General features: G+C 60.8%; 52 protein-coding genes (2 of these 52 running past the window's edge). 31 read left to right on the top strand and 21 right to left on the bottom strand.

Features of this window, described 5'->3' with window-relative positions; all coding sequences use genetic code 11:
- Positions 1-331: the 5' portion of a transporter substrate-binding domain-containing protein gene (locus JBO08_RS12650; protein WP_065874404.1), read on the bottom strand. The gene continues 164 nt to the left of window position 1, outside the view; 331 of the gene's 495 nt are visible here — the first part of the coding sequence; the start codon lies at positions 329-331; its stop codon lies off the left edge, out of view.
- 134 nt (positions 332-465) lie between these two features.
- Between JBO08_RS12650 and JBO08_RS12645 the strand changes: the two genes are divergently transcribed.
- On the top strand, positions 466-906 hold the full coding sequence (locus tag JBO08_RS12645; protein ID WP_065874403.1) for a DUF4399 domain-containing protein: 441 nt from the start codon (positions 466-468) through the stop codon (positions 904-906).
- Between the two features lie 64 nt (positions 907-970).
- Here the strand turns inward: JBO08_RS12645 and serA are convergent, their stop codons facing one another.
- Positions 971-2,200, bottom strand: coding sequence for a phosphoglycerate dehydrogenase (serA, locus tag JBO08_RS12640; RefSeq protein WP_049711054.1), 1,230 nt, complete (start codon positions 2,198-2,200; stop codon positions 971-973).
- Positions 2,201-2,405: 205 nt separating this feature from the next.
- Between serA and JBO08_RS12635 the strand changes: the two genes are divergently transcribed.
- The 4 genes from JBO08_RS12635 to JBO08_RS12620 all read left to right on the top strand — a co-directional run bounded on the left by JBO08_RS12635 (position 2,406) and on the right by JBO08_RS12620 (position 6,697).
- Positions 2,406-3,800, top strand: a complete 1,395-nt coding sequence (locus JBO08_RS12635; RefSeq protein ID WP_065874402.1) for an FAD-binding oxidoreductase — start codon at positions 2,406-2,408, stop codon at positions 3,798-3,800.
- A 22-nt stretch (positions 3,801-3,822) separates the two neighbouring features.
- Positions 3,823-4,488, top strand: coding sequence for a fumarylacetoacetate hydrolase family protein (locus tag JBO08_RS12630; RefSeq protein ID WP_049711056.1), 666 nt, complete (start codon positions 3,823-3,825; stop codon positions 4,486-4,488).
- Between the two features lie 247 nt (positions 4,489-4,735).
- A complete protein-coding gene (locus JBO08_RS12625) occupies positions 4,736-5,662 on the top strand; it encodes an SdiA-regulated domain-containing protein (protein WP_065874401.1) in 927 nt (308 codons plus the stop codon).
- A 120-nt stretch (positions 5,663-5,782) separates the two neighbouring features.
- Positions 5,783-6,697 carry an SdiA-regulated domain-containing protein gene (locus JBO08_RS12620; RefSeq protein ID WP_065874400.1) on the top strand — a complete coding sequence of 305 codons (915 nt, stop codon included), beginning with the start codon at positions 5,783-5,785 and terminating at the stop codon, positions 6,695-6,697.
- A 64-nt stretch (positions 6,698-6,761) separates the two neighbouring features.
- Here JBO08_RS12620 and rpiA read toward each other — a convergent pair whose 3' ends face one another.
- Positions 6,762-7,433: a ribose-5-phosphate isomerase RpiA gene (gene rpiA / locus JBO08_RS12615; protein ID WP_065874399.1), complete on the bottom strand. Its 672-nt coding sequence runs from the start codon at positions 7,431-7,433 to the stop codon at positions 6,762-6,764.
- A 136-nt stretch (positions 7,434-7,569) separates the two neighbouring features.
- Between rpiA and ilvA the strand changes: the two genes are divergently transcribed.
- Genes ilvA through JBO08_RS12600 form a run of 3 tightly spaced genes read left to right on the top strand, consistent with a single transcriptional unit; the run spans position 7,570 to position 10,006 of the window.
- Positions 7,570-9,084 (top strand): threonine ammonia-lyase, biosynthetic, encoded by a 1,515-nt coding sequence (ilvA, locus tag JBO08_RS12610; protein ID WP_065880204.1) that lies wholly within the window; start codon positions 7,570-7,572, stop codon positions 9,082-9,084.
- A gap of 40 nt (positions 9,085-9,124) precedes the next feature.
- The gene (locus JBO08_RS12605) at positions 9,125-9,538 is read left to right on the top strand and encodes a DUF2269 family protein (protein ID WP_065874397.1); all 414 of its coding nucleotides are present in this window, start codon (positions 9,125-9,127) and stop codon (positions 9,536-9,538) included.
- On the top strand, positions 9,539-10,006 hold the full coding sequence (locus JBO08_RS12600; RefSeq protein ID WP_065874396.1) for a DUF2269 domain-containing protein: 468 nt from the start codon (positions 9,539-9,541) through the stop codon (positions 10,004-10,006).
- Positions 10,007-10,137: 131 nt separating this feature from the next.
- On the opposite strand, the gene JBO08_RS12595 is transcribed toward JBO08_RS12600, so the two are convergent.
- Positions 10,138-10,794 (bottom strand): HAD family phosphatase, encoded by a 657-nt coding sequence (locus JBO08_RS12595; protein WP_065880203.1) that lies wholly within the window; start codon positions 10,792-10,794, stop codon positions 10,138-10,140.
- Positions 10,795-10,937: 143 nt separating this feature from the next.
- On the opposite strand from JBO08_RS12595, the gene JBO08_RS12590 reads away from it, so the two are divergent.
- Positions 10,938-11,417, top strand: a complete 480-nt coding sequence (locus JBO08_RS12590; protein WP_049713461.1) for an RNA pyrophosphohydrolase — start codon at positions 10,938-10,940, stop codon at positions 11,415-11,417.
- A gap of 22 nt (positions 11,418-11,439) precedes the next feature.
- Positions 11,440-13,719 (top strand): phosphoenolpyruvate--protein phosphotransferase, encoded by a 2,280-nt coding sequence (gene ptsP / locus JBO08_RS12585; RefSeq protein ID WP_220074686.1) that lies wholly within the window; start codon positions 11,440-11,442, stop codon positions 13,717-13,719.
- A gap of 147 nt (positions 13,720-13,866) precedes the next feature.
- Here ptsP and JBO08_RS12580 read toward each other — a convergent pair whose 3' ends face one another.
- Positions 13,867-14,613 (bottom strand): NRDE family protein, encoded by a 747-nt coding sequence (locus tag JBO08_RS12580; protein WP_065874393.1) that lies wholly within the window; start codon positions 14,611-14,613, stop codon positions 13,867-13,869.
- A gap of 121 nt (positions 14,614-14,734) precedes the next feature.
- On the opposite strand from JBO08_RS12580, the gene JBO08_RS12575 reads away from it, so the two are divergent.
- From JBO08_RS12575 to JBO08_RS12565, 3 genes are all read left to right on the top strand, one after another.
- Positions 14,735-15,517 carry a sulfite exporter TauE/SafE family protein gene (locus JBO08_RS12575; protein ID WP_065874392.1) on the top strand — a complete coding sequence of 261 codons (783 nt, stop codon included), beginning with the start codon at positions 14,735-14,737 and terminating at the stop codon, positions 15,515-15,517.
- Between the two features lie 65 nt (positions 15,518-15,582).
- A complete protein-coding gene (lgt, locus tag JBO08_RS12570; RefSeq protein WP_065874391.1) occupies positions 15,583-16,395 on the top strand; it encodes a prolipoprotein diacylglyceryl transferase in 813 nt (270 codons plus the stop codon).
- A 52-nt stretch (positions 16,396-16,447) separates the two neighbouring features.
- A complete protein-coding gene (locus JBO08_RS12565; protein WP_220074687.1) occupies positions 16,448-17,281 on the top strand; it encodes a thymidylate synthase in 834 nt (277 codons plus the stop codon).
- A gap of 127 nt (positions 17,282-17,408) precedes the next feature.
- On the opposite strand, the gene cadR is transcribed toward JBO08_RS12565, so the two are convergent.
- Positions 17,409-17,849: a Cd(II)/Pb(II)-responsive transcriptional regulator gene (gene cadR / locus JBO08_RS12560; protein WP_049711068.1), complete on the bottom strand. Its 441-nt coding sequence runs from the start codon at positions 17,847-17,849 to the stop codon at positions 17,409-17,411.
- A gap of 85 nt (positions 17,850-17,934) precedes the next feature.
- Here cadR and JBO08_RS12555 point away from each other — a divergent pair, with 85 nt between their 5' ends.
- The 8 genes from JBO08_RS12555 (at position 17,935) to JBO08_RS12520 (ending at position 27,641) form a co-directional block, all read left to right on the top strand.
- The gene (locus tag JBO08_RS12555; RefSeq protein ID WP_065891346.1) at positions 17,935-20,187 is read left to right on the top strand and encodes a heavy metal translocating P-type ATPase; all 2,253 of its coding nucleotides are present in this window, start codon (positions 17,935-17,937) and stop codon (positions 20,185-20,187) included.
- A 16-nt stretch (positions 20,188-20,203) separates the two neighbouring features.
- Positions 20,204-21,067 carry a LysR family transcriptional regulator gene (locus JBO08_RS12550; RefSeq protein WP_065874388.1) on the top strand — a complete coding sequence of 288 codons (864 nt, stop codon included), beginning with the start codon at positions 20,204-20,206 and terminating at the stop codon, positions 21,065-21,067.
- A gap of 239 nt (positions 21,068-21,306) precedes the next feature.
- Positions 21,307-22,371 (top strand): putative 2-aminoethylphosphonate ABC transporter ATP-binding protein, encoded by a 1,065-nt coding sequence (locus tag JBO08_RS12545; RefSeq protein WP_065874387.1) that lies wholly within the window; start codon positions 21,307-21,309, stop codon positions 22,369-22,371.
- A gap of 1 nt (position 22,372) precedes the next feature.
- Positions 22,373-24,085, top strand: coding sequence for a putative 2-aminoethylphosphonate ABC transporter permease subunit (locus JBO08_RS12540; protein ID WP_065874386.1), 1,713 nt, complete (start codon positions 22,373-22,375; stop codon positions 24,083-24,085).
- Positions 24,086-24,107: 22 nt separating this feature from the next.
- Complete coding sequence (locus JBO08_RS12535) at positions 24,108-25,130, top strand: putative 2-aminoethylphosphonate ABC transporter substrate-binding protein (protein WP_049711073.1); 1,023 nt, start codon at positions 24,108-24,110, stop codon at positions 25,128-25,130.
- Between the two features lie 125 nt (positions 25,131-25,255).
- Positions 25,256-26,389, top strand: coding sequence for a TIGR03364 family FAD-dependent oxidoreductase (locus JBO08_RS12530; RefSeq protein WP_220074688.1), 1,134 nt, complete (start codon positions 25,256-25,258; stop codon positions 26,387-26,389).
- The gene (locus tag JBO08_RS12525) at positions 26,389-26,955 is read left to right on the top strand and encodes a phosphonate degradation HD-domain oxygenase (RefSeq protein WP_065880199.1); all 567 of its coding nucleotides are present in this window, start codon (positions 26,389-26,391) and stop codon (positions 26,953-26,955) included. Before JBO08_RS12530 ends, JBO08_RS12525 begins: the two co-directional genes overlap by 1 nt.
- 95 nt (positions 26,956-27,050) lie before the next feature.
- Positions 27,051-27,641, top strand: a complete 591-nt coding sequence (locus JBO08_RS12520) for a hypothetical protein (RefSeq protein WP_309304238.1) — start codon at positions 27,051-27,053, stop codon at positions 27,639-27,641.
- Here the strand turns inward: JBO08_RS12520 and JBO08_RS12515 are convergent.
- Together JBO08_RS12515 and JBO08_RS12510 are read right to left on the bottom strand one after the other, a co-directional pair.
- Positions 27,621-28,979 carry a DUF3482 domain-containing protein gene (locus tag JBO08_RS12515; RefSeq protein WP_220074689.1) on the bottom strand — a complete coding sequence of 453 codons (1,359 nt, stop codon included), beginning with the start codon at positions 28,977-28,979 and terminating at the stop codon, positions 27,621-27,623. The two genes, JBO08_RS12520 and JBO08_RS12515, sit on opposite strands and share 21 nt — an antisense overlap.
- The gene (locus JBO08_RS12510; protein ID WP_220074690.1) at positions 28,972-30,351 is read right to left on the bottom strand and encodes a DUF2868 domain-containing protein; all 1,380 of its coding nucleotides are present in this window, start codon (positions 30,349-30,351) and stop codon (positions 28,972-28,974) included. The genes JBO08_RS12515 and JBO08_RS12510 overlap by 8 nt, the downstream gene beginning before the upstream one ends.
- Positions 30,352-30,420: 69 nt before the next feature.
- On the opposite strand from JBO08_RS12510, the gene JBO08_RS12505 reads away from it, so the two are divergent.
- Entirely contained in the window at positions 30,421-30,933 is a 513-nt protein-coding gene (locus tag JBO08_RS12505; protein ID WP_220074691.1) for a dihydrofolate reductase, read from the top strand.
- Between the two features lie 84 nt (positions 30,934-31,017).
- Here JBO08_RS12505 and JBO08_RS12500 read toward each other — a convergent pair whose 3' ends face one another.
- Entirely contained in the window at positions 31,018-32,409 is a 1,392-nt protein-coding gene (locus tag JBO08_RS12500) for an L-cystine transporter (protein WP_065871975.1), read from the bottom strand.
- A gap of 242 nt (positions 32,410-32,651) precedes the next feature.
- Here JBO08_RS12500 and JBO08_RS12495 point away from each other — a divergent pair, with 242 nt between their 5' ends.
- Positions 32,652-33,710: a haloacid dehalogenase-like hydrolase gene (locus tag JBO08_RS12495; protein ID WP_220074692.1), complete on the top strand. Its 1,059-nt coding sequence runs from the start codon at positions 32,652-32,654 to the stop codon at positions 33,708-33,710.
- Positions 33,711-33,900: 190 nt separating this feature from the next.
- Here JBO08_RS12495 and ilvD read toward each other — a convergent pair whose 3' ends face one another.
- From ilvD to JBO08_RS12480, 3 genes are all read right to left on the bottom strand, one after another.
- Entirely contained in the window at positions 33,901-35,742 is a 1,842-nt protein-coding gene (gene ilvD / locus JBO08_RS12490) for a dihydroxy-acid dehydratase (RefSeq protein WP_220074693.1), read from the bottom strand.
- A gap of 210 nt (positions 35,743-35,952) precedes the next feature.
- On the bottom strand, positions 35,953-37,113 hold the full coding sequence (locus tag JBO08_RS12485; RefSeq protein ID WP_065891350.1) for an MFS transporter: 1,161 nt from the start codon (positions 37,111-37,113) through the stop codon (positions 35,953-35,955).
- A gap of 247 nt (positions 37,114-37,360) precedes the next feature.
- Positions 37,361-38,557, bottom strand: coding sequence for a class I SAM-dependent rRNA methyltransferase (locus tag JBO08_RS12480; RefSeq protein WP_049711083.1), 1,197 nt, complete (start codon positions 38,555-38,557; stop codon positions 37,361-37,363).
- Between the two features lie 330 nt (positions 38,558-38,887).
- Here JBO08_RS12480 and JBO08_RS12475 point away from each other — a divergent pair, with 330 nt between their 5' ends.
- Together JBO08_RS12475 and mutM are read left to right on the top strand one after the other, a co-directional pair.
- Entirely contained in the window at positions 38,888-39,700 is an 813-nt protein-coding gene (locus tag JBO08_RS12475; RefSeq protein WP_175403042.1) for an HDOD domain-containing protein, read from the top strand.
- Positions 39,701-39,721: 21 nt separating this feature from the next.
- A complete protein-coding gene (gene mutM, locus JBO08_RS12470) occupies positions 39,722-40,534 on the top strand; it encodes a bifunctional DNA-formamidopyrimidine glycosylase/DNA-(apurinic or apyrimidinic site) lyase (protein ID WP_049711085.1) in 813 nt (270 codons plus the stop codon).
- A gap of 121 nt (positions 40,535-40,655) precedes the next feature.
- Here the strand turns inward: mutM and JBO08_RS12465 are convergent, their stop codons facing one another.
- The 5 genes from JBO08_RS12465 to JBO08_RS12445 all read right to left on the bottom strand — a co-directional run bounded on the left by JBO08_RS12465 (position 40,656) and on the right by JBO08_RS12445 (position 45,336).
- A complete protein-coding gene (locus tag JBO08_RS12465) occupies positions 40,656-40,907 on the bottom strand; it encodes a YfhL family 4Fe-4S dicluster ferredoxin (RefSeq protein WP_003195146.1) in 252 nt (83 codons plus the stop codon).
- A 102-nt stretch (positions 40,908-41,009) separates the two neighbouring features.
- Positions 41,010-41,489: a pantetheine-phosphate adenylyltransferase gene (gene coaD, locus JBO08_RS12460; protein WP_049711086.1), complete on the bottom strand. Its 480-nt coding sequence runs from the start codon at positions 41,487-41,489 to the stop codon at positions 41,010-41,012.
- Positions 41,490-41,592: 103 nt separating this feature from the next.
- Positions 41,593-43,188 (bottom strand): GMC family oxidoreductase, encoded by a 1,596-nt coding sequence (locus tag JBO08_RS12455; RefSeq protein WP_065910013.1) that lies wholly within the window; start codon positions 43,186-43,188, stop codon positions 41,593-41,595.
- A gap of 146 nt (positions 43,189-43,334) precedes the next feature.
- Complete coding sequence (locus tag JBO08_RS12450; protein WP_220074694.1) at positions 43,335-43,880, bottom strand: twin-arginine translocation pathway signal protein; 546 nt, start codon at positions 43,878-43,880, stop codon at positions 43,335-43,337.
- A 28-nt stretch (positions 43,881-43,908) separates the two neighbouring features.
- Positions 43,909-45,336, bottom strand: a complete 1,428-nt coding sequence (locus JBO08_RS12445; protein ID WP_220074695.1) for a coniferyl aldehyde dehydrogenase — start codon at positions 45,334-45,336, stop codon at positions 43,909-43,911.
- Positions 45,337-45,482: 146 nt separating this feature from the next.
- Here JBO08_RS12445 and JBO08_RS12440 point away from each other — a divergent pair, with 146 nt between their 5' ends.
- The gene (locus JBO08_RS12440; protein WP_065871966.1) at positions 45,483-46,154 is read left to right on the top strand and encodes a TetR/AcrR family transcriptional regulator; all 672 of its coding nucleotides are present in this window, start codon (positions 45,483-45,485) and stop codon (positions 46,152-46,154) included.
- A gap of 33 nt (positions 46,155-46,187) precedes the next feature.
- On the top strand, positions 46,188-47,042 hold the full coding sequence (locus JBO08_RS12435; protein ID WP_065871965.1) for a sulfurtransferase: 855 nt from the start codon (positions 46,188-46,190) through the stop codon (positions 47,040-47,042).
- 120 nt (positions 47,043-47,162) lie between these two features.
- On the opposite strand, the gene JBO08_RS12430 is transcribed toward JBO08_RS12435, so the two are convergent.
- The 4 genes from JBO08_RS12430 to JBO08_RS12415 all read right to left on the bottom strand — a co-directional run bounded on the left by JBO08_RS12430 (position 47,163) and on the right by JBO08_RS12415 (position 51,812).
- Positions 47,163-48,158: a hydrolase gene (locus JBO08_RS12430; RefSeq protein WP_065910010.1), complete on the bottom strand. Its 996-nt coding sequence runs from the start codon at positions 48,156-48,158 to the stop codon at positions 47,163-47,165.
- Between the two features lie 198 nt (positions 48,159-48,356).
- Positions 48,357-48,974, bottom strand: a complete 618-nt coding sequence (rsmD, locus tag JBO08_RS12425) for a 16S rRNA (guanine(966)-N(2))-methyltransferase RsmD (RefSeq protein ID WP_065880192.1) — start codon at positions 48,972-48,974, stop codon at positions 48,357-48,359.
- Positions 48,974-50,464, bottom strand: a complete 1,491-nt coding sequence (locus tag JBO08_RS12420) for a pitrilysin family protein (protein ID WP_065880191.1) — start codon at positions 50,462-50,464, stop codon at positions 48,974-48,976. The genes rsmD and JBO08_RS12420 overlap by 1 nt, the downstream gene beginning before the upstream one ends.
- Positions 50,457-51,812, bottom strand: a complete 1,356-nt coding sequence (locus tag JBO08_RS12415) for a pitrilysin family protein (RefSeq protein WP_065871961.1) — start codon at positions 51,810-51,812, stop codon at positions 50,457-50,459. Before JBO08_RS12415 ends, JBO08_RS12420 begins: the two co-directional genes overlap by 8 nt.
- A gap of 232 nt (positions 51,813-52,044) precedes the next feature.
- Here JBO08_RS12415 and ftsY point away from each other — a divergent pair, with 232 nt between their 5' ends.
- From ftsY to rpoH, 4 genes are all read left to right on the top strand, one after another.
- A complete protein-coding gene (gene ftsY, locus JBO08_RS12410; RefSeq protein WP_220074696.1) occupies positions 52,045-53,451 on the top strand; it encodes a signal recognition particle-docking protein FtsY in 1,407 nt (468 codons plus the stop codon).
- Positions 53,448-54,119, top strand: coding sequence for a cell division ATP-binding protein FtsE (ftsE, locus tag JBO08_RS12405; protein ID WP_003213784.1), 672 nt, complete (start codon positions 53,448-53,450; stop codon positions 54,117-54,119). Before ftsY ends, ftsE begins: the two co-directional genes overlap by 4 nt.
- Positions 54,116-55,141: a permease-like cell division protein FtsX gene (ftsX, locus tag JBO08_RS12400; protein ID WP_065871959.1), complete on the top strand. Its 1,026-nt coding sequence runs from the start codon at positions 54,116-54,118 to the stop codon at positions 55,139-55,141. The genes ftsE and ftsX overlap by 4 nt, the downstream gene beginning before the upstream one ends.
- 128 nt (positions 55,142-55,269) lie before the next feature.
- Positions 55,270-55,693 carry the start of an RNA polymerase sigma factor RpoH gene (gene rpoH / locus JBO08_RS12395; RefSeq protein ID WP_003176698.1) on the top strand. The gene runs 431 nt beyond the window's last position, so 424 of the gene's 855 nt are visible here — the first part of the coding sequence; its start codon is at positions 55,270-55,272; its stop codon lies beyond the right edge, outside the window.

Raw genomic sequence — 55,693 nt, 5'->3', positions numbered from 1 at the left:
GCTCACTGAAATCGAACCGATCCTGCAGCTCGGCAGTCATAGCGATATGGTTGATCGCTACGTCGTACTTGCCGCTTTCCACACCTGGCAACAGGTCGGCATCATCGGTGGTGATAAATGACGGGCGCACGTCCATCTCTTTAGCCAGTTGTTCACCCAGTTCCACTTCGAAGCCGGTGAGTTTGTCGCCTTCCTTGAAGTTGAAGGGCGGGGTATTGGCTTCAAGGGCGATGCGCAGTTCGCCACGGTCATTGACGTCGTCGATCAGTTCGGCATGAGCCAAAGGGCTCAGAAGGGGAAGCAAAAGTAACAGGCCAGGCGAAAAGCGCATGGTCACTCCTAGAGAATTCGAATGTGCGAGGCGCCGTTCAGCATCGCTTTGCTATGGTGTTGAGTGCCTTGGACAGCAATTTGTCGCGAAGTTGTCATCAACCTACAGATTTCATGGAAAAACTGGAGAAGCGAATGAAAGCCTTTTTGTCCCGTGCCACCCTGGCCTCCTTGATGCTGGGTGCGTCTATGTTGGCTACCGCCGCAGACGGCATTCCGCGCAGTGCGCCGCCTGAAGGCGCCAAAGTATTCATCGTGTCGCCAAAAGACGGCGCCACTGTCGATAAAACCTTCACCGTCAAATTCGGCATGGAAGGTTTGAAACTCGCGCCTGCCACTGACCAGGCGCCAGGCACTGGCCACCACCACCTGCTGATCGACCAAAAAGAACTGCCTGACGCCAGCGTGCCCATCCCGGCCACCGACACCGTGATCCACTACGGCAAGGCCCAGACCGAAACCGAACTGACCCTCACCCCAGGCAAGCACACCTTGCAACTGGTGGCCGGCGACAAACTGCACATGCAGTTCAACCCGACTGTAGCGTCGAAAGTCATCACGGTTAACGTTAAGTAAGATTTGTTCAGATGAAAAAAAGGGAGCCCCGAGGGGCTCCCTTTCTCGTGGTGCGATCGAAACCTTAGAACAACACGCGGCTACGAATCGTGCCGTTGATGTGCTGCAGCTTCTCTTGCGCCAGGTCCGAGTACTCGGCGTCGACGTCGATGACCACGTAGCCGACCTTCTCGTTGGTCTGCAGGAACTGACCGGAGATGTTGATGCCGTTTTCCGCGAAGACCTTGTTGATCTCCATCATCACGCCAGGAATGTTCTGGTGGATGTGCAGCAGACGGTGCTTGCCAGGGTGAGCCGGCAGCGCCACTTCCGGGAAGTTGACCGAGGACACGGACGTACCGTTGTCGCTGTACTTGACCAGTTTTTCCGACACTTCCAGGCCAATGTTGGCTTGGGCTTCAGCGGTTGAACCGCCGATGTGCGGGGTCAGGATCACGTTGTCCAAGCCACGTAGCGGGCTTTCGAAGATGTCGTCGTTGGAGCGCGGCTCCACCGGGAACACGTCGATAGCGGCGCCGATCAGGTGCTTGTCCTTGATCGCGTCGGCCAGGGCGTCCAGCTCGACCACAGTGCCGCGCGCTGCGTTGATCAGGATGCCGCCTTTCTTGATTGCGCGGATTTCCTTCTCGCCGATCATCCACTGGGTTTCAGTGGTTTCCGGAACGTGCAGGGTCACGATGTCGGACATACCCAGCAGCTCGGTCAGGCTCGACACTTGCGTGGCGTTGCCCAATGGCAGTTTGGTCAGGGTGTCGTAGAAGAACACCTGCATGCCCAGGCCTTCAGCCAGTACCGACAACTGCGTGCCGATCGAGCCGTAACCGACGATACCCAGCTTCTTGCCGCGGATTTCGAAGGAGTTGGCTGCGCTCTTGATCCAGCCGCCACGGTGGCAGGAAGCGTTCTTCTCAGGAATGCCACGCAGCAGCAGGATGGCCTCGGCCAGCACCAGCTCCGCAACGGAACGGGTGTTGGAGTACGGTGCGTTGAACACCGCGATGCCGCGCTCGCGCGCTGCGTTGAGGTCGACCTGGTTGGTACCGATGCAGAAACAACCGACAGCCACGAGCTTTTTGGCGTGGTCGAAGATCTCTTCGGTCAGCTGAGTGCGGGAGCGAATGCCGATAAAGTGCGCGTCGGCGATCTTTTCCTTTAACTGGGCTTCCGGCAGAGAACTGGTGATGTACTCAATGCTGGTGTACCCGGCAGCTTTCAGAACGTCGACAGCCGATGGGTGGACGCCTTCCAGAAGAAGGAACTTGATCTTGCTCTTATCGAGAGAAGTCTTGCTCATCTGCGTAAACCTGTATCCCGGAGAAAAATGGCAGGGAATCGGATCGAGTAAGCTGACCCGGACGGCAGGAAAGCCGTCACCGCAGAAACGCCCTTGGGCTCTGTCCTGCGGGGGCGGTATGCTAGCATACGCGCCCCGCTAAACACCTATTCCTGCGACGTGAAGCGTTCTCAGGATGACCATGAATTGTTCGAGAGTTCTGTCGATGACCCATCCTGCCCTGATTGATGAGCTGAAGACCCTGGTTGAGCCCGGCAAAGTGCTGACCGATGCAGACTCCCTGGAGGCTTACGGCAAGGATTGGACCAAGCATTTCGCACCCGCGCCGACCGCCATCGTCTTTCCCAAGACCATTGAGCAGGTCCAGGCCATCGTGCGTTGGGCCAATGCGCACAAGGTGGCGCTGGTGCCGTCCGGTGGGCGTACTGGCTTGTCGGCAGCCGCTGTGGCGGCCAACGGCGAAGTGGTTGTGTCATTCGACTATATGAACCAGATCCTCGACGTGAACCTCACTGACCGCACCGCCGTGTGCCAGCCGGGCGTGGTTACCAAGCAATTGCAGAACGTCGCCGAAGAAAAAGGCCTGTACTACCCGGTGGACTTCGCTTCGTCCGGTTCCAGCCAGATTGGCGGCAATATCGGCACCAATGCCGGTGGGATCAAGGTGATTCGCTACGGCATGACCCGTAACTGGGTGGCCGGCATGAAGGTCGTCACTGGCAAGGGTGATGTGCTTGAACTAAACCGCGACCTGATCAAGAACGCCACCGGCTACGACATGCGCCAGCTGTTTATCGGCGCCGAGGGCACCTTGGGCTTTGTGGTCGAAGCCACTATGCGCCTGGACCGTGCGCCGAAAAACCTGACGGCCATGGTGCTGGGGACCACCGATTTCGACTCGATCATGCCGGTATTGCACGCGTTCCAGAGCAAGCTGGACCTGACCGCCTTCGAGTTCTTTTCCGACAAAGCCCTGGCCAAAGTCCTCGGCCGTGGCGACGTGCCGGCGCCGTTCGAAACCGAATGCCCGTTCTATGCGCTGCTGGAATTCGAAGCCACCACCGAAGAAGTCGCCAACCATGCACTGGAAACGTTCGAACACTGCGTCGAGCAGGGTTGGGTGCTGGACGGCGTGATGAGCCAGAGCGAAACCCAGCTGCACAACCTGTGGAAACTGCGCGAGTACATCTCCGAGACCATTTCCCACTGGACGCCGTACAAGAACGACATCTCGGTCACCGTCTCCAAAGTACCGGCTTTCTTGAAGGAAATCGACGCGATCGTCGGCGAACACTACCCGGACTTCGAAATTGTCTGGTTCGGCCACATCGGCGACGGCAACCTGCACTTGAACATCCTCAAGCCGGAAAACCTCAGCAAGGATGAGTTCTTCGCCAAGTGCGCCACCGTGAACAAGTGGGTGTTTGAAACCGTCGAGAAGTACAACGGCTCAATCTCCGCTGAACACGGCGTGGGCATGACCAAGCGCGATTACCTGACCTACAGCCGCTCGCCGGTTGAAATCGAATACATGAAAGCAGTGAAAGCGGTGTTCGACCCGAACGGGATCATGAACCCCGGCAAGATTTTCGCTGTTTAACCGCCCCTGAAGGAGTCGTTTCATGAGCTACCAGCACAAGTATGTCGACGGCACCAACATCCACTTTCCGGTCGGTAAAGTGGTGTGTATCGGGCGTAACTACGCCGAACATGCCAAGGAACTGGACAACCCGGTGCCTACCGAGCCGTTGCTGTTCATCAAGCCGGGCAGTTGCGTGGTGCCGTTGGAAGGCGGTTTCAGCATTCCAACCGAGCGCGGCTCGGTGCATTACGAAGCGGAAATCGCGGTATTGATCGGCAAGCCTTTGTCGAACAAGCCCAGCCGTGAAGAAGTGCTCGACGCCATCTCCGGCTTCGCCCCGGCCCTGGACCTGACCCTGCGCGACAAGCAGGCCGAGCTGAAAGCCAAGGGCTTGCCGTGGGAAATCGCCAAGTCTTTCGACGGCGCGGCAGTCATCGCACCGTTCGTGGTGGGCAGTACGTTCCCGGACGTGACCGATATCGGCATCCGCCTGACCATCAATGGCGAAGTGCGCCAGGATGGCAACAGCGCGCAAATGCTCAACCCGATCATTCCGATGATCCAGCACATGGCCGGCTGCTTCTCGCTGCAAGCGGGTGATGTGATCCTCACCGGCACCCCGGCCGGCGTGGGCCCGCTGAATGTGGGTGATGAGCTGGTGCTGGAGCTGTCGGGTGTGAATCGCTTCGAAAGCAGCGTTCGCTAAACCCTGGCGAAACGCGGTTAAAAATGTGGGAGCGGGCTTGCCCGCGATGCAGGCACCTCGGTCATCTGACGTACCGAGTCGCCTGCATCGCGGGCAAGCCCGGCTCCCACAGGGTTTTGTGTGCGCCTGGAGTTTCCAGTTTTTTGCATTTTTTTCACACATCATCCGGATAATCCTCAGCCACTTGCACACGGGCACCTCGATCCTGTGCTATCACCTAACGCTGACTTTCCGGAAAAAGCACCCAATGGCCGTGCCCCTGCCTACCGTCACCCCCAAGCTGCGTTCCCGCCTTGCCCTGCGCTGGTATTCCTGGCTATTGCTGGCGGGCGTGATTGTGTACGGCGTTGCCTGGGCCATGCACTGGGATGATCGCGGCGTACTGTGGATGCTGGAACGCTTCGAAACCCCCGCCGAGCGCCAAGAGAGCGTGTGGCTGCCGGACTATCATGCCGTCATCGATGGCAAGCTTTTGCCGGGGATGGAGAAGGACGAGGCTTCGGACGTCTCCTACAACCCTCAGACCAAAACCCTGTTTTCCGTGATGGGCAAAAACCCATTCCTCGTCGAGTTGAGCCTGCAAGGCGATGTGTTGCGCAAGATGCCGCTCAATGGCTGGGATAACCCGGAAGGTATCACCGTGATGGAAAACGGTTTGATGGCGGTGGTCGATGAGCGCCAGCACACGGTGACCCTCGTCAAGGTCGTCGCCACCACCCAGCAATTGAACAAGGCTGACTTCCCGAGTTACGACCTGGGCCCCTCCAAGGATCAAAACAAAGCGTTTGAGGCCGTGGCTTGGGACAAGCCTAACCAGCAACTGGTGTTCGGTGAGGAACGCCCGCCGGCACTGTTTACCTGGAAAAGCGACGGCAGCCAGGCCCTGGTCGGCAGCAAGCAAAAGCTCGCCAGCACCGAGCTGGATATGCGTAACCTCTCGGCCCTGGCCGTCGACCCGCGGACCGGCCATTTACTGGTGCTGTCGGCTGATTCCCACCTGTTGCTGGAGCTGGACGAGAAGGGCGGGCAAGTCAGCTTCATGACCTTGCTCGGCGGTTTCAACGGCCTTAAAAACACCATTCCCCGTGCAGAGGGCGTGACCATGGACGACGACGGCACGCTGTACATGGTCAGCGAGCCAAACCTGTTCTATCGCTTCGAAAAACAGAAATAACGGACAGATTGCGTCGGATATTTCTCTATCAGCGGCATTCGCCAGACACTGGGGTACGTTTAAGTTTAAATTCAGACAGGCGTGATATTCATTCGCCACTTTTGAACTTGAGCCCCTCCGATGCGACGACTAGCCCGCCCCAAACCTATGTTCTTTATTCTTGCACTGATCGCCCTGGTCAGCGCCGGGGTCGTTGCGCAGCATTTTCGCCTGTTCGAGCGCGCTTGGTTCAACTGGCAAGTGTGGCGCAAGCCGGTGAATGAGCGCTCCATCGGCCTGGCGGACTACCGGGTAGCCCTGGAGGCCCAGGTGATCGAGGGGCTCAACGACGACGTCTCGGCTCTTACCTACGACCCAGTGCGCAAAAGCCTGTTTACCGTCACCAATAAAAACGCCGAACTGATCGAGTTGTCGCTGGAGGGCAAGATCCTGCGGCGTATTCCCTTGGTGGGATTTGGCGATGCCGAGGCGGTGGAATTTATCAGCGACAACACTTATGTCATTAGCGATGAGCGCCAGCAGCGCTTGATCAAGGTCCATGTGGATGACGACACCCAATTCCTCGACGCCGCCGATGCGGAGCAAATGACGCTGGGCCTGCACGTTGGCGGCAATAAGGGGTTTGAAGGCCTGGCGTACGACTCGGTGGGCAAGCGCCTGTTCGTCGCCAAGGAGCGCGACCCGATGCTGATCTATGAGGTCCATGGCTTTCCCCATTTCAAACCGGAAAAAACCTACTCGGTGCACGTGATCAACAACCCCAAGCGTGACGCCGGGCTGTTTGTGCGTGACCTCTCGAGCCTGCAATACGACGAGCGCAGCGGCCATCTCTTGGCGCTGTCGGATGAGTCGTTTCTGGTGCTGGAACTGGATATCGACGGTCGCCCGTTGAGCAGTCTGTCGCTGCTGAACGGGCGCCATGGCCTGAAGAAGCGCGTGCCCCAGGCGGAAGGGATCGCGATGGATGATGACGGTAACTTGTACCTGACCAGCGAGCCGAACCTGTTCTACGTGTTCAAGAAGCCAAATCCCTGAAGCACCACAGAACCAAATGTGGGAGCTGGCTTGCCTGCTCCCACATAAAGCACAGCCGGTGGGGTTAGGCCTTGAGGGTTTTCACACCGTCGGAAGTGCCCAGCAACAACACATCCGCCGGACGCGCCGCGAACAAACCATTGGTGACTACACCAACGATCGCGTTGATCTGCGTCTCAAGCGCCACCGGATTGGTGATCTGCATGTTGAACACGTCGAGGATGATGTTGCCGTTGTCAGTCAACACGCCTTCGCGGTACACCGGGTCGCCGCCCAGTTTCACCAACTCGCGGGCCACGTGGCTACGGGCCATCGGGATGACCTCAACCGGCAACGGGAACGCGCCGAGTACCGGCACCAGCTTGCTGGCGTCCGCGATGCAGATAAAGGTCTTGGCCACGGCCGCGACGATCTTCTCGCGGGTCAGGGCTGCGCCGCCGCCTTTGATCAAGTTCAGGTGTTCGTCGCTTTCATCGGCACCGTCAACGTAGAACTCCAGGTCGCTCACGGTGTTGAGCTCATACACCGGAATCCCATGGCCCTTGAGGCGCGCGGCGGTGGCTTCGGAGCTGGCCACGGCGCCGTCGAATGCGCCCTTGTGCTGAGCCAGTGCATCGATAAAGCAGTTGGCGGTGGAGCCGGTGCCGACACCGACGATGCTCTTGTCGTCGAGTTTAGGAAGGATTAAATCGACGGCGGCCTGGGCCACTGCCTGTTTGAGTTGATCCTGGGTCATGCGGGCTCCGGAACGGGCGGGGAGTAAAGAGGGGCGCGAGTATAACCCAACAAAACCTCTGGATTCGTGTGGTCGCCCGGCCGAACGCTGGGTTAGACTCCTTGGCCCTGCCCATCCCGCCCAGTGATTTCCGCCGATGCTTGAACAGTACGTCAAAAAGATCCTCACCTCGCGCGTTTACGACGTTGCCGTAGAAACCCCGTTGCAGACCGCCCGCCAGCTTTCCGAACGGCTGGGCAACAAGGTCTGGCTCAAGCGTGAAGACTTGCAGCCGGTGTTCTCGTTCAAGATTCGCGGCGCCTACAACAAGCTGACCCAACTGAGCGCCGAAGAGCGTGCGCGCGGTGTGGTCACGGCGTCGGCGGGCAACCATGCCCAGGGCCTAGCCCTGGCGGCCAAGGTACTGGGGGTGAAAGCCACTATTGTCATGCCCAAGACCACTCCGGAGATCAAGGTCGAAGGCGTGCGCTCGCGTGGCGGCAAAGTGGTGCTGCATGGCGATTCCTTCCCGGAAGCTCTGGCCTACTCGCTGAAACTGGTCGACGAAAAAGGCTACGTCTACATTCACCCCTACGATGATCCACACACCATTGCCGGGCAGGGCACCGTGGCGATGGAAATTCTGCGCCAGCACCCGGGGCCGCTGGACGCGATTTTTGTACCGGTGGGCGGCGGCGGGCTGATCGCGGGTATTGCGGCCTATGTGAAATACCTGCGCCCAGAGATCAAAATCATTGGCGTCGAACCGGACGATTCCAATTGCCTGCAAGCCGCGATGGCGGCGGGTGAGCGCGTGGTGCTGCCGACCGTGGGCCTCTTTGCCGATGGCGTGGCGGTGGCACAGATCGGCCAGCACACCTTCGACATCTGCAAGGACTACGTCGATGAAGTGATCACCGTGAGCACCGATGAAATCTGTGCGGCGATCAAGGATATCTACGACGACACCCGCTCCATCACCGAACCAGCGGGCGCCTTGGGCGTGGCAGGTATCAAGAAATACGTCGAGACCCGTGGCGTTACCGGGCAGACCCTGGTGGCGATCGACTCCGGCGCCAACGTCAACTTCGACCGCCTGCGCCATGTGGCCGAGCGCGCCGAGTTGGGTGAAGGCCGCGAAGCCATCATCGCCGTGACCATCCCCGAAAAGCCCGGCAGCTTCAAGGCGTTCTGCGAGGCTGTGGGCAAGCGCCAGATCACCGAATTCAACTATCGCTTCCACTCCGGCAGTGAGGCACACATTTTTGTCGGCGTGCAGACCCACCCGGAAACCGACCCGCGCAGCGCGCTGATCACCAGCCTCACCAGCCAGGGTTTCCCGGTGCTGGACCTGACCGAGAACGAGCTGGCCAAGTTGCACATCCGCCACATGGTCGGCGGCCATGCGGCCCACGTCAGCAATGAAGTGGTGTTTCGCTTCGAATTCCCGGAGCGTCCGGGCGCCTTGTTCAACTTTCTTAACAAATTGGGCGGGCGTTGGAACATCTCGATGTTCCACTATCGCAACCACGGCGCAGCAGACGGCCGTGTGGTCGCCGGCCTGCAAGTGCCGGCGGACGAGCGCCACCTGGTACCGGCAGCCCTGGAAGCCATCGGCTACCCGTACTGGGATGAAAGCGATAACCCGGCCTACACACTGTTCCTCGGATGAGCGACTACGCTGATTGGGGCGGCCTTAAGGAAGACGACACATGGAAACCCTGACCACCCTGAAAGTTATCCACATCGCGGCCACCGTATTGCTGCTGCTCAGCGGCCTGGGCTTGGCGTTGCTGGCCTGGCGCAAGCGCAGCGCCGGCCCGGCGGTGACCGTGCAACGCCCGTGGGCGTTCGTCTGGTTGTTGATGGGCATTTGCGTCGTCAGCATGCCGTTTACCGGTTGGTGGCTGGTGCACCTGACCGGCTGGCCGCTGGGCCAGACCTGGATCCTCGGTTCCAGCATCCTCTACACCGTGGCGGCGCTGGCGTGGTTCTGGCTGGTGGCGCGGCTTAATCGCCTGCGTAAGGGCGAGGGCGGCAGCTTGAACTTCACGTTGGTGCTGGCGGTAATCAGCCTGGTGGGGTTTGTGGCGATTGCCGGTTTGATGGGTGCCAAGCCTGTCTGAATGAGTGCCTACCTGCTGCTGAAAACCCTGCATATTCTCTCGTCGACCGTACTGTTCGGGCTGGGCGCGGGCTCGGCTTACTACGCGTTACGCGCCTGGCGCACCGGCAACGTGGAAGTGATCGCCGTGACCTTCAAGCACTTGGTGTTCGCCGATTGGGCGTTTACCGCGACCACGGCGGTGTTCCAGCCGTTGAGCGGGATTGGCTTGATGCATCTGGCGGGCTGGTCGCTGCAGCAGAGTTGGTTGCAGTGGACGTTCGGTTTGTATGTGCTGGCGGGGATCTGCTGGCTGCCGGTGGTGTGGTTGCAGATTCGCGTACACAAGATGGCGGAGCGGGCGTTGCGGGAGGGGACGGCGATGCCGATCAAGGCCACGACCTATATGCGCTGGTGGTTTGGCCTGGGGTGGCCGGCGTTCCTGGCGTTTATGGCGATTTTCTACTTGATGGTGGCCAAGCCTATGTAGTGAGCGGGCTTGCCCCGCGCTGGGTGGCGGAGCCGCCCCAAACCAGGCGAATTGGATTCATCTGGAATTCGGCATTGTCTGTATTAGGGCTGCTTCGCAGCCCAGCGCGGGGCAAGCCCGCTCACTACAGGTCAGCTGCGCAACGTGATGACCGGCCAGCCACGCTTCTCGGCCTCGGCCCGCAAATTCGGGTCCGGATCCACTGCCACCGGATGAGTCACTTGCTCCAGCAGCGGTAAATCATTCATCGAGTCGCTGTAGAAGTAACTGTCTTCCAGGCTGAACCCGGTCTCTGCCAGCCAGCGATTCAAACGTGTCACCTTGCCCTCGCGAAAGCACGGCACGTCGGTGCTGCGCCCGGTATAACGGCCGTTTTCCATCTCGCACTCGGTGGCGATCAGGGTTTCCACGCCCAGGCGTGCGGCAATCGGCGCGGTGACGAAACGGTTGGTGGCGGTGATGATCACCAGCGTGTCACCGGCGGCGCGGTGCTTGGCCAGCAGTTCGGCGGCCAGCGGCAGCATCAGCGGCTCGATGCAGTCGCGCATGAAGTCATTGTGCCACTCATCCAGTTGGGCCATCTCGGTACGGCCGAGGATTTCCAGGCTGAAGTTCAGGTAGGCGGCATTGTCCAGCTTGCCGGCCAGGTAATCCTGGTAGAACTCGTCGTTGCGCGCCTTGTAGGCGACGGGGTCGAGAATCCCGCGTTCACAGAGGTAATCGCCCCAGGCGTGATCGCTGTCACCGCCAAGAAGGGTGTTGTCCAAGTCGAATAAAGCCAGGCGCATTGCAGTTACTCGCTGAAAAGTCTGTAAAAAGGCGTCCAGAATACGGTCTTTTCACAAGAGTGCACATAAGGTAAGAAGCCTCGTTGCCGCTGGAACAACCTTTGTGGAACAATGCGGCGACATGCGTTTGCGAGGTTGTTGCCGTGATCGACCCCGATGGTTTCCGTCCTAATGTCGGGATTATTCTTACGAATGATGCCGGACAGGTGCTATGGGCTCGCCGAATCAACCAAGATGCCTGGCAGTTTCCTCAAGGCGGAATCAACCCCGACGAAACCCCTGAAGACGCCTTGTACCGTGAGTTGAATGAAGAAGTCGGCCTTGAGCGTGAAGATGTGCAGATTCTGGCCTGTACCCGTGGCTGGTTGCGCTATCGTTTGCCGCAACGCCTGGTGCGTACCCACAGCCAACCGCTGTGCATCGGCCAGAAGCAGAAATGGTTTCTCCTGCGCCTGATCTCCGACGAGCAGCGGGTGCGGATGGATTTGACCGGTAAACCGGAGTTCGATGGCTGGCGCTGGGTCAGCTATTGGTACCCGTTGGGCCAGGTGGTGACATTCAAGCGCGAAGTGTATCGTCGCGCTCTCAAAGAGCTTGCCCCGCGCCTTTTAGCGCGCGACTGACGACGGAGTTCGACCCCGAGCCATGCTCAATACGCTGCGCAAGATCGTCCAGGAAGTTAACTCCGCCAAGGATCTCAAGGCGGCGTTGGGGATTATTGTGTTGCGCGTCAAGGAAGCCATGGGCAGCCAGGTCTGCTCGGTTTACCTGCTGGACCCCGAGACCAACCGTTTTGTGCTGATGGCCACCGAGGGCCTGAACAAGCGCTCCATCGGCAAGGTCAGCATGGCGCCCAATGAAGGTCTGGTGGGCCTGGTGGGGACGCGTGAAGAACCCCTGAATCTCGAACATGCAGCCGATCACCCGCGTTACCGCTACTTTGCCGAAACCGGCGAAGAGCGTTACGCCTCGTTCCTCGGCGCACCGATCATTCACCACCGCCGCGTTGTGGGCGTGTTGGTCATCCAGCAAAAAGAGCGCCGTCAGTTCGACGAAGGTGAAGAAGCCTTCCTGGTGACGATGAGTGCGCAATTGGCCGGGGTTATCGCCCACGCCGAGGCGACGGGCTCGATTCGCGGCCTGGGGCGTGAAGGCAAGGGCATCCAGGAAGCCAAGTTCGTCGGCGTGCCGGGCTCGCCGGGCGCTGCGGTTGGTACGGCGGTGGTCATGTTGCCGCCGGCGGACCTGGATGTGGTGCCGGACAAGACCGTCAAAGACATCGACGCCGAAATCAAACTGTTCAAGACCGCCCTGGAAGGCGTGCGCGCCGACATGCGCAACCTCTCGACCAAGTTGGCGACCCAGCTGCGGCCCGAAGAGCGCGCGCTGTTCGACGTGTACCAGATGATGCTCGATGACGCGTCCCTGGGTAACGAAGTCAAGACTGTGATCAAGACCGGCCAGTGGGCTCAGGGCGCGTTGCGCCAGGTGGTCACCGATCACGTCAACCGTTTCGAATTGATGGACGACGCCTACCTGCGCGAGCGTGCTTCGGATGTGCGTGACCTCGGTCGCCGTCTGCTGGCCTACCTGCAGGAAGACCGCACCACCAACCTGGTCTACCCCGACAACACCATCCTGATCAGTGAAGAACTGACCGCCACCATGCTCGGCGAAGTGCCAGAGGGCAAACTGGTGGGCCTGGTGTCGGTACTCGGTTCGGGTAACTCCCACGTCGCGATCCTGGCCCGGGCCATGGGCATCCCGACGGTAATGGGCCTGGTGGACCTGCCATATTCCAAAGTGGATGGCATCGACATGATCGTCGATGGCCATCGCGGCGAAGTGTTTACCAACCCCAGCGACGTGCTGCGCAAGCAATACGCCGAAGTGGTTGAAGAAGAGAAACAGCTGGCGCTGGGCCTCGACTCATTGCGCGAACTGCCGTGCGTGACCACCGATGGGCATCGTGTGCCGCTGCTGGTCAACACTGGCTTGCTGGCGGATGTAGCCCGTGCGCAACAGCGCGGCGCCGAAGGGGTGGGCCTGTACCGCACCGAAGTGCCGTTCATGATCAATCAGCGTTTTCCGAGCGAGAAGGAGCAGCTGGCGATTTATCGCGAGCAACTGCAGGCCTTCCACCCGCTACCGGTGACCATGCGCAGCCTGGACATCGGCGGCGACAAGTCACTGTCGTATTTCCCGATCAAGGAAGACAACCCCTTCCTTGGCTGGCGCGGCATTCGCGTCACGCTCGACCATCCTGAAATTTTCCTCGTACAAACCCGCGCCATGCTCAAGGCCAGCGAAGGCCTGAATAACCTGCGCATCCTGCTGCCGATGATTTCCGGCACCCATGAGCTGGAAGAGGCGCTGCACCTGATCCACCGCGCGTGGGGCGAAGTGCGCGATGAAGGCGCCGACGTACCGATGCCGCCGATTGGCGTGATGATCGAAATCCCGGCGGCGGTGTACCAGGCTAAAGAGCTGGCGCGGCAGGTGGATTTCCTTTCGGTGGGTTCCAACGACCTGACCCAATACCTGCTGGCCGTGGACCGTAACAACCCACGGGTGGCCGACCTCTACGACTACCTGCACCCGGCGGTGCTGCAAGCCTTGCAACACGTGGTGCGCGACGCCCATGCCGAAGGCAAGCCGGTGAGCATCTGCGGTGAAATGGCCGGCGACCCCGCGGCGGCGGTGCTGTTGATGGCGATGGGCTTTGACAGCCTGTCGATGAACGCTACCAACTTGCCGAAGGTGAAGTGGATGCTGCGTCAGGTCGAACTGAGCATGGCCAAGGATCTGCTGGCAGAGCTGATGACCATCGACAACCCGCAAGTTATCCACAGCTCGCTGCAACTGGCGCTGAAGAACCTGGGGCTGACGCGGATGATCAACCCGGGCTCCGCGAAGAGCCTCTGACTTCAGATGGTGGGCTTTTGTAGTGAGCGGGCTTGCCCCGCGCTGGGCTGCGAAGCAGCCCTAATACAATCACCGCATGCTTTCAGATAGAGCCGGTTAGCTGGTTTTGGGGCGGCTTCGCCACCCAGCGCGGGGCAAGCCCGCTCACTACAAGCTGAGTTCTACCTCGCCAAGTCGCCCACCATGCGGCCCAAAACTGCGCTCCACCATCCGCCGCGACCCATCTGCATTCACAATCAACGCCGTACTCGCCCGCGTGCCGTAACTCGGGCTGGCAATAAACACGCTCGACAACAAACTCTCAGTCGCCAAGCCCACCCCGGTATCCGGCAAATCCGCAAACGGCGCCGTCTGCGGATCACTCAAAATATCCAACAACGCCTCAGGCTGCGGGTCCTCCAGCATCTCGCTCAACGCCGCTTTGGCCTTGATCAGCTTGGGCCACGGCGTGTCCAGCCCGGCATTGGACAACCCATACACCCCGGCCTCCAAACGCGTCGGCTCAGTGTGATTAGCGTTGTAGTGCCACAACTCATTGCGCGTACCCACCAGCAGGTTAAACCCGGCATATTCAATCGATCGACCGTTAACATCGGCCAGATACGCTTCAATCGGCAACGAACCACTGAGAAACCGCGCCACTAACTCCCCGCGCGACTTACGTGCCGGCGGCTGGTGCGGGTCGCGGATATTGGTCAAGGCGGCAAAGCGCCCGTCGGCATTCACCCCCAGCCAGGTACCGCCTGCTTCCTGATCGCGGCCGGCGAAGACTTCGGGCACGTCCGGCCATTGGGCCAGCGGCAGGCTGGGGCGAGCGTAGAACTCATCACGGTTGGCCGCGACGATCAGCGGTTGGGCGTGGCCCGGCCGCCAGGCGAAAACAATCAGGCACATCAGGCGATTCCCTTTTGTGTTTTTTGCCACTCTACCGGCAGCAACGCAGGCGTTCCATCGTATCCAGTTGGGTTGCATGCCTTCCATCCGTTAACATGCCGGACTTGGTCTGGGGGCTCCCATGGAATTTCTGCTGTATTTGCTGCTCGGCGCCTGTGCGGGCGTGCTCGCCGGGCTGTTTGGCGTGGGCGGCGGGATTATCATCGTGCCGGTGCTGGTGTTCAGCTTCACCTTGCAGGGCTTTGATCCGCAAGTGCTGACCCACCTGGCCGTGGGCACTTCCCTGGCGACGATCATCTTTACCTCGGTGAATGCCGTGCGTGAGCACCATCGGCGTGGCGCGGTGCGTTGGCCGATCTTTGTGTGGATGACCGTGGGTATCCTGATCGGCGCAGGCTTTGGTGCACTGACCGCCGAGGCGATTTCCGGCCCCCACCTGCAAAAGATCATCGGCGTGTTTGCCTTGTTGGTGGCCGTGCAACTGGCCCTGGAGGTCAAGCCCAAGGCCAACCGAACGGTGCCGGGCAAGGTTGGCCTGACCATCGCCGGCACATTTATCGGCTGGGCTTCGGCGATTTTCGGGATTGGCGGCGGCTCGCTGACCGTACCGTTCCTGACCTGGCGCAGCGTGCCGATGCAGCAGGCTGTGGCCACTTCATCGGCTTGTGGCCTGCCGATTGCGCTGGCCAGTGCATTAAGTTTCATGATTCTGGGCTGGCATGACCCGCTGTTGCCCGCTCATAGTCTAGGGTTCGTGTATTTGCCGGCACTGTTGGGCATTGCGCTGACCAGTATGGTGTTCGCCCGTTTCGGCGCACGCCTGGCGCATCGGTTGTCGCCTCGATTGCTCAAGCGGTTGTTCGCCGGGCTGCTGTTCTGTGTCGGTTTAAACTTTTTGTTGTAATGCAGGCTTAATCGCGCCCGGGCATGGTCCGGGCGCTATAACGAATGATTTAACGAGGAGTCGCAATGCTGCCTTACCCGCAGATCGACCCGGTGGCCTTGGCTATCGGTCCGCTGAAAATCCACTGGTACGGGTTGATGTACCTGATCGGCATCGGCGGTGCCTGGTTTCTGGCTTCCCGACGCCTGAACCGTTTCGATCCGACCTGGACCAAGGAGAAGCTCTCCGACCTGATCTTCTGGTTGTCGATGGGCGTTATCGTCGGCGGGCGCCTGGGGTATGTGCTGTTCTACGACCTCTCCGCGTACATCGCCAACCCGACGCTGATTTTCGAAGTGTGGAAGGGCGGCATGGCGTTCCACGGTGGGTTTATCGGCGTGATGATCGCCGCCTGGTGGTTTGGCCGGCGTAACGGCAAGTCGTTCTTCCAACTGATGGACTTCATCGCACCGATGGTGCCGATCGGCCTGGGCGCTGGGCGTATCGGTAACTTCATCAATGCCGAACTCTGGGGCAAGCCGACCGACCTGCCGTGGGCGATGGTGTTCCCGCCGTTCAGCGACCCGGCGCAATTGCCGCGCCACCCGTCGCAGCTCTACCAGTTCGCGTTGGAAGGCGTGGCACTGTTCCTTATCCTGTACCTCTTCTCGCGCAAGCCGCGCCCGACCATGGCCGTGTCCGGCATGTTCGCGTTGTTCTACGGGATCTTCCGATTCATCGTCGAGTTCGTGCGCGTGCCGGATGCGCAATTGGGCTACCTGGCGTTCGGTTGGGTGACCATGGGGCAGATCCTTAGCCTGCCAATGATCCTGGGCGGCCTGGGCTTGCTGTGGTGGGCCTACAACCGCCCGCAGCCTTTGAAGAACACCGCGCTTTAAATTCGAATGCCGAGGCCTGCAAGGTCTCGGCTTCAACGATACGGGTAAACAAATGAAGCAATATCTCGAACTACTGAACGACGTCATGACCAATGGATTGACCAAGGGCGATCGCACCGGCACCGGCACCAAGGCCGTGTTTGCCCGTCAGTATCGGCATAACTTGGCCGACGGCTTCCCGCTGCTGACCACCAAGAAGCTTCACTTCAAAAGCATCGCCAACGAGCTGATCTGGATGTTGAGTGGCAACACCAACATCAAGTGGCTCAACGAAAACGGCGTAAAGATCTGGGACGAATGGGCGACCGAAGAAGGTGACCTGGGCCCGGTGTACGGCGAGCAGTGGACCGCCTGGCCGACCAAGGATGGCGGCACGATCAACCAGATCGACTACATGGTCCACACGCTCAAGACCAACCCGAACAGCCGCCGCATCCTGTTCCACGGCTGGAACGTCGAGTACCTGCCGGACGAGACCAAGAGCCCGCAGGAAAACGCGCGCAACGGCAAACAAGCCCTGCCGCCGTGCCACTTGCTGTACCAGGCATTCGTGCACGACGGTCACCTGTCGATGCAGTTGTATATCCGCAGCTCCGACGTATTCCTCGGCCTGCCGTACAACACCGCTGCGCTGGCGTTGCTGACCCATATGCTGGCCCAGCAGTGCGACCTGATCCCCCACGAGATCATCGTCACCACCGGCGACACTCACGCGTACAGCAACCATATGGAGCAGATCAAGACCCAGCTGGCGCGCACGCCGAAGAAGCTGCCGGAACTGGTGATCAAGCGTAAGCCTGCGTCGATCTATGACTACAAGTTCGAAGACTTCGAGATCGTGGGCTACGACGCCGACCCAAGCATCAAGGCCGACGTCGCGATCTAAAGATTATCTCGATCAAATGTGGGAGCGGGCTTGCTCGCGAAAGCTGTACATCAGATACACATTCAGTTACTGACACACCGCCTTCGCGAGCAAGCCCGCTCCCACATTTGGTCCGTGCTCACTTGAGTTAATGGCCGTGGCTTCTGCCCACATGTGAGGGCTCAGCCTCGCTCGCCGCCACACTCCCACTGACTTCCAGCCGCTGCAGAATCCCGCATTCCGGCCCGCCGCCACAGCGTTGGCGCAGGTCCAGCAACTGCTCCTGCAATGCCAACAACCCATCAATCCGCGCTTTCACGTGGTGGATATGCTCATCGATCAACGCGTTCACGTTTTCGCACTGGTCTTGGGGGCTGTCGCGTAGCCCAAGCAGGCTGCGGATTTCTTCCAAGGTCATGTCGAGGCTGCGGCAATTGCGGATAAAGATCAGCCGCTCGGTGTGTGCCTGGGTGTACACACGGTAGTTGGCCTCGGTGCGTGCCGGGGGCGGCAACAGGCCTTCCTTCTCGTAATAACGGATGGTTTCAACCGGGCAGTCGGTCAGTTTGGCCAGTTCGCCGATCTTCATTGCGGCAATCTCCAAATGGGTGCTTGACCCTATAGTGGCTACAGGGTCTTTACTTGGCAACAGGCACCTTTATGGACGCGACAGAATGAGCGATTCCCTCCACACCCCGCATAAACACGACCATGACCACGATCATGGCCCGAAAAAACTCACGCCTGTGCATGATCATGGCCACGGAGGCTCTTGCTGTTCCGGCACCCCAGCCCCTGCGCGGGTGCAACTGAGCGAAGCGCCCACCGCCGGCTCGCGCCTGAGCACTTTTCGCATCGAAGCCATGGACTGCCCCACCGAGCAGACGCTGATCCAGAACAAACTGGGCAAGCTGGCTGGTGTGCAGCAGCTGGAATTCAACCTCATCAATCGCATCCTTGGCGTCACCCACGACCTGCCAAGCACTGCGCCGATCATCGACGCGATCAAATCCATCGGCATGCAGGCTGACCCCATCGAGGAAGGCACTCCGGCCGCCGCGCCGCCCGCCAAGAAACCCTGGTGGCCGCTGGCGTTGTCCGGTGTGGGCGCGTTGGGCGCCGAAGTGCTGCACTTCACCAATGCCGCGCCCACGTGGGTGATCGCGGTGGTGGCGCTGATCTCGATTCTCAGCGGCGGCCTCACCACCTATAAAAAGGGCTGGATTGCCCTGAAAAACCTCAACCTGAACATCAATGCCCTGATGAGCATCGCGGTGACCGGCGCGATCCTGATCGGCCAATGGCCGGAAGCGGCGATGGTGATGTTCCTGTTCACCGTGGCCGAGTTGATCGAAGCCAAGTCCCTGGACAGAGCGCGCAACGCCATCAGTGGCTTGATGCAGATGACACCAGAGCAGGCCACGGTGCAGCAGGTTGATGGATCATGGGCTGAAAAAGAGGTCAAAAGCATTGATCTGGGTGCAATCGTGCGGGTAAAGCCCGGCGAGCGCATCGGCCTGGACGGTGAAGTCACTGCCGGCCAATCGACGATTGACCAGGCGTCGATCACTGGCGAAAGCCTGCCGATTGAAAAGGCCGTGGGCGATAAAGTCTTCGCCGGCACCATCAACCAGGCCGGCTCCCTGGAATACAAAGTCACCGCAGCGGCTAACAACTCCACTTTGGCGCGTATCATTCACGCGGTGGAACAGGCCCAAGGCGCACGGGCACCGACCCAGCGTTTCGTCGACCGCTTCTCGAAGATCTACACCCCGGCCGTGTTCCTGTTCGCGCTGGGCGTAGCGGTGATTCCGCCGCTGTTCATGGCCGGCGTGTGGTTCGACTGGATCTACCGCGCCCTGGTCCTGCTGGTGGTTGCGTGCCCCTGTGCCTTGGTGATTTCCACGCCTGTGACCATCGTCAGTGGCCTGGCGGCGGCGGCGCGCAAAGGCATCCTGATCAAGGGCGGCGTGTACCTGGAGGGTGGTTACAAGCTCGACTACCTGGCCCTCGACAAGACCGGCACCATCACCCACGGCAAACCGGTGCAAACCGATTACTTGGCGCTCTTCCCCAACATCGAAGACAGCGCACCGGCGCTGGCCGCCAGTTTGGCCGGGCGTTCCGATCACCCGGTGTCGCTGGCGATTGCCAACGCGGCTGTGGATAAAAACCTGCCGATGCACGTTGTGGATAACTTCGAAGCCTTGGCCGGGCGTGGCGTGCGTGGCGATATCAACGGCGAAACCTACCACCTGGGCAACCACCGCCTGGTAGAAGACCTGGGCCTGTGCTCACCGGAGCTGGAAGAGAAACTCTTCGCCCTGGAAAAACAGGGCAAGTCCGTGGTGCTGCTGCTCGACAAGTCCGGCCCGCTGGCGCTGTTCGCCGTCGCCGACACGGTCAAGGACAGCAGCCGTGAAGCGATCCAGCAGTTGCATGACCTGGGCATCAAAACCCTGATGCTCACCGGCGACAACACCCACACCGCCCAGGCGATTGCTGCCCAGGTCGGCATCGACCAGGCCCAGGGCGACCTGTTGCCTACGGATAAGCTGCAAGCCATTGAAGCCCTGTATGGCCAAGGGTTCCGCGTGGGCATGGTCGGCGACGGTATCAACGATGCGCCAGCCCTGGCCCGCGCCGAGATCGGTTTTGCCATGGCTGCAGCCGGCACCGACACGGCCATTGAGACCGCCGATGTGGCGCTGATGGACGATGATTTGCGCAAGATTCCGGCATTCATTCGTCTGTCGCGGCAAACGTCGAGTATCCTCAAGCAGAACATCGCCCTGGCGCTGGTGATCAAGGCGATCTTCCTCGCGGTCACTTTCCTGGGCATGGCCACCATGTGGATGGCGGTGTTCGCCGACATGGGCGTGAGCCTGCTGGTGGTGTTCAACGGCCTGCGCCTGTTGCGCAAATAATTGAGGTGAGGGTGGTGTGCTGAGTGCCGAGTTGAAGGCTTTTTTCATGGTCGCCCGCCTGGGCAGTATTACCCAGGCGGCGAAAAAACTCGGCCTGAGCCAACCCACCGTCACCACCCAGATCCGCAACCTGGAAAGCCAATACGGCGTTGAGCTGTTCTACCGAGGTGGCCGTCGCCTCACCGTCAGCGACGAAGGTGCGCGCCTGCTGCCGATGGTCAAGGCGCTGTTGCAGCAGGAAGCGGACATCGAGTTTTTCCTGCGCAACAGTGGCCAGGTCCAGGGTGCGCTGAGGATCGCCGCGACGGCGCCGTATTACATCCTCGACCTGGTCAAAGCCTTTCGCGAACGCCTGCCGCAGGTGGAGGTGTCGGTGGAAATCGGCAACTCCCAGCAGGTGCTTGAAGCGCTGGACGATTACCGCGTTGATGTCGCTGCGTCGTCGCAGCTGCTGGAAGACCCGCGCCTTATTCGCCGCGTGCTGGGCACCGACCCTTTGGTGCTGGCGGTGCATCGCAATCATCCACTGGCCAAGCTCGATCATGTACCGCTCACTGCGTTGGCCGGGCATACCTTGTTGATGCGTGAAGCCGGCTCCACCACGCGGCGCCTGACCGAAGAAATGCTACAGGGCGCAAGCGTAAGTTACGGCCCGCTGTTGGAAATCGGCAGCCGGGAATCGATTCGCGAGGCGGTGCTGCGCAATATTGGCATCAGCATCATTGCCCGCCAGGAAGTGCCGCATGATCCGCAGTTGCGGGTGTTGACCATCGAGAATGCGCCGCAGATCCCGGAGTATTTGTACTGCCTCAAGGAGCGCAAAGGCGCGCGGTTGCCGGCGGCGTTTCTGGGGTTGGCACAAGAGATGTCACCGATTTAAGGTTGTTTGGTGGCCTTTGAATCGCCATCGCAGGCAAGCCAGCTCCCACAGTTGAATGTGTTCACAGATCAACACTGTGGGAGCCGGGCTTGCCCGCGATGAGGCCTGCCCAGGCAGTCCATCTCCATTCGTCCTACCCAAATCCACGAATACCACTATTACTGCCTTTTGCCTTCCTGCCACACCAGCGACGCATTGCCTGCCTAGCATGGCCTTCATCAGTTTGATGAGGTGCCTCCATGAACACAGCCCTGACCCAACCCGGCGCGCCAATGAAGGTGCGCGGTATCCAGAAACGCTTCGGCGCTTTTACCGCGCTGGATAACGTCTCCCTGGACGTCGCCGCTGGCGAGCTGGTGTGCCTGCTGGGCCCGTCCGGCTGCGGCAAGACCACCTTGTTACGTTGCATCGCTGGCCTGGAGCGCCAGGACAGCGGCGAACTTTACCTGGGCAGCCGCGATGTTTCCCTGCTGCCACCCCAGGCGCGGGACTACGGCATTCTGTTCCAGTCCTACGCGCTGTTTCCCAACCTGACTGTCGAAGCGAATATCGGCTACGGCCTCGCCGGCAGCGGCCGCGATGAAGTGCGCAAGCGCGTCGGGCAGATGCTCGAACTGGTCGGCCTGGTCGGCAGTGAAAAGAAATACCCGGGCCAACTCTCCGGCGGCCAGCAGCAACGCGTTGCGCTCGCCCGGGCATTGGCGCCGGCGCCCTCATTGCTGTTGCTGGACGAACCGATGTCGGCCCTCGACGCCCGCGTGCGCGAACATCTGTGCACCGAGCTGCGCCAACTGCAACGCCGCCTGGGCATCACCACGCTGATGGTCACCCACAACCAGGACGAAGCCATGCTGATGGCCGACCGCATCGCGGTGATGAACAACGGCAAGGTCGAGCAATACGCCACGCCCCAGGAGATCTATGACCGCCCGGCCACCCCGTTCGTGGCGGAGTTTGTCGGCCAGGGCAACTGGCTGCCGTTCAGTCGCAACAGTGCCAGCCACGCGCAGGTCGGCGGGATGAACATGCGCTTGGCCGACGATGCTGGCATCGCCAAGTCCGGCCGTCTGTTTTGCCGCCCGGAAGCGATCAGCGTCAACCCGCCAGTGCACGAAGAAAACCTGTTCCCGGCCAAGGTCCGCGAGATCACCTTTCTCGGCAACCGCTGCCGCATGAGCTTCGAGCTGGAGCAATTGCCCGGCCATCCGCTGCTGGCCGAAGTGGCTCCGGAAGCCATGCCACGCCTGGGCGCTCAGCATATCTGGGTCGCCTTGCCGCCGCGCAGCCTGCAGGTGTTTGCCTGAGATGGCTGCTGTCATGACATTGCCTGAGCCGCGTCAGGTCTCCCGCGCCGAGCTGGGTGATCGTGTTTTTGTGGTCGGCGGCAAATTGCTTTGGCTGTGCCTGTTGGGTGTTGCCGTACTGCTGCCATTGCTGGCGATCTTCTGGCGCGGTTTCAGCAGCGAAGCCGGGCAGGGCGGCGGCCTGGTGGCGGCGCGGGAACTGCTCACCAGTGACAACTTCCACTGGCTGCTGGGCAATAGCTTGAAAGTTTCCCTCAGCGTCGGGGCCATCGTCGTACCGCTGGCCTACCTGTTTGCCTACGCATTGCAGCGTACGTTGATTCCCGGCAAGGCGATCTGGCGCGGCATGTCGCTGCTGCCACTGATGGCGCCGTCGATGTTGCCGGGCATTGCGCTGGTGTATCTGTTCGGCAACCAGGGCATGTTGCGCGGGCTGCTCTCGGACAATATCTACGGCTTCTGGGGCATTGTGCTGGGCGAGGTGATCTACACCTTCCCACATGCCTTGATGATTCTGCTGTCGGCGCTGTCCTTGGCGGATGCGCGGCTGTTTGATGCGGCCTCGAGCATGGGGGCCAGCCCGGCCCGGGCGTTCCGCAGCATTACCTGGCCGGCCACACGCCAGGCGGTGTTCGCTGCGTTCTGTCTGGTGTTCACCTTGACCATCACCGACTTCGGCGTGCCCGTCGTGGTCGGCGGCGATTATCAGGTGCTGGCCCTGGAAGCCTACAAGGCTGTGGTTGGCCAACAACAGTTCGGCCGCGGTGCGCTGATCGGCATGGTGTTGCTGCTGCCAGCACTGTTCAGCTTTGGTGTGGATGCCTGGCTACGCCGTCGCCACGGCGATTCCATGAGCGGTCGTGCCCAAGTCTTCCAACCGTTGCCATCGCGCCCAAGAGATGGCTGCTACCTGGCCATCGTGCTGCTGATCTGCGCCGTGTTGCTGCTGGTATTCGGCATGGCAGTGTATTCCTCGCTGGTGAAGTTCTGGCCGTACAACCTGTCGCTGTCGCTCAATCACTACCAGTTCGAAGATACCGCCGGCGGCGGCTGGCTGGCCTATCGCAACAGCCTGACCATGGCGCTGTGCACCGCGTTGATCGGCAGCGTGCTGATCTTCACGGGCGCGTATTTGATGGAAAAGACCAAGGGCCAGAAGGGCCTGAACCTGGCGCTGCGCATGCTCAGCTTTGTGCCGATGGCGGTGCCTGGGCTGGTGCTGGGCCTTGGCTACGTGTTCTTTTTCAACCTTAACGGCAACCCGCTGCATGTGTTCTACGGGACCATGACCCTGCTGGTGGTGTGCACCATTGCTCACTATTTGACCACCGCGCAAATGACCGCGACCACGGCGTTGCGCCAGCTCGACGCCGAATTCGAAGCCGCTGCGTTGTCGCTCAAGGCGCCGTTGTACCGCCATTACTTGAACGTCACGGTGCCGATCTGCCTGCCGGCGCTGCTGGACATCGTGCGCTACCTGTTTGTGTCGGCGATGACCACCGTGTCCGCCGCGATCTTCCTCTACAGCCCCGACACCATCCTTGCCGCCGTTGCCGTGTTGAACATGGACGACGCCGGCAACGTGGGCGGTGCGGCGGCCATGTCGACCCTGATCCTGTTCACGTCGGCCGGCGTCTCGCTGCTGCTGGCGTGGGCCTCACGTGGCGCGTTGCGCCGGTCCCAAGCCTGGCGCCAGACCGCGCCCGGCCAATAAACATCCCTGAAGGAGGTGCTCCATGTTCAAGCCCCTGGCGCTGGTCGCTGCCGTACTGACCGCATTCAGTCTGAATGCCTTCGCCAAAACCGAGCTGACGGTGTACACGGCCCTCGAAGCCGAGCAGTTGAAGACCTACAAAAAAGCCTTCGAACAGGCCAACCCGGACATTGAAATCAAGTGGGTGCGTGATTCCACCGGGATCATCACCGCCAAGCTGTTGGCCGAGAAAGACCGCCCGCAAGCCGATGTGGTCTGGGGCCTGGCCGCGTCGAGCCTGGCGATCCTCGATCAGCAGGGCATGCTGGATAACTACGCGCCCAAGGACCTGGACAAGATTGGCAAAAACTACCGCGACGCTGCCAACCCACCAGCCTGGGTCGGTATGGATGTGTGGGCCGCGACCATCTGCTTCAACACCGTCGAAGCCGAGAAACAGGGCCTGACCAAGCCGGTGAGCTGGCAGGACCTGACCAAGCCTGAATACAAGGGCAAGATCGTCATGCCCAACCCGGCCTCGTCCGGCACCGGTTTCCTGGACGTGAGCGCCTGGCTGCAAACCTTCGGCGAGAAACAGGGCTGGCAGTACATGGACGACCTGCACCAGAACATCGGCCAGTACGTTCACTCCGGCTCCAAGCCGTGCAAGTTGGCGGCGTCGGGTGAGTTCCCGATCGGGATTTCGTTCGAGTACCCGGCCGTACAACTGAAACGCCAGGGTGCGCCGCTGGATATCATCCTGCCCAAAGAAGGCCTGGGCTGGGACATTGAAGCCACCGCCGTGCTCAAGGGCTCTGCCCATGCCGACGCGGCGAAAAAACTCGCCGACTTCTCGGCCAGCCCTGCTGCCATGGACCTGTACAAGGACAACTTCGCCGTCCTTGCCCAGCCGGGAATTGCCAAGCCGCAGACTGAATTGCCGGCCGATTACGAGCAGCGCCTGATCAAGAACGACTTTGCCTGGGCCTCGAAAAACCGCGACAGCATTTTGGCTGAGTGGCGCAAGCGCTATGACGGCAAGTCGGAGAAGGTGGCGGGTCAGTAATATTTTCGTTTGGGCTGATGGCCTCTTCGCGGGCAAGCCCGCTCCCACATTTGAAGGTGTTCGCAAGTCAACGTGTGGGAGCTGGCTTGCCTGCGATAGCGGTCTCGAATTCAGGACATCATTCAATGACACACCAAAGCGACCTGCTGATTATCGGTGCCGGCATCCTCGGCCTGTCTCACGCCTATGCTGCCGCCAAGCGCGGCCTCAAGGTCAAAGTCTTCGAACGTAGCGCCACACCATTGGGCGCCTCGGTGCGCAACTTCGGCCAAGCCCTGGTCACCGGCCAACCGCCGGGACCGATGCTCGACCTGGCGCGGGAAAGCCGAGACATCTGGGGGCATTGGGCCCAGGTAGCCGGGCTGCAACTCAAGCGCAACGGTTCGTACCTGTTCGCTCGCACCGAAGCCGAGGAGCATCTGCTGGAAGCGTTCTGCGCCGGTCGTGCAAAACAATACGGCTACAACGTCGAACTGCTGCAAGGTTCAGCAATGCGGGATCTGTACGGCGGCCAGTTCCGCCATCACCGCGCCGCGCTGCATGGCAAGGACGATCAGCAACTGTATTCCCGTGAAGCGATCCCGGCGCTGATCAATTACCTGGCGCAGGAACTGAACGTGGAGTTTTACTTTTCCACCCTGGTGCGCGACGTCGAACCGGGCCAGTTGCACAGCACGGCGGGCAGCTTTCGTGGCGAGCAGATCATCGTGTGCTCCGGCCACGACTACCAAACCTTGCTGGCCGAAGCGATGGCCGCGCTCAACCCGAGTATCTGCCGCCTGCAAATGCTGCGCGCGCGGCCAGCAGTGAAACTGAACCTGCAACACGCATTGCTCACCGGCCTGAGTTGCGTGCACTACGGCGCATTCGCCGATCTGCCGGAAGCCGCGCCGGTGCAAGCGCAGATCCTGCGTGAGGCACCGCACCTGCAGGAGCACGGTATTCACCTGCTGATCAGCCCGACGCCCCATGGCGAGCTGATCATCGGCGACTCCCATGACTACGGCAGCGATGCATCGCCGTTCAATGCCGAGCAGGTCGATGACTGGATGATCGAACTGGCCGAACAGACCCTGGGTTGCAAGATCCAGGTGCTGGAACGCTGGCAGGGTGTGTACGGCTCGCGGGGCCCGGCGCCGTTCTCGTTCCTGCGCGCGGCACCGGGCGTCAGCGCGGCGTTGATGCACACCGGCGTCGGCATGAGCGTGGGGCCGGCGATGGCTGAGCGAAATATCACTGCTGTGTGGGGCGCAGCGTGATGAGCCCGGAGCAAGCGATTGCCGAAGTGTTCGGTCTGTACGAGGCACACGGCACGGCGGATTACATCGGCGAGCCGGTGTCGCAGATCGAACACATGTCCCAGGCTGCGCAACTGGCCATGGCCGAAGGCTTTGATGACGAAGTGGTACTGGCGGCGTTTTTCCATGACATCGGCCATCTCTGCGGCGAGGGCGGCGAAAACATGGGCGGTTATGGCGTGGTCAGTCATGAGCGGCTGGGGGCGGATTATCTGCGCCGTGCAGGGTTCAGCGAACGCATGGCCACGTTGGTGGAGTATCACGTGCAGGCCAAGCGCTACCTGACCTTCAGCCAGCCGGGCTATTACGCCCGCCTGAGCGAAGCCAGCCAGCGCACCCTGGCTTATCAGGGCGGCGTGATGAGCGCCGAAGAAGCCCAGGCTTTTGAACAGGATCCGCTGTGTACGGTGAGTTTGCGCATGCGGCATTGGGACGAACAGGCCAAGGCCATGCACGTGCCGGTGCTCGACCTTGAAGTGCTCAAGCTCAAAGCGCATAGGGTGTTAGCGGCAGCCGCTGTCGGATAAAACCAATGTGAAGAAATACCTGACTGGCCGTCGCCGTTTCGTACCGGCGCTGCAGATGTCATGAACTCTCAAAGGCCCACAGCCTGGAATAGCCTGTGGGCTTGTTCATTTTCGAGACATCTCTGATGCGTTATTTAAAGGCGACCGCCCAGGACCGTAGCGGTAACGGCAAGGCTGATACCGTCCTGCTGCATTTCTATGAACGCCACGGTGGCGGGTCAGACACGTTGAGCCATGAGGCTTTGGCCGTCGACATGAACGCCGACGGTGTAATCGATGTGCAGTGCGCGGGCGACATTAACCGCGATGGTCAGTGCAACATCCGCGACAAACAATTGCTCAGGGCCTTTGTGACTACGTTCTTAAAGCTCGGTTGGTTTTGCAAAGGCGATAGTTCTCAACGAACCCTCACCCTGTATGTCGATCATTACAACAAGCGCGGTGCCCCTAATGCGATCAAGCTGGAGTTCTATGATCTGCAGGGGGCTATTCCCAAACAGAGCCTGACTTACAGCGCTGCCGCTTATGACGCAGACGGTAATGGCGTCCTTGAGACTTTTACCAACAGTGATGTCGATGGAAACGGTATCGCCAATAACGCGGACAAGGAATGGGTCCGAGCGCTGGGCACTTCGTTCCTGGCGCTGCTGTGGTACGACACTGCGTCAGAGCTGCGTGGCCAATAATTCGACCTGTTCCTGACGCTCGGCCTGGCTCAACCTGGCGTGAGGGTTGAGGGATGACCATTGCGGATGTGCGCGGGCCTTATGCAACGCGTCCGGCAGTTTCCCCTCGCGCCAGGTTTTGTCCTGGGGCGTGTCGACCTTGATGCTGTGCATGGCCGCATGGCCGCGCAGGTTCAGGGCCTTGAGCAACTGGCGTTGGCGCAGGGCAAGCAAGCGCAGCACGGCGTCGTCGACGGTCAGCTCACGCTGGCCCTTGATCTTGCCCAACAGGCGGCTGCCGTAGCTACGTGCGGTTTGCAGTGCACCACCAGCAATTGCACCGGCCAGTGCGGCGGCGCCCAGCGTTAACCCTCCGACCAGTAAATCCACGCCTGCACCCGCCGCCGCGCCTGCGGCGATCCCGCCGCCGACGCGCACGCCGAGCTGCTTGAGGGTTTCCGGGTTGAACAGGTCATCGCCCCAGCGGCCATCCAGTAGCGGCAAGTCGCTGGCGGCGGCGTCCTGCGGGCGGAAGCCGAACAGCTTGAGCAGCGCTTCCACACACTTCTGCTCACGTTGACGCACGGCTTTGCGCAGGTCGCCGATGGCTTGCGGCTCATCTTCAGTCACCACGCTGCGTCGGCACGCCGCACAGTCGATCAGCAGCTCGGCGATCAATCGCGCGGCGCTTTGCTGGCGTGCCTGGCGTTGCGCTTGTTGGTCAAGAATCAACCGCTCCAGTTGCGGCCGCGCACTTTCCAGCAGCAGCGCGAGGCTTTCATACAGTCGCTGTTCGCCGTCTTCCGGTGGCGCGACGCTGTCGAAACGCACCAGCGCATGCAGACCGAGGCGGGCCAGGGCTTCACGCCAATCCGGCTCGCGGTGGTCGCTGCTGCTGACAAAGTTGAGCACCGGCAGCAACGGCTTGCCGCAACTGGCCAGTACTTGAAGCTCATCGCGGTACTTGGCCAGCACCGGCTCGCGGGCGTCGATCACATACAGGCCCGCGTCAGACGCCAACAGTTGGCGCAGCACCTTGGCCTCCTGTTCGAAACGCTGGCGGGCTTCGCTGCCCTCCAGGAAGCGCGCCAGCCGGGCCGGGCCGTCGAGGCGTTCGCCGGGGCGATCCAAGCGTTCCAAATAGTCGAGCAGGGCGATGGCATCTTCCAGGCCGGGCGTGTCGTACAGCTCCAGCAAGGCTTCGCCATCCACCGACAAGCGCGCCCCTTCGACATGCCGCGTGGTGCTGGGGCGATGGGAGACTTCGCCGAAGCCGACATCACGGGTCAGCGTACGCAGCAGCGAGGTCTTGCCGACATTGGTGTGGCCCACCACGGCGAGTTTCAGTGGCTTAGTCATGACCGGTCTCCAGCCAGTTCAGCGGCGCGCAGTCGGCGAAGGGCAGTTCAAGTTGTTGCAGTGCGGCGTGCCAATCGCCCAGGCGCTCGGCGTCCAGCGCCTGGCCGGGCGGTGCTTGCAGCAGCCAGACGCGGGTGGCGGTGGCGCTGCGCGCGAGTTCGGCGATCAGCGCGAGGCTGCCACGGTCCGGCGAGCGGCGCGGGTCGCAAGCGATGGCCAGGCGTGCAGGAGGGAAGCGCGTGAGCTGCTCCAGCAGCTTGTTGCGTGATTCGCGGCTGTCGAGAATGCCGGCGTTTTTCACGCTGGCGGGCAGTTTGGGCGGCCAAGTGTGCCGGTCGTCCAGTTCGATGGCGACCAGCAGCGCGCCTTCGCTTTCCAATTCACTGACACCCCCGCTGACGTGGTGCAGTTGTTCCGGCGCTGCGTCGTTGACCCCGAGGCGCTCACTGCTCGGCATGAGGCGTTCGCGCAGCTGGCTGTAGCCGGGCAGGTTGAGGTCCAGGCGCAGGGCGGCGCGCCCGCGTTTCCAGCGCCACAGGCACAGCAGGGCGAGGGCCAAGCGAGGCAGCAGGCCATAGACGAGCAGCACGCCCACCAGCCAGGCGGCCCAGGCTTGGCGGGCGCTTTCGATATTCAGCGCGGAATCGCCGCTGGCGCGGATCATGTCGACGGTTGGCACGTTGAAACCCAGCATCGCCGGCAAGGTGCCGAGGGCCTGGGTGACGGCGACGAAGGTGTCGGCGCCAAGAATGGTGGTTTCCCACACGAAGCCGTAACGGCGGGTGGCAAGTAGCGTAAGAAGAATCACCATGGCGCTGAGCAACGCCAACAACCACAGGCTGTTGACCAGCACACCGACCGCCCAGCGATTGAGTTTCTGGCGCTGCAACAGCAGCAACAGCGCTGGTGCCAGCTGTGCAGCCTTGGCGTCACGCGCGAGCTTCTCGCTGAGCCACAGCCACAGGCGCCCAAGGCTGGCGCTGTGTTCGCCGGCAAACAGCAGGCCCAGGGCCCAACTGATCAACAGGATGAGGTTCAAACCAAGCAGGCTGCCCAAGGCCCAGAACACATTCACCGGGGTCAGGCCGTTGCCCATTGCCGCAAAGGCCAGGCCGGCGCCACTGATCACGGCGACGATCACCAGCAGCACCAGCGCCAGTCGCGCACCTTGCAGCCAGCGCGTGAGCGCGGCGGTCAGGCCATCACGCTCGGCCAGGTGCAGGGCGCGCTGTTGAATGCGCGTCGGCAAGTCGCCACCGGCCGAGCGGGCCAGGCGGTTGGCTTCCAGGTCTTCCAGCGGGCCGGCGTGTTCTTCACGCAGGCGCACGGTTTCTGTCAGCCAGAGTTTTTGCAGGGGGTTCAGTGCAGTCACGCGCCGTCCTGTTGAGCAAGTGAACGTGGAGCATAACCGCTGGCCTGCGCCTCTGGTATTCTCGTCGCCATGAAAAAAACTCTCCCTTTAAGCCTGATCGCAGCCCTCGGTGAAAACCGCGTGATCGGCGTCGACAACAGCATGCCCTGGCACTTGCCGGGGGATTTCAAATATTTCAAAGCCACTACGCTCGGCAAGCCGATCATCATGGGGCGCAAGACCTGGGATTCTCTGGGCCGACCGCTGCCGGGGCGCTTGAATCTTGTGGTTAGCCGTCAGACCGATCTGGCGCTTGAAGGTGCGGAAGTTTTTCCGTCATTGGAGGCTGCGGTTGAACGCGCTGAGGCGTGGGCGCTGGAGCAGGGCGTGGATGAGCTGATGCTGATCGGTGGGGCGCAGTTGTATGCGCAGGGGCTGGAGCAGGCGGATCGGTTGTATTTGACGCGGGTGGCGTTGAGCCCGGAAGGGGACGCATGGTTTCCGGAGTTTGATGCGGACCAGTGGAAGCTGGTTTCAAATCTGGAGAACCCAGCTGAAGGTGATAAGCCAGCGTACAGCTTCGAGGTTTGGGAAAAAATCTAACTTCTTGTAGTGAGCGGGCTTGCCCCGCGCTGGGTGGCGAAGCCGCCCAGCGCGGGGCAAGCCCGCTCACTACAGTTCTTGGCTTCAGGCCTGCGCTAATTCCGCATGCTCATCCGCATTCAACAATTCCTTATCCGTCTGGCCCATGATCTGGCTGGTAATTGCCCCCGCCGTCATCGAACCGTTCACGTTCAACGCCGTGCGGCCCATGTCGATCAGCGGCTCCACGGAAATCAGCAGCGCTACCAGTGACACCGGCAAACCCATGGCCGGCAGCACGATCAGCGCGGCAAATGTCGCCCCGCCGCCCACGCCTGCAACACCTGCCGAACTCAAGGTCACAATCGCCACCAGCGTCGCAATCCACAGCGGGTCCAGCGGGTTGATGCCCACGGTTGGCGCTACCATCACCGCCAACATCGCCGGATAAAGGCCCGCGCAACCGTTCTGGCCGATGGTCGCGCCAAAGGAGGCGGCGAAACCGGCGATGGATTGCGGGATGCCCAGGCGACGAGTCTGCGCTTCAATGCTCAGCGGGATCGACGCGGCGCTGGAGCGGCTGGTGAAGGCAAACGTCAATACCGGCCACACCTTGCGGAAAAAACGCAGCGGGTTAATCCCGGCTAAAGACAGCAGCAGGCCGTGCACCATAAACATCAGGCCCAGCGCCAAGTACGACACCACCACAAAACTGCCGAGCTTGATGATGTCTTGCAGGTTGGAGCCGGCGACCACTTTAGTCATCAGCGCCAATACGCCGTAGGGCGTCAGCTTCATGACCAGGCGCACCAGGCGCATCACCCAGGCTTGCAGGGTGTCGATGGCGTTGAGTACTTTTTGACCTTTTTCCACGTCATCCTTGAGCAGCTGCAGCGCGGCAACGCCCAGGAAGGCCGCGAAAATCACCACGCTGATAATCGACGTCGGCTTGGCGCGCGCGAGGTCGGCGAACGGGTTGGCCGGCACGAACGACAGCAGCAATTGCGGGATATTCAGGTCGGCGACCTTGCCGGCGTAATCGCTCTGGATCACCTGCAGGCGTGCCATTTCCTGGGTGCCGGCCACCAGGCCTTCGGCGGTGAGGCCGAACAGGTTGGTGAGGCCAATACCGATCAGCGCGGCAATCGCGGTGGTGAACAGCAGCGTGCCGATGGTCAGGAAACTGATCTTGCCCAGGGACGAGGCATTGTGCAGACGCGCCACGGCGCTGAGGATCGAGGCGAACACCAGCGGGATCACGATCATTTGCAGCAGTTGCACGTAGCCGTTGCCGACCAGGTCAAACCAGCCTATGGACGCTTTGAGTACCGGATTACCATCGCCGTAGATCGTGTGCAGCACGGTGCCGAACACCACGCCGAGAACCAGGGCGAATAGAACCTTCTTGGCGAGGCTCCAGTGTGTGCGACGGGTTTGTGCCAGGCCCAGCAACAGGGCCACGAACACCAGTAAGTTGAGAATCAGGGGCAGATTCATTAGAGCTCCGTTGAGAAGGCAGCCAATCGCGTGAGCCTGCGATTGCGAACCGGCAAGCCTAACAGCTTGAAATATATTGATTTAATACCGATATGGAATGGTCAGTGTCGTTTTTGGAATAAGCATTTGCCGCTCAGGCGTATGAGTGTGACGGGATCAGGACGCGCACGGTCGTGCTCGAAGTGGGAACTGTCACAGGGATTTGTTAGCGTCGACGTCTTTCACTCAGGGAGACAACGCCTATGAAGTTCGTGCCGAAATTACTCGCCGCCGCATTCTGCCTCGGACTCGTCAGCCAGGCGTTCGCCGCCACCGAGCTGAAGCACTGGCCCGCGCCGGCGGCCAAGCAACTGAATGAAATGATCGCCGCCAACGCCAACAAGGGTAATTTCGCGGTGTTCGACATGGACAACACCAGCTACCGCTACGACCTCGAAGAATCCCTGCTGCCCTACATGGAAAACAAGGGCCTGATCACCCGTGACAGCCTTGATCCATCGCTCAAACTGATGCCGTTCAAAGACACGGCCGACCATAAGGAAAGCCTGTTCAGTTACTACTATCGCCTTTGCGAAGTGGACGACATGGTCTGCTACCCATGGGTCGCCCAGGTGTTCTCGGGCTTCACCCTCAAGGAGCTCAAGGTGCAGGTCGATGAGCTGATGGCCTCCGGCAAGCCCGTGCCCGTCAGCTATTTCGAAGGCGACGTGGTGAAGAAGTCTGAGGTGCAACCGCCGAAAGTCTTCACTGGCCAGGCCGAGCTGTATAACAAGCTGATGGAAAACGGCATCGAGGTGTATGTGATGACCGCCGCCTCGGAAGAGCTGGTGCGCATGGTCGCTGCCGATCCGAAGTACGGCTACAACGTCAAACCCGAGAACGTCATCGGCGTGAGCACCTTGCTCAAGGACCGCAAGACCGGCGAACTGACCACCGCGCGCAAACAGATCACTGCCGGCAAATATGACGAGAAGGCCAACCTCGGCCTGGAACTGACCCCCTACCTGTGGACCCCGGCCACCTGGATGGCCGGCAAGCACGCGGCGATCCTCACCTATATCGATGAGTGGAAAAAACCGGTGATCGTCGGCGGCGATACCCCGACCAGCGACGGCTACATGCTGTTTCACGATGTGGACGTAGCCAAAGGCGGCATCCACCTGTGGATCAACCGCAAGGACAAGTACATGACGCAGCTTAACGGCATGATCGCCAAGCACGCAGCGGCGCAGGCCAAGGAAGGGTTGCCGGTGACGGCGGACAAGAATTGGGTGATTGTGAAGCCTGAGGATATTCAGTAAGCGTCTTCAGTCGAAGTGCGGTCAGTGTGGGAGCTGGCTTGCCTGCGATGGCATCGCCCCGGTGTATCAGGTACACCGCAGTGTCTGCATCGCAGGCAAGCCAGCTCCCACATTTGATCTCCGGTAGATTGGAGATTCGGCCAGGCAAAAAAATGCCCCGCACATGGCGGGGCATTTGTATGCGCGAGGCTTATAGGCCGTCGAGCATCGCTTTGTTACGCACAGCGCCCTTGTCGGCACTGGTCGCCAACAACGCATACGCCTTCAACGCCGTGGTGACTTTGCGCGGACGCTTCTCCACCGGTTTCCAGCCTTTCTTGTCCTGCTCGACCCGGCGTGCCGCCAGTTCTTCATCGCTGATCAACAGGTTGATCGAACGGTTCGGAATGTCGATCAGCACCTTGTCGCCATCTTGCACCAAACCAATCGCGCCACCGGCAGCGGCTTCTGGCGAAGCGTGGCCGATGGAAAGGCCCGAGGTGCCGCCGGAGAAACGACCGTCGGTCAGGAGCGCGCAGGCTTTGCCCAGGCCTTTGGATTTCAGGTAGGAGGTCGGGTACAGCATCTCCTGCATACCCGGGCCGCCTTTCGGGCCTTCGTAGCGGATGATCACGATGTCGCCTTCCTTCACTTCGTCGGCGAGGATGCCGCGAACCGAGCTGTCCTGGCTTTCGTAGATCTTGGCGCGGCCCTCGAAGACGTGGATGGATTCATCCACACCGGCGGTTTTCACCACGCAGCCATCGAGGGCGATGTTGCCGTACAGCACGGCCAGGCCGCCTTCCTGGGAGTAGGCGTGCTCGACACTGCGGATGCAGCCGTTCTCACGGTCGTCATCCAGGGTGTCCCAACGGGTCGACTGGCTGAACGCGGTTTGCGTCGGGATGCCCGCTGGGCCTGCCTTGAAGAAGTGATGCACGGCTTCATCGTCAGTCTGGGTGATGTCCCACTTGGCGATGCCTTCGGCGAGCGTCTTGCTGTGCACGGTTGGCAGGTCGGTGTGCAGCAGGCCGCCACGGGCCAGGGAGCCAAGGATCGAGAAGATCCCGCCGGCGCGGTGCACGTCTTCCATGTGGTACTTCTGGATGTTCGGCGCGACTTTGCACAGCTGCGGCACGTGACGGGACAGACGGTCGATGTCGCGCAGGTCGAAATCGATCTCGGCTTCCTGGGCCGCGGCCAGCAAATGCAGGATGGTATTGGTGGAACCGCCCATGGCGATGTCCAGGGTCATGGCGTTTTCGAACGCCTTGAAGTTCGCGATATTGCGCGGCAACACCGATTCATCGTTCTCGGTGTAGTAACGCTTGCACAGCTCGACGATGGTGCGGCCGGCCTGCAGGAACAGCTGCTCGCGGTCGCTGTGGGTGGCCAGTGTCGAACCGTTGCCCGGCAAGGCCAGGCCCAGGGCTTCCACCAGGCAGTTCATCGAGTTGGCGGTGAACATGCCGGAGCACGAACCGCACGTTGGGCAAGCGCTGCGCTCGTATTCCGCAACCTTCTCGTCAGAAGCGTTGGAATCGGCGGCGATCACCATGGCGTCGACCAGGTCGAGGCCGTGGGACGCGAGTTTGGTCTTGCCGGCTTCCATCGGCCCGCCGGAGACGAAGATCACCGGGATGTTCAGGCGCAGGGCGGCCATCAACATGCCAGGGGTGATCTTGTCGCAGTTGGAGATGCACACGATGGCGTCGGCGCAGTGAGCGTTGACCATGTATTCCACGGAGTCGGCGATGATCTCGCGGCTCGGCAGGGAATACAGCATGCCGTCGTGGCCCATGGCGATGCCGTCATCCACGGCGATGGTGTTGAATTCCTTGGCTACGCCGCCAGCGCGCTCGATCTCGCGGGCGACCAGTTGGCCCAAGTCCTTGAGGTGGACGTGGCCGGGTACGAACTGAGTGAACGAGTTGGCAATCGCGATGATCGGCTTCTTGAAGTCGTCATCTTTCATCCCCGTGGCGCGCCACAGTGCGCGCGCGCCGGCCATGTTGCGGCCATGGGTGGATGTTTTCGAGCGGTAATCAGGCATTGGAGCACTCCGGGCGGCTAATCGGTATCAAAGGGGAGTGAGCTTCTATTGACGTCTGGAACACCCGAAAAATGGCACTGGTGTCCGGAAGTTGCCGCAAACGTGACGGGATCGCCGTGCGCATTGGCCTTGAGCTCATAAACCCGCCGGGGGATGACTGGCGATGAATAGGCCGATTCTACACCGCTGGCGGCTGGAGGGAATGGCCGTCTACCCGCAGGAGCGCGCATTTGTCATCCAACCCCACAGGCTGAAGACAATGAAGCTCACGCCGATGGTCAACAACAAATGAGTCCCGGTTTGCGCCAGCGCAGCGCTGCTGGCGGCTGCGGTCAGGAACATGATGCTGTTCCCCGCCGATGCCGCCGTCCCTGCGCTGCTGGAAAACAGCAGCATCGCCGCTGAAATCGCCGCGGGCCGAACCAGCGTCACGGCCAGTGCGCTGATCAGCATGGGGATCAACAGGCTCACGGTGTTGATGGCATCAAGGCTGACGATCAGCGTCAGCAGCACCCCCGCGATAAGTAACAATCCGAGACCGATATTGATTTGCCGGGCCAATGGAATGTGTTTTTGCAGATAGGAGGCCGCCACGCCACCGAGCAAATAGGCCACGCCGTACACCATCAGCACCAGCGCGTACTGGTATTCGGAGAGCTTCAACGCATCCATGAAAATCAGCGGTGTCACGCTGATCAGGGCGAAGTAGCAGGCAAACACCAGCGCTGCGATCCACCAGTAGCGCAGGAAGTCGCGATGACGTGCGACGGCTTTCAGCGTGCCGAAGATCGATACAGGCGCGCGGTGCGGGCTGGCGGACTTGGACGGCAGGATGCAGAACGCGTGGATCAACATGCCCAGCGCCATCAGCGCAAAGCCGTAGAAGCTGCCTTGCCAGTCGAAGGTGGTTTGCAGCCATGAGCCGATCAGCGGTGACAGCGCGACAAATGAGCCGCTGAGGGTCATGTAATAGAGTCGTACGCGAGCGCGGTCTTGTTCGTCGAACAGGTCTTCTACCAGTGCGTGGCCGAGTACGAAGAAGCCACAACCCATTGCCTGGACGCTGCGAAACAGCAGGAAGGTCAGGTAGTCCGGCGCCAGCGCGCAACCGATAGCACCCAGGATAGAAAGGGTGATGCAGCCGATCAGGACTTCCTTGCGGCCCCATTTATCCGATAACGGGCCGGCGACCAATTGAGAGATCGAAAAGACCAGTGTGAACAGGCTGATGGACAGTGCGACGTCTGCGGTAGGTGTGTCGAACCTGGCGGCCAGGGCGGGGAATGAGGGCAGCAGGATATTGATCGGGAAGAAGCTGATCAGGGAAATGCAGGTGATCAGGATGAAGCGGGAGCGCATGGAGCCAGACATTGTTTTTGTTTTCCGGAGTAACACCAGAAACCGATACTAGTCTGCGAAAAATGGAATTCAATTAAAACTATTGTGGGAGGCCTCTTGGATCCACGTGGTTTGCGGCGGTAGGAAAAATCCTTCTGGCACAACACAAAAAAATGTGGGAGCTGGCTTGCCTGCGATAGCGGTGTAACAGATTAAAAATCTGTAACTGATACACCGCTATCGCGGGCAAGCCCGCTCCCACCTTTGATCTGCGTGTTACTTAGCTATTGGGCAACAACCGGCACGTAATGCTTTTGATATACCGCGTCTCGACAATCGCCGGGTGCACCGGATGATCCGGACCCTGGCCACCACGCTCTAGCATCTGGATATTGCGATCCAGGTGGCGGGCGCTGGTCAGCAGGATGTTTTGCAGGTCGTCTTCCGGCAGGTGCATGGAGCACGACGCGCTGACCAGGATGCCGTCCTTGCTGAGCAGGCGCATGGCTTGCTCGTTGAGGCGGCGGTAGGCGCCTTCGCCGTTTTTCATGTCTTTTTTGCGTTTGATGAAGGCCGGTGGGTCAGCGACGATCACGTCGAAGCGTTCTTCGCTGGCTTTCAGCTCTTTGAGGGCTTCGAAGACGTCGCCTTCAATGCAGGTCATCTTCTCGGCAACGCCGTTCAGTGCCGCGTTGCGCTCCACGCCGTCGAGGGCGAAGGCGGAGGCGTCGACGCAGAACACTTCACTGGCGCCGAAAGCTGCTGCTTGCACGCCCCAGCCGCCGATGTAGCTGTAAAGGTCGAGTACACGCTTGCCTTTGGCATACGGGGCCAGGCGGGCGCGGTTCATGCGGTGGTCGTAGAACCAGCCGGTTTTCTGGCCCTGGATGACCGGGGCTTCGAATTTCACGCCGTTTTCTTCCAGGGCGACCCATTCAGGTACCAGGCCGAACACGGTTTCGACGTAGCGGTTGAGGCCTTCGGCGTCGCGCGCGGCGGAGTCGTTCTTGAACAGGATGCCGCTCGGCTTGAGCACTTGGGTCAGCGCAGCGATCACGTCTTCCTTATGCGCTTCCATGGTCGCCGAAGCGATCTGCACCACCAGGATGTCGCCGAAACGGTCGACTACCAGGCCCGGCAGCAGGTCGGAATCGCCGTAGACCAGGCGGTAGAACGGCTTGTCGAACAGGCGATCACGCAGTGACAGCGCCACGTTGATCCGGTGCACCAGCAGCGACTTGTCCAAAGGCAGCTTGATGTCGCGCGACAGCAGGCGGGCGCAGATCAGGTTGTTCGGGCTCATGGCCACGATGCCCAGGGTCTTGCCGCCGGCTGCTTCCAGGATAGCCTGGTCGCCTGCCTGGAAGCCGTGAAGTGGGGTGGCCGCCACGTCGATTTCGTTGCTGTAGACCCACAGGTGGCCGTTGCGCAAACGGCGATCAGCGTTGGGTTTGAGGCGCAGGCTTGGCAGGGACATGACGTCGCTCCGGAAAAAAGAGCGGGAGTATACCGTGTTGCACAGGACTCTGTGACGCCGCCGGACATGTGGGCTGTGATGCCCCTGTGGGAGCCGGGCTTGCCCGCGATGCAGGCGACTCGGTATGTCTGTTACTGCGAGGTGATGCTATCGCAGGCAAGCCAGCTCCCACATAACCCGGTTCCCACATTGAATCGGGTTTCAGTTCGGGTTTTTGAGGTGTCGGTCAAGTCTTCATAGGGGTTAGAATCCCCGCCTAGCCCGGAGTATGTACTTATGTCCCAAGAGCTTTCCGCCGAACAGATCCAGCAGACCTTGCAAGGCATCAGCGTGCCGCCTCAACCGCAGATCATGGTGGATTTGCAGATGGAGCAGTACATGCCCGACCCGGACCTGGAGGTGATCGCGCGGTTGATCTCCCAGGACCCGGGCCTGTCCGGTGCGCTGCTGAAGATTGTCAATTCGTCCTATTACGGCCTCAGCAACAAGATCGCCTCGATCCAGCGCGCAGTGAACCTGTTGGGCAGCCGTTCGATCATCAACCTGATCAACGCCTTGTCGATCAAAGGCGAAATGAGCGACGACACCATCGTCACCCTCAACCGCTTCTGGGACACCGCCCAGGATGTGGCCATGACTTGCCTCACTCTGGCCAAGCGCACCGGGTCGCAAGCCGTAGACGAGGCATATGCCTTGGGCCTGTTCCACGATTGCGGCGTGCCGCTGATGCTCAAGCGCTTCCCCAACTATATGACGGTGCTGGAACAGGCATACGCCAACGCCGGCCCCGACTCCCGCGTGGTCGACACCGAGAACAACGCGTTCAACACCAACCATGCGGTGGTGGGCTACTACACCGCCAAGTCCTGGCGCCTGCCGGAACATGTAACCGATGCCATCGCCAACCACCACAATGCCCTGGCGATTTTCAGCGATGAGTCGTCGCGCAATTCCCAACTGAAAAACCTGCTGGCGATCCTGAAAATGGCCGAGCACGTCTGCTCGTCCTACCGCGTGCTGGGCAACCAGGCGGTCGACCATGAGTGGAATACCATCGGCCACCTGGTGCTGGACTACGTGGGGCTGTCGGACTACGACTTCGAGAGCATGAAGTTGTCGATCCGCGAGCTGGGCGCGCACTGACCCTTCCTTCACGAGGTACACATGCCCGAGTTACCAGAAGTCGAAACCACCCGGCGCGGCATTGCACCGCACTTGGAAGGCCAGCGCGTCAGCCGTGTGGTGGTGCGTGAACGGCGCCTGCGCTGGCCGATCCCGGAAGACCTTGATGTGCGCCTGTCCGGGCAGCGCATCGTGCTGGTGGAGCGGCGGGCCAAGTACCTGTTGATCAATGCCGAAGTGGGCACCCTGATCAGCCATCTGGGCATGTCGGGCAACCTGCGCCTGGTGGAAGTCGGCATGCCGGCCGCCAAGCATGAGCATGTGGATATCGAGCTCGAATCCGGCCTGGCCCTGCGTTACACCGACCCGCGGCGTTTCGGCGCGATGCTGTGGAGCCAGGACCCGCACAACCATGAGCTGTTGATTCGCCTGGGGCCAGAGCCGCTGACGGACCTGTTTGATGGCGATCGCTTGTTTCAACTGTCCCGTGGACGGTCGATGGCGGTGAAGCCGTTCATCATGGACAACGCGGTGGTGGTGGGCGTGGGCAATATTTACGCGACGGAAGCGCTGTTTGCAGCGGGGATCGATCCGCGTCGCGAGGCGGGCGGCATTTCGCGAGCGCGTTATTTGAAGCTGGCGATTGAGATCAAGCGCATCCTGGCCGCCGCTATCGAGCGCGGTGGTACGACGCTGCGGGACTTTATCGGCGGTGATGGGCAGCCGGGGTATTTCCAACAGGAGCTGTTCGTTTATGGCCGCGGCGGCGAGGCGTGCAAGGTCTGCGGGACTGAGTTGCGCAATGTGGTGCTGGGGCAGCGGGCGAGTGTGTTTTGCCCTAAGTGTCAGCGCTGAACCTGTGTGATGGCTGAAATCGCCATCTCAGGCCTGTCTGCTCCCACATTTGAATGTGTTCACACATCCAATGTGGGAGCTGGCTTGCCTGCGATGAGGCCCTTCCAGGCCCTGAAAAAGCTCAAGCCTTACCGGTAATCTTCCGGTACTTCTCCATCAACTGCTCTTCCGTCTCCGGATGGGCTTCATCCAGCGGAATGCAATCTACCGGGCACACTTGCTGGCACTGAGGTTCGTCATAGTGGCCGACGCACTGGGTGCACAGGTTAGGGTCGATCACGTAGATCTCTTCGCCTTGGGAAATCGCGGCGTTCGGGCACTCGGGTTCGCAGACGTCGCAGTTGATGCAATCGTCGGTGATGATCAGGGACATGGAAACTCCTGCCAGGGCTGTCAGCCAAGGCATCTGAAAACTAATGCGCGCAATTGTGCCGCATTGGCGCCCGCAGTGCGAGCAGGCGCCGATTCAGCGGTCTTATTTCTTGAAGCGCAGTGTCAGCGCATCGGCCACGGCCGGGTGCACGAACTTGGTGATATCGCCGCCCAAAGCGGCAATTTCACGGACCAACGTCGAGGAAATGAACGAATAACGTTCCGACGGCGTGAGGAACAGGCTTTCCACGTCCGGCGCCAATTGGCGGTTCATGTTAGCCAGCTGGAATTCATATTCGAAGTCCGACACGGCGCGCAGGCCACGCAGGAACACATTGGCGTTCTGCTCTTTGGCGAAGTGCGCCAGCAGTGTGGCAAAGCCCACCACTTCCACGTTGGGCAGGTGTTTGGTGACCTCACGCGCCAGCTCCACGCGCTGTTCCAGGGGAAACAGCGGGTTTTTCTTGGGGCTGGCCGCGACCGCGATGATCACATGGTCGAACAAGCGTGAGGCGCGTTCGACCAGATCGCCATGGCCTTTGGTAATCGGGTCGAAGGTACCTGGGTACAACACTCGGTTCATCGCGTCGTCCTGGCGGAGTCCGTTGGGGAACCGGATGGTATCGCAGCCATCCCGGTCGGCCAAGTCGACTTATGTAGATACATGCCGCTTATCGCGCGTTTTTTCATGCTGTTTTCAGACGTTCGGCCAAAGCCGTCGCCAGTTGCGCGGTCAAACCGTACACCGATAATTGTGGATTGGCCCCAATACTGGTGGGGAATAGCGAGCCATCGTGGATCGACAGGTTGCGCAGTTGGTGATGACGACCGAGGCTGTCGGCCACGGCGTTTTTCGGGTCTTCACCCATGGCACAACCGCCCATCACATGGGCGCTGCCCAGGCAGGTGCGGTGCAGTTCCAGGTTGAGGCCGTCGATCAGGCTGCGCGCTTCGGCCAGGGTTTTCACGTAGCGCGCGTCGTGGTGCAGCGGCTTGACTGACTTGGCGCCCGCCGCGAACTGGATCTCGGCCATGCTGTGGAACGCGCGGCGCAGGCCGTCCCAAGCGTAATCCGAGACTTGATAGTCGAGCACTGGCGTACCATCGCCGCGCAATTCCACGCGGCCACCCGGGCTGTCGGGGTGGAAGCCGTCGCGCAGTAACGCCAGCATCGCGTGGGTGTTGGGCAATTGGCTCATATCCAGAGCGTTCTGGGTGCCATAGCCGCCGAGTAGGGTGCTCGCCAACGCGGGGTGTAAGGGTGGCGCCTCTAGCTTGTAGGACATTTTGCCGGTGGTGCCGTCCTGCCATTGGAAATGGTCGGAATAGATCGACTGGGGGGCGCCGTAGAACGGGTTGATCACCTCATCGAATAGACCCGCGGAGAAATTCACCAGATGCAGGAAGGTGCGCTTGCCCAACCGCGAATGCGGGTCCGGAGCACTTGAGCGCATCAGCAGTGCCGGGCTGTTGATACCACCGCCCGAGAGTACGTAATGCTTGGCTTTTACCGTGATCTTACGTCCGGTCGGCGCCACGCACAGGTCGTCCAGGGCTACGCACTCCAGGCTGTTGATGGTGTCGCCGTTGTAGACGAGGCGTTCGGCGCGTGCCAGGTAAAGCAGCTCGCCGCCCTTTTCCAGGGTGGAGGGAATAGTGGTCACCAGCATCGACTGCTTGGCGTTGACCGGGCAGCCCATGCCGCAATAGCCCAGGTTAAAGCAGCCGCGCACATTGCGCGGGATCACGTGCCAGCTGTAGCCGAGCTTTTCGCAACCTTTGCGGATCACATCATTGTTCGGGTTGGGCGGCAGGGCCCAGGGCGCGATGCCCAGGCGTTGTTCCATCTTTTCAAACCAGGGCGCCATCTCGGCGCTGCTGTGACCCTTCACCGTATATTCGCTGGCCCAATGGGCGAGGGTGGCGTCCGGGGTGCGAAAGCTCGACGTCCAGTTGATCAAGGTGGTGCCACCTACCGCCCGACCCTGCAGGATGGTAATCGCGCCGTCCTTGCTCATGCGGCCGATGCCCTCTTGGTACAGGCTGGTGTAGGCCTCGTCCTCGAGCAGCTTGAAATCGCTGCTGGTCTTGAGCGGGCCTTCTTCGATCAGCAGCACTTTGTAGCCAGCAGCGCTGAGGATTTCGGCGGTGGTGCCGCCACCTGCGCCGCTGCCGATGATCGCCACGTCGGCTTCCAGGGTCAGGTCGCTGTCGAGGGCGGCGCCGTTATAGGTTTTCCAGCCACGGGCCATGCCGTCGCGGAACAGATCAGGTACGGGCATAGGTATGCACTCTTATTTTTGTACGGAGTTGCGGTCAATGTGGGAGCTGGCTTGCCTGCGATGGCGGTCTGTCTGGCAGTGCATTTATGGCTGATCCACCGCTATCGCAGGCAAGCCAGCTCCCACATTTGATTGGGTTATCAAGGCTAAATCTTCGGCGGGCCCGGATAGCCGCAATGCGCCCAGGACGCCGGCTGGAAGTACCAGGCCATGATCACCAGCTTGAGCAGCGAGCCTTGGCCCATGCGCAGCAGGTTCAGGTAGCTGTTTTCCCAGCGGTGCAAAAAGTTGCGGATCTGTTCGCCGCTGGCGTTTTCCCAACTGCCCCAGATCCCGGTCAACGGCCCACGGGTAATGCCCATGCCCAGCACGTCGAACAGGTGCTGGGTGAGCTTGAACATCTCCGGCGACAGGCGCTGCAGGCTGAAGTCGAGCTTCTTAAGCGTGTCTTCAATCCCGCGGGCGACTTCCTGGGCGCTGGCGACGCCTTCGAGCAGCACTGGGATAACCGCGCGCAAGAAGGGCAAGTCACTGCTGCGCAACATGGCAAAGCCGCTGGCCGGCGTGCTGCTGGAGCAACCGCTGAGGCTGGCGCCGAGCCCGGCGGTGGCCAGGAAGGCGCTGGCACACAAGCCGATTTTCAAGACGCCGCGCCGTGAAAGCGCAGGTGAATCAGTCAGGCTAGGGTTCATTGTTATTGTTATCCCGTGGGTGGCGGTATCAGCGAACGAACAGCTTCTGGATCAACTTCTGGATTGATTTGCCGTAGGGCGGGTAGATCAACTTCGCCGCGTTCAGGCGTTGTTTCACCAACACACCCTTGGCTTTGCTGAAGGTAAGAAAACCTTCGTGACCGTGGTAATGCCCCATGCCCGAGGGGCCGATGCCGCCGAACGGCATATCGTCCTGGGCCACGTGCAGCAAGGTGTCGTTCAGGCACACGCCGCCGGAATGGGTTTCGTGGAGCACGCGGTTTTGCTCGCCCTTGTTGTAGCCGAAGTAATACAGGGCCAGTGGGCGAGGGCGCTGGTTGATGTAGGCAAAGGCTTGGTCGATGCCGCGATAGGGCACGATCGGCAGCACCGGGCCGAAGATTTCGTCCTGCATCACGGTCATATCATCGCTGACATTCAGCAGCAGGCTGTGAGCCATGCGCCGCGCCTGGCCCTGGTCGTACAGCGGGATCAGGGTGGCGCCCTTGTCGGTGGCGTCTTTCACGTAAGCGTTGAGCCGGGCCAGTTGTCGCTCGTTGATGATGGCGGTGTAGTCCGGGTTGTCGGCCAGGGTCGGATAAAACCCGTGAATGGCCTGGGTGTAGGCCTCGACGAAACCCTCGACACGATCTTCCGGCACCAGCACGTAGTCGGGCGCCACGCAGGTCTGGCCGGCGTTCAACGCTTTACCGAAGGCAATGCGCTCGGCAGCGTCCTTGAGCGGTACATCAGCGGACACGATGGCTGGCGACTTGCCGCCCAACTCGAGTGTGATCGGCGTGAGGTGTTCGGCCGCTGCACGCATTACATGCTTGCCGATGCTGGTGGCACCGGTAAACAACAGGTGGTCGAAGGGCAGCTTGGAAAACGCCATGCCTACTTCGGCTTCACCCAGCACCACGCACACCAAATCCTCCGGGAAGACCTTTGCCAGCAGCGCCTTGAGCAGTTCGCCGGTCGCGGGGGTAGATTCGCTGAGCTTGAGCATCACCCGGTTACCCGCCGCCAACGCGCCGACCAGCGGACCGATGGCCAAGTACAGCGGGTAATTCCAGGGCACGATCACGCCGATAACGCCCAAGGGCTGGTAGATAACTTTGGCCGAAGCCGGTTGGAAGGCAATGCCTACAGCTCGCCGGGACGGTTTCATCCAGCCCTTCAGGTGTTTGCTGGCATAGTGAATGCCATGCAGGCTGGGCATCAGTTCGGCGAACAGGGTTTCGTCGGCGCTGCGGTGGCTGAAGTCCTGGCTGATCGCGTTGATCAACGCCTGGCGCTCGTCGCTGAGCAAATCACGCAGCGCCTTCAGCCATTGTTGGCGCTGTGCGGCCGGTGGCATCGGGTTGGCGGCGTAGGCGCAGCGTTGCGCATCGAACAGGGTCTGGAGTTGATCCAGCGCCTGGGAATCTTGCAAGTAGGCAACGTTGGCAGACATGGCGGCGTTCCCGATTGTTATAGGTCTGCCTGGGTTTTTAGAGTCATTACTCTAAATTGTCAAATAACATTGCAGCCACATGCAGATTTATCCTGGCAAGGATAGGCCGTAAGATGCCCCATCACGTGTACAGAAGCTGATCCCCTATGGCACCACGAGTAAAGACCAGCGAGCGCATTGTGCAAACCAGCCTGGAGCTTTTTAACCAGCAGGGCGAGCGCAGTGTGAGCACCAACCACATCGCCGCCCATATGGAAATTTCGCCGGGCAACCTGTACTACCACTTCCCCAACAAGCAGGCGATCATCGCCGTACTGTTTCGCGAATACGAAGCCCTGGTGGACAGTTTCTTGCGCCCGCCTCAAGGTCGCGCCATGGCCGTGGCGGATAAGCGCTTCTACCTGCAAGCCGTATTGGCCGGCATGTGGCGTTATCGTTTCCTGCACCGCGACCTCGAACACCTGTTGGAAAGCGATCCAGAACTGGCCACCGGCTATCGGCGTTTTTCCCAGCGCTGCCTGATCCAGGGCGGCGCGATTTACCAGGGGTTTGTCGATGCCGGCATCCTGAATATGGACCCGGTGCAAACCGAGGCGCTGACCCTCAATGCGTGGATTATCCTGACCTCCTGGGTGCGTTTTTTGTGCACGACCAACGAAAATTCCGCCCACTTGAGCGCCGAGGCCATCAAGCGCGGGGTGTATCAGGTGTTGGTGTTGGAGGCTGGGTTTGTCACGCCCCAGGCGAAAGAGGCCGTGGACGCCTTATTCAAAGAGTTTTACGTGCCGTTGAATCAGGCATTGGAAGAAGTGAAGTAGGACCTTTCTCGAATCTATTCATAGGAGGCCGTCATGCCGCTTGCCCAACTGATCAGCCCCCAGCAACTGGCCGAGCGCCAGAAGGCTGGCGGGTTGGTGATCCTGGATTGCCGCTTTGCCCTGGAAGACCCGGACTACGGGCGCTGCAGCTACGCCGAAGGGCATATCGAGGGCGCGCAGTATGCTGACTTGGAGCGGCATCTGAGCGGGCCAGTAACCAAGGGCGTGACCGGGCGTCATCCGTTGCCGGTGGCTGAAACGTTCGCTCGGCAATTACGGGCATGGGGCATCAGCGCTGACACCGATGTGGTGCTGTATGACGACGGTCCTGGCGCCTACGCCGCGCGGGCATGGTGGCTGTTGGTTTGGTTGGGCAAGCGTGATGGCGTGTTTATTCTGGATGGCGGCCTCAAGGCATGGCATGCCGCGGGTTTCCCGTTGAGCCTGGATGCGCCGGTCCTTGAAGCTGGGACTTTCGCGGGGACGCCGGACAATCGCCTGCTGCTCGATGCCGAACACCTGCAAAAACGCCTGGGCCAGCCGGGATTGACGCTGATCGATGCGCGCGCTCAACCGCGTTTTCGCGGCGAAGTGGAGCCTATCGATCCGATTGCCGGGCACATCCCTGGCGCGCAATGCGCGGCGTTTAACGAAAACCTGGGCAGCGACGGTCGCTTCCTGCCGGCAGATCAGCTTAAGCAGCGCTTTGCTGCCCAGCTCCAGGGGCGCTCGCCGGATGAACTCGTGGCGTATTGCGGTTCAGGCGTGACGGCCTGCCACAACCTGTTTGCGCTGAGCCTGGCGGGTTACCCGTTGGGTAAGTTGTATGCGGGGTCTTGGAGTGAGTGGATTACGGATCCGGAGCGGGCGATTGCTACCGGCGACTGAGCCTGTTGGGATGTAACCCAATCAAAATGGGGGAGCTGGCTTGCCTGCGATGAGGGAGTGTCAGTCACCGGTGGGTTGGCTGACCCACCGCTATCGCAGGCAAGCCCGCTCCCACATTTTTTAACTGTGTTGTGTCAGGAGCCATTGGGGGATGCGGCGCTCAAGGTAGTAGCTTGGTCGTTTGAGCGAACCCTCCACAAACCCCACATGCCCACCCTTGGCCGTCAGCTCAAACTCAGTGCAGTCCGACAGTTCGCCGGCCTCTGGCAGGCTATGGGCAAACACAAACGGATCATCCGCCGCCTGGATAATCAGGGTCGGCGTGCGGATGCCGCCCAGGTAATAACGACTCGATGCGCGGCGGTAATAATCCTCTGCACTCAGGTAGCCGTGCAGCGGCGCGGTGACGCGGCCATCGAAGTCCCAGAATGTGCGCATCTTCTCCAGTGAGCCCAGGGCTTCCAGGGTTTTAAGCCCGTCTGCCCGACCATCCTGTAGAAAACGGCTTTGCTTGACGCGGATATACGCGAGCATTTCACGCATGAAGTGCTTTTGATAAATCCGCGAAAAGCCCAGGCCGATCCGGTCTGCACATTGGTCCAGGCGAAACGGCACCGACACCGCCGCCGCGCCTTGCAGCCCCGACGCCTTTCCGGTTTCGCCCAAATGCTTGAGCAGCACATTGCCGCCCAGGGAATAACCCACCGCGTACAACGGCGCCAAAGGTCGCTTGGCGCGCAGATGAGCAATCGCTGCCGCCAGGTCTTCGCTGGCGCCAGAGTGGTAACTGCGTGCCAGCAGGTTCGGCTCACCCGAGCAACCGCGCCAGTTCAGCGCCACGCTGGCCCAGCCTTGAGCGGCGAGGGCTTTTTGCAAGCCCGCTACGTAGGGTGAGTTGGACGAACCGGTCAGCCCGTGCAGCACCAGCACCAGAGGTACTTGCGTGTCATGAGGCCCGTGCCAGTCGAGGTCGAGGAAGTCGCCGTCGTCCAGCCACAGGCGTTCGCGTTGGCGTTCGATATGAGTGGTGGGGCGGCACAGCGGCCCCCACAGCGTTTGCAAGTGTGGGTTGCCGAGGCCGAAGGCGGGGGTGAACGGGTCGGCGGAAGGGGTCATGACACTCTCTGCGGCAGGCACATTTAAGGGTGGCGAGCGAGCTTGCTCGCGTTGGGCTGCGCAGCAGCCCCATCAAGAACACCTCGGTTCTTCAGTCAGAACTCAGTTGCAGGTATTAGGGCTGCTGGGCAGCCCAACGGGAGCAAACTCCCTCGCCACAACAAGCCCTTTCACCCCAATTGAATCCAGCCAGAAAGATCAGGCGGCGGTTTCGACCACACGGTGCCACAACGCGTAATACACCCGGCCGGACTTCTGCTCCCGGTGCAGGCGCCACGCGCCCGGCAAGCCCAGCGTCGACGGCGCAGTCTCACTTTCAGTGTAGATCCACGCATCCGGCGCCAGCCATTGGCGTTCTTCCAGCAGCGCACACACGGTCGGCAGCAGGTTCTGGTTGAACGGTGGGTCGAGAAACACCACGTCGTACTCGCTGGCGGCTTGGGTTTCCAGGTAGCGCAGCGCGTCGGCGGTTTGCACCTGGCCGTTGGTGCAACGCAGGGTGCCCAAGTGTTCCTTGAGGCTGGAGACGGCCACATTGCTGGCGTCCAGTGCCTGCGCTTGGGCGGCACCACGGGACAGCGCCTCCAGGAACAGCGCGCCGCTGCCCGCGAACGGGTCCAGCACCTTGGCTCCCGCGATGTAAGGCGCGAGCCAGTTGAACAGGGTTTCGCGCACGCGATCCGGCGTCGGGCGCAGGCCTACGACGTCGGGGAAGCTCAGCTTGCGGCTGCCCCATTCGCCGCCAATGATGCGCAGCTGGCCCACACCGTTATGCACGTTGTGGACAGGTTTTTTCGGGCGAGATGAACTGGCCATTAATGCTCCGGAACCCCGAGCGGCTGCTCGGCGGGTTTATCAGTGGGGGGCGGTAGTGGCTTTTGCGCAATCGTCGGGCCGGCGGTCACGATGACCATCTTGTCGGCGCTCAAGTGTTTATTCATTGCAGCCTTGACCTGTTCTACGGTCAGGGCCTGGGATTGTTTCATGAAATCTTCCAGATAGCTCAGCGGCAGGTTGTAGAAACCCATCGCGCCCAGCTGCCCGACGATATCGGCGTTGCTCGCGGTAGACAGCGGGAAGCTGCCAGCCAGCTCACGCTTGGCGTCATCCAGTTCTTTTTGCGTCGGGCCGGTCTTGAGGTAGTCGGCCACCACATCCTCAACCAGGCGCAGGGTGCCGCCGCTCATTTCGGCGCGGGTCTGCAGATTGATCATGAACGGTCCGCGCACCTGCATCGGCGAGAAACCAGAGTACACGCCGTAGGTCAGGCCGCGCTTTTCACGCACTTCACTCATCAAGCGAGTGCCGAAACCGCCGCCGCCGAGGATCTGGTTGCCCAAGGACAAGGCTGCGTAGTCCGGGTCGGCGCGGTCGATACCCAGTTGCGCGAACAGCAGGTGCGTCTGCTTGGACGGGAACTCGATACGGGTCAGGCCGGGCTTGGGCTCGGTCGGCTGGGCGATTTTTGCCAGGGCTGGGCCTTTGGGCAGCGATGAGGAAATCTTGGCCGTCATGGCTTCAGCTTCGGCGCGGGTCAGGTCACCCACCACCGCAATCACCGCGTTGCCCGCTGCATAAGCCTTGGCGTGGAACGCCTGCAACTGCGCCAGGGTAATCTTCGGCACGCTTTGCGGCGTGCCTTCGCTCGGGTGAGCGTAAGGGTGGTCACCGTACAAGCGCTTGAACAGCTCGAGGCTCGCCAGCTTGCCAGGGTTTTGCTTCTGGTACTCAAAGCCGGCCAGGATCTGGTTCTTGATCCGCGCCAGGGAGTCGGCCGGGAAGGTGGGCTTGCCGATCACTTGATCAAACAGGGTCAAGGCGGCGTCGCGTTTATCGCTGTCGCTCAGGCTGCGCAGGGAAACCAGCGCCATGTCGCGAAATGCGCCATTGCCAAAGTCCGCGCCCAGGCCTTCAAAGTCGCGGGCAATCTGGCTCACGTCCTTGCCCGGCACGCCTTCGTTGAGCATGGCGTTGGTCATCAGCGCCAGGCCAGGCACGTCGCCGTCCTGGCTGCTGCCAGCGGCGAACAGGATGCGCACGTCGAACATCGGCAGTTCGTGGGCTTCGACGAACAGCACCTTGGCGCCTTCGGCGGTATTCCAGGTTTGCACGTCGAGCTTGCGGTTGGTCGGCGCCTTGCCGTCCAGTTCCGCCAGGGATTGCAGTGTGTTGCCCGATTGGGCTTTTTCCAGCGCCGGGCTCGCAACCGATTCAGTCGGGCGCAGGAAGTACACGGCGCCGGCGGCGATCAAGGTGACAGCGATCAGGCCTGGAAAGATCAGGCGGCTGTTTTTGCGATCACTCATGAGCGGTCTCCTGGGGCAGGACATGGGCGACGCTGAGACGTTCGCGGGTGAAATAGGTGCGCGCGGCTTTCTGGATATCTTCCGGGGTCACGCTTTGCAGGTCGGCGAGTTCGCTGTCCATCAGCTTCCAGGACAGGCCGACGGTTTCCAGCGAGCCGATGGCCGTAGCCTGGCTGGTGATGGAATCACGCTGGTAGACCAGGCCGGCAATGACCTGGGCGCGGATGCGTTCCAGTTCTTCGGCGGTCGGTGGTTTGGCTTTCAGCTCTTCCAGCAGGCGCCACAGGCCGGCTTCGGCTTGGGCCACGGTTTTCTTTTTCTGCTGGTTGGGGGTGGCGGTCAGCATGAACAGGGTGTCGCCACGGGTGTAGGCGTCGTAGTTGGTGGAGGCAGCGGAGACCAGTTCCTCGCCACGTTCCAACTGTTCCGAGATGCGTGCGCTGTAGCCGCCGTCCAGCAAGGCCGAGATCAGGCGCAGGGCCTGGACCGAGCGTTTGTCTTCGGCGGTGGCCAGGCCAGGCACGTTGAAGCCCAGGATCACGCTCGGCAGTTGGGTCTGCACGTGCATCGTCAGCAGGCGCTCGCCGGGCTCGGCCAGCTCCATCGGGATCTTGGCCGGTGGCACGTCACGCTTGGGGATCGGGCCGAAGTAACGTTGGGCCAGGGTTTTCACTTCGTCCGGGGTCACATCACCGACCACAACCAGGGTGGCGTTGTTCGGTACATACCAGGATTGGTACCAGTGGCGCAGCTCTTCGACCTTCATGCGGTCCAGGTCGGCCATCCAGCCGATGGTCGGCGTGTGATAACCGCTGGCCGGGAAGGCCATGGCCTTGAAGCGCTCATAGGCCTTGGACATCGGATTATCATCGGTGCGCAGGCGGCGCTCTTCCTTGATCACCTCGATCTCGCGGCTGAACTCGTCGGCCGGCAAGCGCAGGCTGGCCATGCGATCGGCTTCCAGTTCAAAGGCCACGCCCAGGCGGTCGCGGGCCAGCACTTGGTAATAAGCGGTGTAGTCGTCACTGGTGAACGCGTTTTCTTCGGCGCCGAGGTCGCGCAGGATCAGCGACGCTTCGCCGGGGCCCACTTTGGCGCTGCCCTTGAACATCATGTGCTCCAGGGCGTGAGACAAACCGGTCTGCCCCGGGGTTTCATAGCTCGAACCAACCTTGTACCAAACCTGGGAAACCACCACCGGAGCGCGATGGTCTTCGCGCACGACCACCTTGAGGCCGTTGTCGAGGGTGAATTCATGGGTGGGTTGTGGATCGGCAGCCAAGGCTGAAAGAGGCAGACAAACTGTACCGAACAGCAGGCCTGCGGCGCGGCGGGCTAGAGCATTCATTCGTTTTTAAACCTGTTGGGCTGCCCGCTTGGTCTTAGCGTCGGCGGGCGAGGAGGTGCTAGGATACTGATCCGACTAAGGGACGGCCACTGCGGCGGTCCTGTTGAGGCCCTATTTAGGCCTTACAAAATGTTGCGCATGAACGAGCTGGCTAAAAAACAGTCTGTTACGCATCGAATTTTATTTACCGAAGCGCCCCTTGGCGCGTCGCTACCTTGAGATAGCCGTCTCCATGTTTGGTTCCAACGACGACAAGAAGACCCCAGCTGCGGCTGGCGAGAAGAAAGGCCTGTTCGGATGGCTGCGCAAAAAGCCGCAGGAAACCGTCGCTGAACAGCCGCAGGTTCACGCTGAACCGATCCCAGACCCTATAGTAGAAGCCGAACCGGTCGCTGAAACGCCAGCGCCGGTGGTGTTGCCGATGGCTGAGCCGGTGTTGCAGCCGCTGGCAGAGGTTGAGCCAGAGCAAGAGCACAAGCCGTGGCCTGAGTTGCCGGTGGCCGAAGAGCCTGTGGCGTTGGTTGAAGATGTGCAGGCCGAGCATGTGGCACCGCCGATTCCGGCTGTGGCTGAGCCGGTTGAAATCGTGGTCGAAGCGCCGCCCGTCGTTGAAGTGCCTGCGCCAGTGGTCGTCGAACCCGCGCCTGTTGCCGTTGCCGCGCCTGCCGCCGTCGAGCCCGAGCCTGTCGCCGCCACTGCAGAAACCAGCAAAGCCGGCTTCTTCACCCGCCTCAAGCAAGGCCTGAGCAAAACCAGCGCCAGCATCGGCGAAGGCATGGCCAGCCTGTTCCTCGGCAAAAAAGTCATCGATGACGAACTGCTGGAAGACATCGAAACCCGTCTGCTCACCGCCGACGTGGGTGTCGAAGCCACTGCCGTGATCATCCAGAGCCTCACCCAGAAGGTCGCACGTAAGCAACTGACCGACGCCGACGCGCTGTACAAATCCCTGCAGGCCGAGTTGGCCGCGATGCTCAAGCCGGTGGAAGCGCCGCTGTTGATCACCCCGAACAAGCCGTTCGTGATCCTGGTCGTGGGCGTCAACGGCGCCGGCAAGACCACCACCATTGGTAAACTGGCCAAGAAACTGCAGTCGGAAGGCAAGAAGGTCATGCTGGCCGCTGGCGATACCTTCCGTGCTGCCGCGGTTGAGCAGCTGCAGGTCTGGGGCGAGCGCAACAAGATCCCGGTCATCGCCCAGCACACCGGCGCCGATTCCGCTTCGGTGATCTTCGATGCCGTGCAAGCCGCCAAGGCGCGCAACATCGACGTGCTGATCGCCGATACCGCCGGTCGCCTGCACACCAAAGACAATTTGATGGAAGAGCTGAAGAAAGTGCGCCGCGTGATCGGCAAGCTCGATGCAGACGCGCCGCACGAAGTGCTGCTGGTGCTCGACGCTGGTACCGGCCAGAACGCCATCAGCCAAGCCAAACAATTCAACCAGACGGTGCAACTGACCGGCCTGGCATTGACTAAGCTCGACGGCACGGCCAAGGGCGGTGTGATCTTCGCCCTGGCCAAACAGTTCGGGTTGCCGATTCGTTACATCGGCGTCGGTGAAGGCATCGACGACCTGCGCACCTTTGAAGCCGAACCCTTTGTACAGGCACTGTTTGCCGAGCGGGAGCGTTCATGATTCGATTCGAACAGGTCGGTAAACGCTATGCTAACGGGCATGTCGGCTTGCATGAGCTGAGCTTTCGAGTGCGTCGTGGCGAATTCTTGTTTGTCACCGGCCATTCCGGTGCAGGCAAAAGTACCTTGCTGCGCCTGCTGCTGGCCATGGAGCGCCCAACCACCGGCAAACTGCTGCTGGCGGGCCAGGATCTGGCCACTATCAGCAATGCGCAGATTCCCTTCCTGCGCCGCCAGATCGGCGTGGTGTTCCAGAACCACCAGTTGCTGTTCGACCGCACGGTGTTCAATAACATCGCGCTGCCGTTGCAGATCCTCGGGCTGTCCAAGGCCGAGATCGTCAAACGTGTGGATTCGGCCCTCGAGCGCGTGGCGCTGTCGGACAAGACCGACCTCTACCCCGGCGACCTGTCCACCGGCCAGCAACAGCGCGTCGGTATCGCCCGCGCCATTGTGCATCGCCCGGCCTTGCTGCTGGCGGATGAGCCCACCGGTAACCTCGACCCGCGACTGGCGGCCGAGATCATGGGGGTATTCGAAGACATCAACCGCCTGGGCACCAGCGTGCTGATCGCCAGCCATGACCTGGCGCTGATCGCACGCATGCGCCATCGCATGCTGACCCTGCAACGCGGCCGCCTGATCGGTGACGGGGAGGCCGGCGTATGAGTGCGACACGCAGCCCTAAAGTCTCCGAGCGCGTGGCGCCGAAACCGGCCGACCCGCAACCGCAGAAGAAGAAAAAACACGACGACGATGACGGCCCGGACTTCAGCACCTTGCTGCGTGCCTGGATCGAAAGCCATCGCGCCAGCTTGCTCGACAGCCTGCGTCGCCTGGGCAAGCAGCCGATTGGCAGCTTTTTCACCTGCCTGGTGATGGCCGTGGCCTTGAGCCTGCCGATGGGTTTGTCGTTGTTGCTCAACAATGTGGAGCGCCTGGGCGGTTCCTGGCAGCGCGCGGCGCAGATTTCCCTGTACTTGAACATCGACGCCAGCGCCAAAGACGGCGAGTCCTTGCGCGATGACATCAAGAATATGCCGGGCGTGGCAGAGGCTGAGTACATCAGCCGCGATCAGGCCCTTGAGGAGTTCCAGCAGCAGTCCGGCCTGGGCGAGGCGCTCAAGGAGCTGCCGCAGAACCCGCTGCCGGGCGTGGTTCTGGTAACGCCGAATGAAGTCGATAAGCCAGCGCTGGAAGCCCTGCGACAAAAACTCGCAGAGATGCCCAAGGTGCAACAGGCGCAACTTGATCTAGTCTGGGTTGAGCGGCTGGCGGCGATCCTTAAGCTGGGCGACCGGTTTGTGTTCGGTTTGACGGTGCTGTTGGTCTCTGCATTACTTTTGGTGATAGGTAATACCATTCGTCTTCATATTGAAAACCGTCGCACCGAGATAGAAGTGATTAAACTGGTCGGCGGCACGGACAGCTATGTGCGTCGTCCATTTCTGTACATGGGCGCGCTTTATGGCTTCGGTGCCGGGATTTTGTCCTGGGGCGTACTGGCGTTTGGCCTTGATTGGCTGAACGACGCGGTTGTCGGGCTTGCTGGGCTGTATGGCAGTGATTTCGCCTTGGCCGGTGTGCCGGTCGCCGATGGTTTGAGCCTCTTGCTTGGCGCAGTATTGTTGGGGTATATCGGTGCGTGGATTGCGGTTGCGCGGCACTTACGTGAGTTGGCACCGAAGTAGTTAATGTCAGATTAATGTGGTTACGTTGTATTGACCGTATCAGTGGTTTAGGGAACTTGTCCTACGGTTCCCGGTCAATTTTCGCAGTGCTGAACTGCACGAGTTATGTGAGTCGGAGGTTTTTTCGTATGACCACTTCTTTGCAACCTGCTTATGCCTTGGTGCCAGGTGCGAACCTGGAAGCCTATGTGCACACGGTGAACAGCATTCCATTGCTGACGCCTGAGCAGGAGCGTGAACTGGCCGAGAGTCTCTACTATGAGCAGGATTTGGGGGCGGCTCGGCAGATGGTGCTCGCCCACCTGCGTTTTGTCGTACATATCGCCCGTAGCTATAGTGGCTACGGCCTGGCCCAGGCTGACCTGATCCAGGAAGGCAACGTCGGCCTGATGAAGGCTGTAAAGCGCTTCAACCCTGAGATGGGTGTGCGTCTGGTGTCGTTTGCTGTGCACTGGATCAAGGCGGAAATTCACGAGTTCATCCTGCGCAACTGGCGCATCGTGAAAGTCGCGACCACCAAGGCCCAGCGCAAGCTGTTCTTCAACCTGCGCA

Source organism: Pseudomonas sp. LAP_36 (assembly GCF_019456785.1).
Taxonomy (GTDB): Bacteria; Pseudomonadota; Gammaproteobacteria; order Pseudomonadales; family Pseudomonadaceae; genus Aquipseudomonas; species Aquipseudomonas tritici.
The sequence above is the reverse complement of the archived record's forward strand: the minus strand, read 5'-3'. Positions and strand labels throughout refer to the sequence as shown.

What these genes read in the sequence shown, in the direction of transcription:
- JBO08_RS12645 (WP_065874403.1), top strand. Translation starts at nt 466, where the DNA reads ATGAAAGCCTTTTTGTCCCGTGCCACCCTGGCCTCCTTGATGCTGGGT.
- serA (WP_049711054.1), bottom strand. Translation starts at nt 2,200, where the DNA reads ATGAGCAAGACTTCTCTCGATAAGAGCAAGATCAAGTTCCTTCTTCTG.
- JBO08_RS12635 (WP_065874402.1), top strand. Translation starts at nt 2,406, where the DNA reads ATGACCCATCCTGCCCTGATTGATGAGCTGAAGACCCTGGTTGAGCCC.
- JBO08_RS12630 (WP_049711056.1), top strand. Translation starts at nt 3,823, where the DNA reads ATGAGCTACCAGCACAAGTATGTCGACGGCACCAACATCCACTTTCCG.
- JBO08_RS12625 (WP_065874401.1), top strand. Translation starts at nt 4,736, where the DNA reads ATGGCCGTGCCCCTGCCTACCGTCACCCCCAAGCTGCGTTCCCGCCTT.
- JBO08_RS12620 (WP_065874400.1), top strand. Translation starts at nt 5,783, where the DNA reads ATGCGACGACTAGCCCGCCCCAAACCTATGTTCTTTATTCTTGCACTG.
- rpiA (WP_065874399.1), bottom strand. Translation starts at nt 7,433, where the DNA reads ATGACCCAGGATCAACTCAAACAGGCAGTGGCCCAGGCCGCCGTCGAT.
- ilvA (WP_065880204.1), top strand. Translation starts at nt 7,570, where the DNA reads ATGCTTGAACAGTACGTCAAAAAGATCCTCACCTCGCGCGTTTACGAC.
- JBO08_RS12605 (WP_065874397.1), top strand. Translation starts at nt 9,125, where the DNA reads ATGGAAACCCTGACCACCCTGAAAGTTATCCACATCGCGGCCACCGTA.
- JBO08_RS12600 (WP_065874396.1), top strand. Translation starts at nt 9,539, where the DNA reads ATGAGTGCCTACCTGCTGCTGAAAACCCTGCATATTCTCTCGTCGACC.
- JBO08_RS12595 (WP_065880203.1), bottom strand. Translation starts at nt 10,794, where the DNA reads ATGCGCCTGGCTTTATTCGACTTGGACAACACCCTTCTTGGCGGTGAC.
- ptsP (WP_220074686.1), top strand. Translation starts at nt 11,440, where the DNA reads ATGCTCAATACGCTGCGCAAGATCGTCCAGGAAGTTAACTCCGCCAAG.
- JBO08_RS12580 (WP_065874393.1), bottom strand. Translation starts at nt 14,613, where the DNA reads ATGTGCCTGATTGTTTTCGCCTGGCGGCCGGGCCACGCCCAACCGCTG.
- JBO08_RS12575 (WP_065874392.1), top strand. Translation starts at nt 14,735, where the DNA reads ATGGAATTTCTGCTGTATTTGCTGCTCGGCGCCTGTGCGGGCGTGCTC.
- lgt (WP_065874391.1), top strand. Translation starts at nt 15,583, where the DNA reads ATGCTGCCTTACCCGCAGATCGACCCGGTGGCCTTGGCTATCGGTCCG.
- JBO08_RS12565 (WP_220074687.1), top strand. Translation starts at nt 16,448, where the DNA reads ATGAAGCAATATCTCGAACTACTGAACGACGTCATGACCAATGGATTG.
- cadR (WP_049711068.1), bottom strand. Translation starts at nt 17,849, where the DNA reads ATGAAGATCGGCGAACTGGCCAAACTGACCGACTGCCCGGTTGAAACC.
- JBO08_RS12555 (WP_065891346.1), top strand. Translation starts at nt 17,935, where the DNA reads ATGAGCGATTCCCTCCACACCCCGCATAAACACGACCATGACCACGAT.
- JBO08_RS12545 (WP_065874387.1), top strand. Translation starts at nt 21,307, where the DNA reads ATGAACACAGCCCTGACCCAACCCGGCGCGCCAATGAAGGTGCGCGGT.
- JBO08_RS12540 (WP_065874386.1), top strand. Translation starts at nt 22,373, where the DNA reads ATGGCTGCTGTCATGACATTGCCTGAGCCGCGTCAGGTCTCCCGCGCC.
- JBO08_RS12535 (WP_049711073.1), top strand. Translation starts at nt 24,108, where the DNA reads ATGTTCAAGCCCCTGGCGCTGGTCGCTGCCGTACTGACCGCATTCAGT.
- JBO08_RS12530 (WP_220074688.1), top strand. Translation starts at nt 25,256, where the DNA reads ATGACACACCAAAGCGACCTGCTGATTATCGGTGCCGGCATCCTCGGC.
- JBO08_RS12525 (WP_065880199.1), top strand. Translation starts at nt 26,389, where the DNA reads ATGAGCCCGGAGCAAGCGATTGCCGAAGTGTTCGGTCTGTACGAGGCA.
- JBO08_RS12515 (WP_220074689.1), bottom strand. Translation starts at nt 28,979, where the DNA reads ATGACTAAGCCACTGAAACTCGCCGTGGTGGGCCACACCAATGTCGGC.
- JBO08_RS12505 (WP_220074691.1), top strand. Translation starts at nt 30,421, where the DNA reads ATGAAAAAAACTCTCCCTTTAAGCCTGATCGCAGCCCTCGGTGAAAAC.
- JBO08_RS12500 (WP_065871975.1), bottom strand. Translation starts at nt 32,409, where the DNA reads ATGAATCTGCCCCTGATTCTCAACTTACTGGTGTTCGTGGCCCTGTTG.
- JBO08_RS12495 (WP_220074692.1), top strand. Translation starts at nt 32,652, where the DNA reads ATGAAGTTCGTGCCGAAATTACTCGCCGCCGCATTCTGCCTCGGACTC.
- ilvD (WP_220074693.1), bottom strand. Translation starts at nt 35,742, where the DNA reads ATGCCTGATTACCGCTCGAAAACATCCACCCATGGCCGCAACATGGCC.
- JBO08_RS12485 (WP_065891350.1), bottom strand. Translation starts at nt 37,113, where the DNA reads ATGTCTGGCTCCATGCGCTCCCGCTTCATCCTGATCACCTGCATTTCC.
- JBO08_RS12480 (WP_049711083.1), bottom strand. Translation starts at nt 38,557, where the DNA reads ATGTCCCTGCCAAGCCTGCGCCTCAAACCCAACGCTGATCGCCGTTTG.
- mutM (WP_049711085.1), top strand. Translation starts at nt 39,722, where the DNA reads ATGCCCGAGTTACCAGAAGTCGAAACCACCCGGCGCGGCATTGCACCG.
- JBO08_RS12465 (WP_003195146.1), bottom strand. Translation starts at nt 40,907, where the DNA reads ATGTCCCTGATCATCACCGACGATTGCATCAACTGCGACGTCTGCGAA.
- coaD (WP_049711086.1), bottom strand. Translation starts at nt 41,489, where the DNA reads ATGAACCGAGTGTTGTACCCAGGTACCTTCGACCCGATTACCAAAGGC.
- JBO08_RS12455 (WP_065910013.1), bottom strand. Translation starts at nt 43,188, where the DNA reads ATGCCCGTACCTGATCTGTTCCGCGACGGCATGGCCCGTGGCTGGAAA.
- JBO08_RS12450 (WP_220074694.1), bottom strand. Translation starts at nt 43,880, where the DNA reads ATGAACCCTAGCCTGACTGATTCACCTGCGCTTTCACGGCGCGGCGTC.
- JBO08_RS12445 (WP_220074695.1), bottom strand. Translation starts at nt 45,336, where the DNA reads ATGTCTGCCAACGTTGCCTACTTGCAAGATTCCCAGGCGCTGGATCAA.
- JBO08_RS12440 (WP_065871966.1), top strand. Translation starts at nt 45,483, where the DNA reads ATGGCACCACGAGTAAAGACCAGCGAGCGCATTGTGCAAACCAGCCTG.
- JBO08_RS12435 (WP_065871965.1), top strand. Translation starts at nt 46,188, where the DNA reads ATGCCGCTTGCCCAACTGATCAGCCCCCAGCAACTGGCCGAGCGCCAG.
- JBO08_RS12430 (WP_065910010.1), bottom strand. Translation starts at nt 48,158, where the DNA reads ATGACCCCTTCCGCCGACCCGTTCACCCCCGCCTTCGGCCTCGGCAAC.
- rsmD (WP_065880192.1), bottom strand. Translation starts at nt 48,974, where the DNA reads ATGGCCAGTTCATCTCGCCCGAAAAAACCTGTCCACAACGTGCATAAC.
- JBO08_RS12420 (WP_065880191.1), bottom strand. Translation starts at nt 50,464, where the DNA reads ATGAGTGATCGCAAAAACAGCCGCCTGATCTTTCCAGGCCTGATCGCT.
- JBO08_RS12415 (WP_065871961.1), bottom strand. Translation starts at nt 51,812, where the DNA reads ATGAATGCTCTAGCCCGCCGCGCCGCAGGCCTGCTGTTCGGTACAGTT.
- ftsY (WP_220074696.1), top strand. Translation starts at nt 52,045, where the DNA reads ATGTTTGGTTCCAACGACGACAAGAAGACCCCAGCTGCGGCTGGCGAG.
- ftsE (WP_003213784.1), top strand. Translation starts at nt 53,448, where the DNA reads ATGATTCGATTCGAACAGGTCGGTAAACGCTATGCTAACGGGCATGTC.
- ftsX (WP_065871959.1), top strand. Translation starts at nt 54,116, where the DNA reads ATGAGTGCGACACGCAGCCCTAAAGTCTCCGAGCGCGTGGCGCCGAAA.